Origin of the sequence: Flavobacterium sp. CG_23.5 (genome assembly GCF_017875765.1) — a bacterium.
Classification (GTDB): domain Bacteria; phylum Bacteroidota; class Bacteroidia; order Flavobacteriales; family Flavobacteriaceae; genus Flavobacterium.
The window spans coordinates 1,766,545-1,815,000 of record NZ_JAGGNA010000001.1 but is presented as its reverse complement, the minus strand read 5'-3'; the positions used below and the strand labels follow the sequence as shown (position 1 = coordinate 1,815,000).

Annotated in this window: 39 protein-coding genes and 1 tRNA gene (2 of these 40 cut by a window edge); 21 read left to right on the top strand and 19 right to left on the bottom strand. The window is 35.0% G+C overall.

What is annotated here, in order from left to right; translation table 11 throughout:
* The 3 genes from H4V97_RS07780 to H4V97_RS07770 form a co-directional block, all read left to right on the top strand.
* A protein-coding gene (locus tag H4V97_RS07780; RefSeq protein WP_209549399.1) for a gliding motility-associated C-terminal domain-containing protein crosses the window boundary here: on the top strand, nt 1–6,306 show its 3' portion. 81 nt of this gene lie to the left of the window's left edge; 6,306 of the gene's 6,387 nt are visible here — the last part of the coding sequence; its start codon lies beyond the left edge, outside the window; the stop codon is at nt 6,304–6,306.
* 65 nt (nt 6,307–6,371) lie between these two features.
* Nucleotides 6,372–7,289 carry a type IX secretion system membrane protein PorP/SprF gene (locus tag H4V97_RS07775; protein ID WP_196849496.1) on the top strand — a complete coding sequence of 306 codons (918 nt, stop codon included), beginning with the start codon at nt 6,372–6,374 and terminating at the stop codon, nt 7,287–7,289.
* 18 nt (nt 7,290–7,307) lie between these two features.
* Nucleotides 7,308–9,176 carry an OmpA family protein gene (locus tag H4V97_RS07770; RefSeq protein ID WP_209549398.1) on the top strand — a complete coding sequence of 623 codons (1,869 nt, stop codon included), beginning with the start codon at nt 7,308–7,310 and terminating at the stop codon, nt 9,174–9,176.
* Between the two features lie 67 nt (nt 9,177–9,243).
* Here H4V97_RS07770 and H4V97_RS07765 read toward each other — a convergent pair whose 3' ends face one another.
* Nucleotides 9,244–9,825 carry a tRNA-(ms[2]io[6]A)-hydroxylase gene (locus tag H4V97_RS07765; RefSeq protein WP_209549397.1) on the bottom strand — a complete coding sequence of 194 codons (582 nt, stop codon included), beginning with the start codon at nt 9,823–9,825 and terminating at the stop codon, nt 9,244–9,246.
* A 368-nt stretch (nt 9,826–10,193) separates the two neighbouring features.
* Here H4V97_RS07765 and H4V97_RS07760 point away from each other — a divergent pair, with 368 nt between their 5' ends.
* Entirely contained in the window at nt 10,194–11,447 is a 1,254-nt protein-coding gene (locus tag H4V97_RS07760; RefSeq protein ID WP_209549396.1) for a glycosyltransferase, read from the top strand.
* 191 nt (nt 11,448–11,638) lie between these two features.
* On the opposite strand, the gene H4V97_RS07755 is transcribed toward H4V97_RS07760, so the two are convergent.
* From H4V97_RS07755 to porU, 5 genes are all read right to left on the bottom strand, one after another.
* Entirely contained in the window at nt 11,639–13,336 is a 1,698-nt protein-coding gene (locus tag H4V97_RS07755) for a pyruvate dehydrogenase complex dihydrolipoamide acetyltransferase (protein ID WP_209549395.1), read from the bottom strand.
* Nucleotides 13,337–13,343: 7 nt separating this feature from the next.
* A complete protein-coding gene (pdhA, locus tag H4V97_RS07750; RefSeq protein WP_209549394.1) occupies nt 13,344–14,342 on the bottom strand; it encodes a pyruvate dehydrogenase (acetyl-transferring) E1 component subunit alpha in 999 nt (332 codons plus the stop codon).
* A gap of 144 nt (nt 14,343–14,486) precedes the next feature.
* Entirely contained in the window at nt 14,487–14,969 is a 483-nt protein-coding gene (gene cdd / locus H4V97_RS07745; protein ID WP_196849490.1) for a cytidine deaminase, read from the bottom strand.
* Between the two features lie 75 nt (nt 14,970–15,044).
* Nucleotides 15,045–16,214, bottom strand: a complete 1,170-nt coding sequence (gene porV / locus H4V97_RS07740) for a type IX secretion system outer membrane channel protein PorV (protein ID WP_209549393.1) — start codon at nt 16,212–16,214, stop codon at nt 15,045–15,047.
* A 38-nt stretch (nt 16,215–16,252) separates the two neighbouring features.
* Nucleotides 16,253–20,083, bottom strand: a complete 3,831-nt coding sequence (porU, locus tag H4V97_RS07735) for a type IX secretion system sortase PorU (protein ID WP_209549392.1) — start codon at nt 20,081–20,083, stop codon at nt 16,253–16,255.
* 199 nt (nt 20,084–20,282) lie between these two features.
* Here porU and gldJ point away from each other — a divergent pair, with 199 nt between their 5' ends.
* The 3 genes from gldJ to H4V97_RS07720 all read left to right on the top strand — a co-directional run bounded on the left by gldJ (nt 20,283) and on the right by H4V97_RS07720 (nt 25,038).
* Nucleotides 20,283–21,965: a gliding motility lipoprotein GldJ gene (gene gldJ, locus H4V97_RS07730; RefSeq protein ID WP_209549391.1), complete on the top strand. Its 1,683-nt coding sequence runs from the start codon at nt 20,283–20,285 to the stop codon at nt 21,963–21,965.
* A gap of 61 nt (nt 21,966–22,026) precedes the next feature.
* Nucleotides 22,027–23,313 carry a UDP-N-acetylmuramoyl-tripeptide--D-alanyl-D-alanine ligase gene (locus tag H4V97_RS07725; RefSeq protein WP_196849486.1) on the top strand — a complete coding sequence of 429 codons (1,287 nt, stop codon included), beginning with the start codon at nt 22,027–22,029 and terminating at the stop codon, nt 23,311–23,313.
* 267 nt (nt 23,314–23,580) lie between these two features.
* Nucleotides 23,581–25,038: a glycoside hydrolase family 30 protein gene (locus H4V97_RS07720; protein WP_196849485.1), complete on the top strand. Its 1,458-nt coding sequence runs from the start codon at nt 23,581–23,583 to the stop codon at nt 25,036–25,038.
* Between the two features lie 116 nt (nt 25,039–25,154).
* Here H4V97_RS07720 and H4V97_RS07715 read toward each other — a convergent pair.
* Both H4V97_RS07715 and H4V97_RS07710 read right to left on the bottom strand, forming a co-directional pair.
* Nucleotides 25,155–25,229 (bottom strand) — tRNA-Val (locus H4V97_RS07715).
* An 86-nt stretch (nt 25,230–25,315) separates the two neighbouring features.
* Nucleotides 25,316–26,536, bottom strand: a complete 1,221-nt coding sequence (locus H4V97_RS07710; protein ID WP_196849484.1) for a bifunctional folylpolyglutamate synthase/dihydrofolate synthase — start codon at nt 26,534–26,536, stop codon at nt 25,316–25,318.
* 128 nt (nt 26,537–26,664) lie between these two features.
* Between H4V97_RS07710 and H4V97_RS07705 the strand changes: the two genes are divergently transcribed.
* Together H4V97_RS07705 and H4V97_RS07700 are read left to right on the top strand one after the other, a co-directional pair.
* Nucleotides 26,665–27,360: a MotA/TolQ/ExbB proton channel family protein gene (locus H4V97_RS07705; protein WP_209549390.1), complete on the top strand. Its 696-nt coding sequence runs from the start codon at nt 26,665–26,667 to the stop codon at nt 27,358–27,360.
* 1 nt (nt 27,361) lies between these two features.
* On the top strand, nt 27,362–27,757 hold the full coding sequence (locus H4V97_RS07700) for an ExbD/TolR family protein (RefSeq protein ID WP_196849482.1): 396 nt from the start codon (nt 27,362–27,364) through the stop codon (nt 27,755–27,757).
* A 140-nt stretch (nt 27,758–27,897) separates the two neighbouring features.
* On the opposite strand, the gene H4V97_RS07695 is transcribed toward H4V97_RS07700, so the two are convergent.
* From H4V97_RS07695 to H4V97_RS07680, 4 genes are all read right to left on the bottom strand, one after another.
* A complete protein-coding gene (locus tag H4V97_RS07695) occupies nt 27,898–28,797 on the bottom strand; it encodes an energy transducer TonB (protein WP_209549389.1) in 900 nt (299 codons plus the stop codon).
* 193 nt (nt 28,798–28,990) lie between these two features.
* Nucleotides 28,991–30,217 (bottom strand): Glu/Leu/Phe/Val dehydrogenase dimerization domain-containing protein, encoded by a 1,227-nt coding sequence (locus H4V97_RS07690; RefSeq protein WP_209549388.1) that lies wholly within the window; start codon nt 30,215–30,217, stop codon nt 28,991–28,993.
* Nucleotides 30,218–30,321: 104 nt separating this feature from the next.
* A complete protein-coding gene (locus H4V97_RS07685; protein WP_209549387.1) occupies nt 30,322–30,681 on the bottom strand; it encodes a DUF2809 domain-containing protein in 360 nt (119 codons plus the stop codon).
* Entirely contained in the window at nt 30,678–31,745 is a 1,068-nt protein-coding gene (locus H4V97_RS07680; RefSeq protein ID WP_209549386.1) for an anhydro-N-acetylmuramic acid kinase, read from the bottom strand. The genes H4V97_RS07685 and H4V97_RS07680 overlap by 4 nt, the downstream gene beginning before the upstream one ends.
* 98 nt (nt 31,746–31,843) lie before the next feature.
* Here H4V97_RS07680 and H4V97_RS07675 point away from each other — a divergent pair, with 98 nt between their 5' ends.
* The 9 genes from H4V97_RS07675 to H4V97_RS07635 all read left to right on the top strand — a co-directional run bounded on the left by H4V97_RS07675 (nt 31,844) and on the right by H4V97_RS07635 (nt 38,666).
* Nucleotides 31,844–32,983: an acyl-CoA dehydrogenase family protein gene (locus H4V97_RS07675; RefSeq protein WP_209549385.1), complete on the top strand. Its 1,140-nt coding sequence runs from the start codon at nt 31,844–31,846 to the stop codon at nt 32,981–32,983.
* A 100-nt stretch (nt 32,984–33,083) separates the two neighbouring features.
* Nucleotides 33,084–33,761, top strand: a complete 678-nt coding sequence (locus H4V97_RS07670) for a Crp/Fnr family transcriptional regulator (protein ID WP_196849476.1) — start codon at nt 33,084–33,086, stop codon at nt 33,759–33,761.
* Between the two features lie 104 nt (nt 33,762–33,865).
* Entirely contained in the window at nt 33,866–34,327 is a 462-nt protein-coding gene (locus H4V97_RS07665; RefSeq protein ID WP_209549384.1) for a YHS domain-containing (seleno)protein, read from the top strand.
* Between the two features lie 9 nt (nt 34,328–34,336).
* Entirely contained in the window at nt 34,337–34,726 is a 390-nt protein-coding gene (locus H4V97_RS07660) for a DoxX family protein (RefSeq protein ID WP_209549383.1), read from the top strand.
* A 1-nt stretch (nt 34,727) separates the two neighbouring features.
* The gene (locus H4V97_RS07655; protein WP_209549382.1) at nt 34,728–35,216 is read left to right on the top strand and encodes a DinB family protein; all 489 of its coding nucleotides are present in this window, start codon (nt 34,728–34,730) and stop codon (nt 35,214–35,216) included.
* Nucleotides 35,204–35,914 (top strand): NRDE family protein, encoded by a 711-nt coding sequence (locus H4V97_RS07650; RefSeq protein ID WP_196849472.1) that lies wholly within the window; start codon nt 35,204–35,206, stop codon nt 35,912–35,914. The genes H4V97_RS07655 and H4V97_RS07650 overlap by 13 nt, the downstream gene beginning before the upstream one ends.
* Before the next feature lie 194 nt (nt 35,915–36,108).
* Nucleotides 36,109–36,987: a D-alanine--D-alanine ligase gene (locus H4V97_RS07645; protein WP_317192104.1), complete on the top strand. Its 879-nt coding sequence runs from the start codon at nt 36,109–36,111 to the stop codon at nt 36,985–36,987.
* Between the two features lie 4 nt (nt 36,988–36,991).
* The gene (locus H4V97_RS07640; RefSeq protein WP_209549381.1) at nt 36,992–37,633 is read left to right on the top strand and encodes a hypothetical protein; all 642 of its coding nucleotides are present in this window, start codon (nt 36,992–36,994) and stop codon (nt 37,631–37,633) included.
* A 52-nt stretch (nt 37,634–37,685) separates the two neighbouring features.
* Complete coding sequence (locus H4V97_RS07635) at nt 37,686–38,666, top strand: M28 family peptidase (RefSeq protein WP_196849469.1); 981 nt, start codon at nt 37,686–37,688, stop codon at nt 38,664–38,666.
* Nucleotides 38,667–38,672: 6 nt separating this feature from the next.
* On the opposite strand, the gene H4V97_RS07630 is transcribed toward H4V97_RS07635, so the two are convergent.
* The gene (locus H4V97_RS07630) at nt 38,673–39,242 is read right to left on the bottom strand and encodes a GNAT family acetyltransferase (RefSeq protein WP_196849468.1); all 570 of its coding nucleotides are present in this window, start codon (nt 39,240–39,242) and stop codon (nt 38,673–38,675) included.
* Between the two features lie 131 nt (nt 39,243–39,373).
* On the opposite strand from H4V97_RS07630, the gene H4V97_RS07625 reads away from it, so the two are divergent.
* Both H4V97_RS07625 and H4V97_RS07620 read left to right on the top strand, forming a co-directional pair.
* On the top strand, nt 39,374–40,051 hold the full coding sequence (locus H4V97_RS07625; RefSeq protein ID WP_196849467.1) for an SDR family NAD(P)-dependent oxidoreductase: 678 nt from the start codon (nt 39,374–39,376) through the stop codon (nt 40,049–40,051).
* A gap of 25 nt (nt 40,052–40,076) precedes the next feature.
* On the top strand, nt 40,077–40,679 hold the full coding sequence (locus tag H4V97_RS07620) for a SprT-like domain-containing protein (RefSeq protein WP_196849466.1): 603 nt from the start codon (nt 40,077–40,079) through the stop codon (nt 40,677–40,679).
* A 12-nt stretch (nt 40,680–40,691) separates the two neighbouring features.
* Here the strand turns inward: H4V97_RS07620 and H4V97_RS07615 are convergent, their stop codons facing one another.
* The 6 genes from H4V97_RS07615 to gcvP form a co-directional block, all read right to left on the bottom strand.
* Complete coding sequence (locus tag H4V97_RS07615; protein WP_196849465.1) at nt 40,692–41,453, bottom strand: ABC transporter ATP-binding protein; 762 nt, start codon at nt 41,451–41,453, stop codon at nt 40,692–40,694.
* A complete protein-coding gene (locus H4V97_RS07610; protein WP_231385409.1) occupies nt 41,453–42,199 on the bottom strand; it encodes an MlaE family ABC transporter permease in 747 nt (248 codons plus the stop codon). The genes H4V97_RS07615 and H4V97_RS07610 overlap by 1 nt, the downstream gene beginning before the upstream one ends.
* 67 nt (nt 42,200–42,266) lie before the next feature.
* Nucleotides 42,267–43,115, bottom strand: coding sequence for a glycosyltransferase (locus H4V97_RS07605; protein WP_196849464.1), 849 nt, complete (start codon nt 43,113–43,115; stop codon nt 42,267–42,269).
* Entirely contained in the window at nt 43,115–43,639 is a 525-nt protein-coding gene (locus H4V97_RS07600; protein WP_196849463.1) for a methyltransferase, read from the bottom strand. Before H4V97_RS07600 ends, H4V97_RS07605 begins: the two co-directional genes overlap by 1 nt.
* Nucleotides 43,640–43,871: 232 nt before the next feature.
* Nucleotides 43,872–44,930 carry a 3-oxoacyl-ACP synthase III family protein gene (locus tag H4V97_RS07595; RefSeq protein ID WP_196849462.1) on the bottom strand — a complete coding sequence of 353 codons (1,059 nt, stop codon included), beginning with the start codon at nt 44,928–44,930 and terminating at the stop codon, nt 43,872–43,874.
* A gap of 338 nt (nt 44,931–45,268) precedes the next feature.
* Entirely contained in the window at nt 45,269–48,118 is a 2,850-nt protein-coding gene (gene gcvP, locus H4V97_RS07590) for an aminomethyl-transferring glycine dehydrogenase (RefSeq protein ID WP_196849461.1), read from the bottom strand.
* Nucleotides 48,119–48,253: 135 nt separating this feature from the next.
* Between gcvP and H4V97_RS07585 the strand changes: the two genes are divergently transcribed.
* Nucleotides 48,254–48,456: the start of a hypothetical protein gene (locus H4V97_RS07585; protein ID WP_196849460.1), read on the top strand. The gene runs 610 nt beyond the window's last position; 203 of the gene's 813 nt are visible here — the first part of the coding sequence; the start codon lies at nt 48,254–48,256; its stop codon lies off the right edge, out of view.

The window sequence follows — 48,456 nt, the reverse complement described above, 5'->3', positions numbered from 1 at the left end:
TTTAGTAATTCAAAAATAAATTTACAGGTTTTATTGACCACTAATTTAGCTGATACGATTAAAAAATCGAATAAAGATCTAAAAACTGCTAAGTCGAATGCTCTTATACCACCTCCAAGGACTACTGCAGGAAGTGCTTGTAAAGAAGAGGCGGATTTGACGGTAAGGGTATTTATGGCTGCATCAGGTGGTAGTGGAGATATAATTGAATGGTTTGATAGTCAAACATCAAATACTGTATTGTTTACAGGTGCTATTTATAGTCCAAGTATAAGTCAAACGAAGACTTATTATGTATGGAGTCATTCTGGCGCTGATTACAGTATAAGGGTTCCAGTAGTGGCTTCCGTATTTGTTGCTCCGCCAGCAGTTACATTAGTTGTTTCTCCTTCTGATAATCCAGTTTGTGAAGGAACTCCCTTAACTTTTACTGCAAATAATGGAGCAGACTTTTTTGAATTTTCAGTTGATGGTGTAGTTGCTCAGCCTATGTCTATAAATAGAACATTTACAACAAATACATTAAAGAAAGGTCAGATTGTTAGTGTTAGGACAAGATATGGAGTTACTTTTGATGGCGTGATAACTGAAAAAGCATGGGGAAAAGGGGTAATGGAAGATAATGTGCTTTCTGCTCCACTATCTTTTAGTGCAACTGATGCGTATGTTAATGCTATTAAAATTAGTGCCACCGAAAAGGATTTAGTATTTGGTTTATCAGGTAAGTTGCAAGGAACTGGAACTATGTTGTTGTTTTTGGATACAAAACCAGGTGGATTCAATTTGTCTAATTTTGGTGATGTTGCCAGTTTATCACCAACTGTGAGAGGTTTTAATTTTTTCAATAAAAATGCAAATAGGTTCGATTCTTATTTCGAGGCTGATTATTGTCTTGTTGTGTCAAAAAATGATTTGGGGACGAACTATCTATCGGATATTATAGAGCTTAGAACAGGGAATTCAATTATAACTCTTCCTACACCTATTCTTGGTGCTAATGCTGCGAATGCAGGAATTACTGATTATGATCTTGGGTTTGAAATGTCAGTTTTGAAAACACAAATTGGTTATACGCAAGGGGATATTAAATTTTTTGCACTTACAATGCAAAATGATATTGTAACAAATTCTTTTTTAAGTCCAGAATTAACGAGTGTATTGGATTATGGAAATGTTGCTATTGATTATAATTTTAGAGATCCAAATCCGGTAGTTGTTTCTGCAGATGCCTTAATTCCTTGTTATAAAGAAGCAAGTATTTCAATTAATTTAGATGAAAAACCTACACCGGCCACAGTCGGTGCCGATCAATATAATTGTACATTAACAAGTGCTCCACTCGGGGCTAATACTCCGATAATAGGTACCGGCGTCTGGTCAGTAACATGGGGGCCAGGTACGGTAATTTTTAGTGCTGTAAATAGCGGGGCATCTACTGCTACAGTTAGTTTAGACGGAATATATGTTTTCACATGGACTATCAGTAATGGGGTATGTCTCAAATCAACAGCTGATATAAAGGTAGAGTTGCATGCTCCGCCATTAACCCCAAGTGCTAGTAGCCAAACCGTATGCGCTTCATCACCTATTCAAACTTTGACCGCCACGGCAACCGCTCAAGCAGGAGAGACAATCGTTTGGTATGATGCTTTAACTGGAGGAAATGTAGTATCGAATCCTACACTAAGTTCAATAGGGACCATAACCTACTACGCGGAATCGGCAAAAAACACCACACCATGTGTAAGTAGCTCCCGAACTGCAGTAACCTTAACTATAAATCCAAAACCAGTTGTACCGGTAAGCGGAGGAGATCAAACGGTATGTGCTTCATCGCCAATTCAAACTTTGACCGCCACGGCAACCGCCCAAGCAGGAGAATCAATAGTTTGGTATGATGCATCAACTGGAGGAAATGTAGTGCCAAATCCTACACTAAGTTCATTAGGAACCATTACCTATTATGCTGAATCGGTAAATAATACAACGTCTTGTGCAAGTGCTTCACGCGTGGCCGTTAGTTTAACTTTAAATCCAACACCAGTTGTTCCAGTAAGCGGAGGGAATCAAACCGTATGTGCTTCGTCACCTATTCAAACTTTGACCGCCACGGCAACCGCTGAAGCAGGAGAGACAATCGTTTGGTATGATGCTTTAACTGGAGGAAATGTAGTATCAAATCCTACTCTAAGTTCATTAGGGACGATTACCTACTACGCGGAATCGGCAAAAAATACCACACCATGTGTAAGTAGCTCCCGAACTGCAGTAACCTTAACTATTAATCCAAAACCAGTTGTACCGGTAAGCGGAGGAGATCAAACGGTATGTGCTTCATCGCCAATTCAAACTTTGACCGCCACGGCAACCGCCCAAGCAGGAGAATCAATAGTTTGGTTCGATGCATTAACTGGAGGAAATGTAGTGCCAAATCCTACACTAAGTTCATTAGGAACCATTACCTATTATGCTGAATCGGTAAATAATACAACTTCTTGTGTGAGTCCATCACGTGTGGCAGTTACTTTAACTTTAAATCCAACACCAGTTGTTCCAGTAAGCGGAGGGAATCAAACCGTATGTGCCTCGTCACCTATTCAAACTTTGACCGCTACGGCAACCGCTCAAGTAGGAGAAACGATCGTTTGGTATGATGCAATAACTGGAGGGAATGTAATATCCAATCCTACACTAAATTCATTAGGGACGATTACCTACTACGCGGAATCGGCAAAAAACACCACACCATGTTTAAGTAGCTCCCGAACTGCAGTAACCTTAACTATAAATCCAAAACCAGTTGTACCGGTAAGCGGAGGAGATCAAACGGTATGTGCTTCATCGCCAATTCAAACTTTGACCGCCACGGCAACCGCCCAAGCAGGCGAATCAATAGTTTGGTATGATGCCTTAACTGGAGGAAATGTTGTGCCAAATCCTACTTTAAGTTCATTGGGAACCATTACCTATTATGCTGAATCAATAAATAATACAACTTCTTGTGCAAGTGCTTCACGCGTGGCCGTTAGTTTAACGTTAAATCCAACACCAGTTGTTCCAGTAAGCGGAGGGAATCAAACCGTATGCGCTTCATCACCTATTCAAACTTTGACCGCCACGGCAACCGCTCAAGCAGGAGAGACAATCGTTTGGTATGATGCTTTAACTGGAGGAAATGTAGTATCGAATCCTACACTAAGTTCAATAGGAACCATAACCTACTACGCGGAATCGGCAAAAAATACCACACCATGTGTAAGTAGCTCCCGAACTGCAGTAACCTTAACTATTAATCCAAAACCAGTTGTACCGGTAAGCGGAGGAAATCAAACGGTATGTGCTTCATCGCCAATTCAAACTTTGACCGCCACGGCAACCGTCCAAGCAGGAGAATCAATAGTTTGGTATGATGCTTCAAGCGGAGGAATTGTAGTTCCAAATCCTACTTTAAGTTCATTAGGAACCATTACCTATTATGCTGAATCGGTAAATAATACAACTTCTTGTGCAAGCCCATCACGTGTGGCCGTTAGTTTGACCTTAAATCCTACACCAGTTGTTCCAGTAAGCGGCGGAAATCAAACCGTATGCGCTTCATCTCCTATTCAAACTTTGACCGCCACGGCAACCGCTCAAGCAGGAGAAACGATCGTTTGGTATGATGCAATAACTGGAGGGAATGTAATATCCAATCCTACACTAAATTCATTAGGTACGATTACCTACTACGCGGAATCGGTAAAAAATACCACACCTTGTGTAAGTAACTCACGTACTGCAGTAACCTTAACCATAAATCCAAAACCAATAGTACCGGTAAGCGGAGGAAATCAAACGGCATGTGCTTCATCGCCAATTCAAACTTTGACCGCCACGGCAACCGCCCAAGTAGGAGAATCAATAGTTTGGTTCGATGCATTAACTGGAGGAAATGTAGTGCCAAATCCTACTTTAAGTTCATTAGGAACCATTACCTATTATGCTGAATCGGTAAATAATACAACATCTTGTGCAAGCGCTTCACGCGTGGCCGTTAGTTTAAATTTAAATCCAACACCAGTTGTTCCAGTAAGCGGAGGGAATCAAACCGTATGCGCCTCGTCACCTATTCAAACTTTGACCGCCACGGCAACCGCTGAAGCAGGAGAGACAATCGTTTGGTATGATGCTTTAACTGGAGGAAATGTAGTATCGAATCCTACACTAAGTTCAATAGGGACCATAACCTACTACGCGGAATCGGCAAAAAACACCACACCATGTGTAAGTAGCTCCCGAACTGCAGTAACCTTAACTATAAATCCAAAACCAGTTGTACCGGTAAGCGGAGGAGATCAAACAGTATGTGCTTCATCGCCAATTCAAACTTTGACCGCCACGGCAACCGCCCAAGCAGGAGAATCAATAGTTTGGTATGATGCCTTAACTGGAGGAAATGTAGTGCCAAATCCTACACTAAGTTCATTAGGAACCATTACCTATTATGCTGAATCGGTAAATAATACAACTTCTTGTGTGAGTCCATCACGTGTGGCAGTTACTTTAACTTTAAATCCAACACCAGTTGTTCCAGTAAGCGGAGGGAATCAAACCGTATGTGCCTCGTCACCTATTCAAACTTTGACCGCTACGGCAACCGCTCAAGTAGGAGAAACGATCGTTTGGTATGATGCAATAACTGGAGGGAATGTAATATCCAATCCTACACTAAATTCATTAGGTACGATTACCTACTACGCGGAATCGGCAAAAAACACCACACCATGTGTAAGTAGCTCCCGAACTGCAGTAACCTTAACTATAAATCCAAAACCAGTTGTACCGGTAAGCGGAGGAGATCAAACGGCATGTGCTACTTCACCTATTCAAACTTTGACCGCCACGGCAACCGCCCAAGCAGGAGAATCAATAGTTTGGTATGATGCCTTAACTGGAGGAAATGTAATGCCAAATCCTACTTTAAGTTCATTAGGAACCATTACCTATTATGCTGAATCGGTAAATAATACAACATCTTGTGCAAGTGCTTCACGTACTGCAGTAAGTCTAACAATAAATGCAAGACCAAATGTACCAGTAAGTGGTGGAGATCAAACAGAATGTACGGATGGAACAATGACTCAAACTTTAACAGCAACGGCAGTTGGTAATTCTATTACTTGGTATACTGCTGCAGTTGGAGGAAGTGTTGTAGCAAATCCAATACAAGTTGGCGTCGGTACGATAACTTATTACGCAGAATCATCAAGCGGAATTTGTCCAAGTTTTACTCGTACACCAGTAACTTTGACAATTGTTGGTGTAGTGCCAAATCCAATCGCAAGTAATCAGACTGTTTGTTCAAATGGAACTTCTACTCAGACATTGACCGCAACAGCAGTTGGTAATAATATTACTTGGTACACAGCTTTAGTAGGTGGAAGTGTAGTATCCAATCCAACACAAGTAGGTGTAGGAACCGTTTCTTATTATGCTGAGTCATCAATTGGAAAATGTCTAAGTGCTTCCAGAACTAAAGTAACTTTAAGTATAACAGCAATTCCTGTAATACCAACTGCAACAATTACCAAGCAACCTACATGTACTAATTCAACAGGAGAAATAAGTATTGTTGCACAAGCTGGTGCTGAGTATAGTATTGGTAGTGGATTTCAAGATAATCCAATTTTTACAAATGTACCATCAGGCAGTTATACAATAAGTGTACGATTTAAAAACAATACTTCTTGCGATGTTAAAGGCGCTGTTCAAACGATTAGACCTATTCCTCAGCAAATTCAATTTGAAATTAACGGAGATTGTGAGGATAAAGATTATGTGTTAACAGCTACTCCGTTATCTAATTCGTACGATCCAAATAATGTAGATTTTCAATGGAAAGACAGTTCAGGATTGATAGTAGGAACAAATTCTAATATTTTAAATGTTTCGAATTTGATTGCTTCTACGTCTGAAAAAGAAATTTTCCCCTTAAATTATACGCTAACAATAATCTCAACTGCAACAGGTTGTGAAACAACAAAAAATGTTAAAGTGGAAACGATCTATTGTAATATTCAAAAAGGAATTTCACCTGATGGTAACGGTTCGAATGATTACTTCGATTTAAGATTATTGGATGTAAAAAAATTGGAAATATTTGATAGATATGGTATTAAAGTGTACAATCAATCGGATTATACAGACCAATGGAAAGGACAATCAAATAAAGGAGAGGATCTTCCAAGTGCAACGTATTACTATGTAATGGAACTTAATAAAGGAGAAACAAAAACTGGCTGGATATATCTAATCAGAGAAAAATAGTAAATTAATTTATTTTTGAAGCCCACCAATATCTTCTGGGCGAATAAAACGAAAAACAAATAGATATGAATAAAATATTTTTGACTTCTCTTTTAGTTCTTATAGCTTATATGGATGTGAAAGCGCAACAAGACCCCCATTATACTCAATATATGTATAATTTGAATGTAGTAAATCCAGCTTATGCGGGCTCTAAGGAAAGTATTTCCTTTGGTCTTTTGTATAGAAAACAATGGGTAAATATCGAAGGGGCTCCAAGCACTTTTACTTTTTCTGGAGATACTCCTGTTGGGAATAATGTAGGGGTAGGATTGTCTTTAATATCAGATAAAATTGGTCCTGTGACGGAACAAAACGTATTTGGGGATTTTTCTTATACATTACAAGTAAATGAAACCGGCAAATTAGCACTTGGATTAAAAGCGGGTGTTTCATTTCATCAAGTGGGTCTAAGAGATATTCAATCTTCACTGCCAGATCCCTCCGAAGGTATTTTTGGACAAGATATTAATGACGCATCCCTGAATTTAGGGACGGGAGCTTTTTATTACACAGACAATTATTATGTGTCTTTTTCTGTTCCAAATATGCTAAAATCGGCGCATTTAGATTATAACGGACGTCAATATGGTTCTGATGTGTCTCATTATTTTTTAACAGCAGGATATGTTTTTGACGTTAATTATGATTTGAAATTTAAACCGTCATTTATGCTGAAATCAGCATTCAATGTGACTCCTTCCTTGGACGTTTCTGCAAACTTTTTGTATAAAGAAAAATTCGAAATAGGTGCTACTTATCGATTACAAGATAGTTTTGGTGGAATGGTGAATTTTGCAGTTACACCAGAGTTGCGAATAGGTTATGCCTATGATCATATTGTTTCTGATTTGAAGGTAACTACTTCGTCCTCCCATGAATTTATTTTGTTATACGACTTATTCACTTCGAAAAAAGTTTCACGTTCTCCAAGATTTTTCTAATATTAAACTTTACAATTAATGAAAAAAATTACTATAATATTGTTTTTTGTACTAACGTGTATTTCACTAACAGCACAAAATAAAGATACGAAGAACGCAGATAAACTTTTTGGCTCATACGAATATGCGTCTGCTGCTAAGGAATATCTGTCCTTAGTTGAAAAAGGAAGTTCTGATTCTTATGTTTACAAACAGCTAGGAGATTGTTATTATAACATGTCTAATACAGTTGAAGCAGAAAAGTGGTATTCAAAAGCCATCGAGTCTAAACAAGATGCAGAAACTCACTACAATTATGCTCAGATGTTAAAGTCAAATGGTAAATATGTCGAATCAGATGACCAAATGAAAGTATTTGTTGTGATGTCACCTACTGATAGAAGAGCAATAGAATTCAATAATAATCGGGATTATCTTGCCAAACTAAAAAATAAAGAAAAATTATTTGATGTAAATAAAATAGCATTGAATTCTGAAAAATCTGATTTTGGTGCTGCTCTATATGGCAACGTAATTTATTTTGCAAGCGCAAGGGACGAGACTAATAAAGTTTATGGTTGGAATAACGAACCTTTTTTAGATTTGTATGAGTCAAATTATAATGAAGTAGATGGAACGTATTCAGAACCGACTGCAATTTCAGAATTAAATACTGTATACCACGAAGGTCCATTGACAATGACCAAAGATGGAAACACTGTTTATTTTTCTAGTGAAAGTTTTAATGAAAAACTATTTGTAAAAGATAGAACAAAAAAATTAAAATTCGGACAAGTAAGTCTATTTAAAGCTGTTAACGACAATGGAAAATGGACATCAATTACTCCGCTTCCATTTAATAGTAAAAATTATTCTACTGGTAATCCATCTATAGACAAAGAGGGTAAGACTCTTTATTTTGCTTCAAATATGCCGGGATCAATTGGAGGTACCGATATATGGAAAGTAGCTGTGAATGTCGATGGTAGTTTTGGAACTCCGGAGAATCTTGGTGACAAAATAAATACGGTTGGAGACGAGAATTTTCCATTTATATCTGATGAGGGTATTCTCTACTTTTCTTCAAATGGTCTAATGGGTTTTGGTGGTTTAGATGTTTTTTATGCGGATTTAAATAAAAATGAGACGCCAACTAACATGGGAAGTCCTGTCAATACAGAAAAAGATGATTTTTCATTTACGTTTAATAAAGATAAAAATATAGGGTACTTGTCTAGTAATAGATCAGGGACAGATCATATTTATAATTCAATTCCTGTTTGTAAATCAGAAATGTCCACAATCGTAAAAAATTCTAAAACTGGTGCTCTTTTAGCTAATTCCAGAGTGGTTTTTTTAGATGCTGATAAAAATGTTTTAGACACTAAAACAACGAATGATCAAGGAGAAGCGTTATATAATACAAGCTGTCAAAACCAATTTTCGATTAATGTTTACAAAGATGGTTTTGTAACTAAATCATTTCCACTCGCTAAAATTGAGAAAGGAAAACAAACTATGGAAGCGCTTATTGATCCAATTGAAATGATAGTTACGGAAACAGAAATTATTTTAAAACCAATTTATTTTGATAATAACAAAAGCGTGATTACGCCGCAAGGCGCTGCTGAATTGGATAAATTGGCATACGCGATGTCTCAAAATGATAAATTAGTCATTTATATTAAAGCACATACTGACTCGAGAGGTACTGATGAATATAATATAGATCTTTCACAAAGAAGAGCCAATTCTACAGTTCAATATCTTATTTCAAAAGGAATTACCGCGGATAAATTATCAGCAAAAGGATTTGGAGAATCAGAACTGAAAATTGATTGCAAAGAGAATTGCACAGAGGAAGAACACGCATTAAACAGAAGGTCTGAATTTATGATTGTTAAATAATAGTTACTGAATAAAAAAAGGGATGTTCGAAAGACATCCCTTTTTTTATTCCATTATTTTAAAACTTTTACCCGTGTACGGTTTCGTTTTTTCCGTAGTTTATAATGATTGAAGTTTCAAAATCAATCCATTCTTGCCAGCGTTTATCAACGTCTACATTATCTGCATATTTTCTGGCAAAGCCAAGAAAAGTGGTGTAATGTCCCGCTTCCGAAATCATTAAATCACGATAGAATTTAGCGAGTTCCGGATCTTTTATGTTTTCTGAAAGTACTTTAAAACGCTCGCAACTTCTCGCTTCAATCATGGCCGAAAACAATAGACGCTCCGCCAAGGCATCTCTGCGACTGCCGTCTTTTTTCATGAATTTGAAAAGCTCATTCACATAATGGTCCTTGCGTTCCCGTCCTAAGGTTAAGCCTTTGCTCTTGATTAAATTATGAACTAATTGCAAGTGATCCAATTCTTCCTTTGCAATAACTAATAATTCGGTTACCATTTCCTCTAACTCGGAGTTGTAAGCTATTAAACTAATGGCATTTGATGCCGCTTTTTGTTCACACCAAGCATGATCCGTCAAGATTTCTTCAATGTTTGATTCGACTATATTTACCCAACGCGGGTCTGTGGCTAATTTTAATCCTAACATGATATTGCAATTTATTTGGGTACAAAATTAGTGTTTTCTACCAGATTTTTATTGGTTATAACTGAAATGCTTAATGAATTTGCTTTTAAATAATTTGGGCGTGCCAGCACTAAAAAAATGGCAAAATCACAAAAACCGTTTAGCCATTTTTTTAGTGCTGTCGGGCAATCCGTTGCAAGTCCTCGTCCCGTCTTCGCTTCGCTGCGTCGGGACTCCGGGCTTTTCACTGCTGTCCCTCACGCGGATTAGCATAAACAACACTGTTTTTATTCCAAAAAATGATTAAAATTTGACTGCGACATAAAATTTAAAAACAAATTATCTGCCGAAATCCCATCAAAATAGTATTATTTTGCATGCATAACTTTATGCAAATTTTAAATCAAGTGCAACAACTTTTAATTATTGGTTTTGTGTGGCCTGAACCCAATTCGTCAGCGGCAGGAGGAAGGATGATGCAATTAATTTCGCTTTTTACAGAGCAAGGATTCAGAATTACATTTGCAAGTCCGGCAATGGACAGTGATTTCATGGTTAATTTAAAGGAATATGGTGTTGACAAGAAATCAATTACTTTAAATTGTTCTAGTTTTGATGTTTTCGTAAAAGAGCTAAATCCCGATATTGTTTTGTTTGACCGTTTTATGATGGAAGAACAATTTGGTTGGCGTGTTGCCGAAAATAGCCCAGATGCCATACGATTATTAGACACCGAAGATTTACACTGTTTGCGATTGGCGCGCCAAAAAGCATTCAAAGAAAATCGTATGTTTCAGACTACAGATTTGTTTGTTGAAGAAGTAGCAAAACGAGAAATTGCCAGTATTTTGAGATGTGATTTATCTTTAATGATTTCTGAATTTGAAATTGAAATGTTGACTTCTGTATTTAAAATCGATGAAAATCTATTGTATTATTTGCCTTTTTTATTGGAGCCAATTAATGTTACTGCTTTCGAAGAAATGCCTTCATTTGAAGAACGAAACGGTTTTGTTTTCATTGGTAATTTTCTTCATGAACCCAATTGGAATGCCGTTCAATATTTAAAAGAAACCATTTGGCCACTTGTTAGAAAACAATTACCTATAGCTGTTTTAAATATTTATGGTGCGTATCCGTCCCAAAAAGTGTTGCAATTAAATAACCCAAAAGAAGGTTTTTTGATCAAAGGCCGTGCAGAAAATGCAAACGAAGTTTTCCAAAAAGCCCGAGTTGTTTTGGCGCCTTTGCGTTTTGGTGCTGGCATAAAAGGAAAATTGTTGGAAGCCATGCAATATGGTACGCCCAGTGTCACCACAACGATTGGTGCTGAATCAATGCAAGATAATTTGCCCTGGAATGGTTTTGTCGAAGATAACCCGCAACTTTTTGCAGATAAAGCGGTAGTACTATATCAAGATAAAAATACTTGGCTTCAAGCTCAAAAAAATGGAATGGATATTATCAATACACACTATCTAAGAATATTATTTGCGGATGATTTTAAAGAATATATACGAAGCCTTCAAAGTAATTTACCGCAACATCGTTTGAACAATTTTATGGGCGAATTGTTGCAACATCATACTTTAAAAAGCACGAAGTACATGGCGAAGTGGATTGAGGAGAAGAATAAAGAGTAATTGATATATTCACAATAGTTTCGCATGAAGGATGGAAGTGATATCCTTTTATGGAATGCAATGGAATAAAAGATATAGCGTACAGCCTGACCGCGCTGTAACGATAGTGGAAGCGGGGACATGCCCAAAAATAAAAAACCCGTCTTGTTCTGAGAAACGAGACGGGTTTTGGCTTTATACAGAATCAGTGCTTATGCAAGCATAGTCACTGGGTTTTCAATATATTGTTTCAAGGTTTGTAAAAACTGAGCTCCAGTTGCGCCGTCAATTGTACGGTGATCGCAAGCCAAAGATAACATCATTGTATTTCCTACCACAATCTGACCGTCTTTAACCACTGGTTTTTCTACAATTGCGCCTACAGATAGGATAGCAGAATTCGGTTGATTAATGATAGAATTAAATTCAACAATCCCAAACATTCCAAGATTAGAAACTGTAAAAGTACTTCCTTCCATTTCAGTCGGTAATAACTTTTTATTTTTAGCTCTTCCGGCAAGATCTCTTACGCTTCCGCCAATTTGAGTTAAACTCATCGCATCTGTAAATTTCAATACAGGTACTACTAATCCATCTTCAACAGCTACGGCTACTCCAACATTCACATGGTGATTGATGGTGATTGCATCTTCTTTCCATTGAGAATTTACTTTTGGATGTTTTTTTAATGCCATCGCACAAGCTTTGATAACCATATCGTTAAAAGAAACTTTGGTATCCGGAATGCTGTTGATTATTACTCTTGACTTCATTGCTTCATCCATTGTAACTTCAATCGTTAAGTTATAATGAGGTGCCGTAAATAAAGATTCTGCCAAACGTTTGGCTATGATTTTTCGCATTTGCGAATTTTTGATCTCTTCAGTGAAAACTTCTCCGGCAGGAACAAATACTTTTGGTGCAGTTGAAGTTTCCGCTTTTGTAGTTTCTTTTGGTTGAGCTGCTGCAGCAGGTTGGCTAGCCGATGGTGTAAAGTTTTCGATATCGCTTTTTACGATACGTCCATTTTCACCAGACCCTTTTACCTGTGTCAATTGAATTCCTTTGTCACTCGCAATTTTCTTTGCCAATGGTGATGCTAAAATTCGTTGTCCTTCAGTTGATGCTTCTTGAACAATTGGTTCAGTCTCTTTTTCTGTTGAAGATGTTTCTTTTTCATCTTCTGCTGCAGGAGCCGCTTGTGACGCTCCGCCAGTTTTGTAATTTGCAGCAATTCTGCTAACGTCAGTTCCTTCAGGTCCGATAATCGCTAAAAGACTATCAACAGGAGCCGAATTTCCTTCTTGAATTCCAATGTATAATAAAGTTCCTTCGTTGAAAGATTCGAATTCCATAGTTGCTTTATCGGTTTCGATTTCAGCTAGAATATCTCCTTCGGCAACTTTATCACCTACTTTTTTTAACCAAGTTGCGACAGTTCCTTCAGTCATTGTGTCACTTAAACGAGGCATAGTAACCACTACAACTCCTTTAGGAAGTGATTCTGATGTTGGCGCTGCTGCTGTTGGCGCTGCCGCTGCAGGAGTAGCAGTTGTAGTTTCTGTCTTTTCAGCTTCGGCTTTAGGTTCAGCTGCAGTTTCTGCAGAAGCAGGTTTTGCTTCTTCCGTTGCAGGAGCAGTCTTTCCTGTTATCAAAGCAGAAATATCTTCGCCTTCATTCCCTATGATTGCAAGTAAAGAATCTACTGGTGCAGTTTCTCCTTCTGGGATACCAATATATAAAAGAGTTCCTTCATTGAACGACTCAAATTCCATTGTTGCTTTGTCAGTTTCAATTTCTGCAAGGATATCTCCTTCGCTGATTTTGTCACCTACTTTTTTAAGCCAAGTCGCTACCGTTCCTTCCGTCATCGTATCGCTCAAACGAGGCATTGTTATAATTGTTGCCATAATTGATTTATAATTTGTGAGGTAAAAATGGATAGTTTTCTTGGTCGTATACTACATCGTATAATTGTTGAATTTCAGGATAAGGAGATTCTTCGGCGAATTTTACACATTCTTCCACTAAATCTTTAACTCGTTGATCGATTGCTTCAATTTCTTCTTCTGTAGCGTAATTTTGATCTTTAATTACATCTAAAACTTGTGTAATTGGATCAATTTTTTTGTATTCTTCCACTTCGTCTTTTGTGCGGTATAATTGTGCATCGGACATCGAGTGACCTCTATATCGATATGTTTTCATTTCAAGAAATGTTGGTCCATCACCACGACGAGCTCTATCAATCGCTTCCGTCATTGCTTCGGCAACTTTTACAGGATTCATTCCGTCAACTGGTCCACAAGGCATTTCGTATCCTAAACCTAGTTTCCAAATATCCGTATGATTAGCGGTTCTCTCGACAGATGTTCCCATTGCATAACCGTTATTTTCTACAATAAACACTACCGGAAGTTTCCATAACATCGCCATATTAAAAGCTTCGTGTAAAGAACCTTGACGCGCTGCACCATCACCAAAATAGGTCATAGTAACTCCGCCAGTTTCAAAATATTTATCTGCAAAAGCTAATCCCGCTCCTATGGGAATTTGTCCACCTACAATTCCGTGTCCACCATAAAAACGGTGTTCTTTTGAGAAAATATGCATCGAGCCACCCATTCCTTTTGAAGTTCCGGTAACTTTTCCCATTAGTTCTGCCATGACACGTCTTGGATCAACGCCCATTCCTATTGGTTGAACGTGATTTCTGTAAGCAGTAATCATTTTGTCTTTCGACAAGTCCATTGCATGTAAAGCGCCTGCAAGAACTGCTTCTTGACCATTATATAAGTGTAGAAATCCTCTAACTTTTTGTTGAATGTATAATGCTGCAAGTTTGTCCTCAAACTTTCTCCAAAGCAGCATGTCTTCATACCACTTTAAATAAACCTCTTTTGTAACTTCTTTCATTTGGATTGTTTCTTTTGCTTAAGAGTTATTGTGTTATCAATTCGTACCTATAACGCAAAATAGTTTCCTCACACAAATTTGCGAAAAGCAAAAATAAGACATTACAACTAAGAAGTGAAATTTATAGGCTAGTTTTTGGGTTTTTTAAAGGAATTTTTTGTCAAACATAAATGGAAGTAAATTTTTTAACGATGCCGATTTGTATACTTGGCCTTCTTCTCCCATAAAGTATATTTCTATTGGAGTGTCTTGTTTTATCTCATATTCTGCAATAGATTGTCGACAAGAACCGCACGGAGGAATTGGGGTTGTCGTTTTATTAGTGTCTGAAGCGGCAGTAATTGCCATTTTTAAAATTTTTGCTTCTGGATAAATTGATCCCGCATAAAAAATAGCGACACGTTCTGCACAAAGTCCTGAAGGATAAGCGGCATTTTCTTGATTTGAGCCTTGTATAATTTTTCCGTTATCTAAAGCTAAAGCTACGCCCACTCTAAATTTTGAATAAGGTGCATATGCTTTTTTTCTTATTGCAACGGCTTCTTCCATAAGACTGTGGACGTCTTTTGGCAAATCATTAATCGAATCGAAAACGGTAAATTGAGTTGTTATGGTAATTTCTTTCATTCTTTTTACAGGAAAAAAAATCCAAATTTCATGATGTTGAAATTTGGATTTATAGTTGTTATAAATTTATTATTACTAATATTCGTCATACTTCTCACCAAAGTTGAAAGTAAGTGAAAATCTAAGTGTGTTTTCTAATGGGTTTTTTACTTTTGAAGCGGAGAATAAATAAGACACATCTACTTTTACGACATTATATTTAAATCCTGCTCCAAGTGAGAAAAACTGTCTAGCTCCTTTTTGCGGGCTTTCGTGAAAATATCCCATACGCATTGCAAATGAATCCTGATAGAAATATTCAGCACCGGCTGCATAAGTAAATTCTTTAAGTTCTTCGCTGAAACCGTCGGGAGCATCACCAAATGATTTGAAAACACCGGAAACCCAACCAATTCTGCGGTAGTCTTCTAAGTTTTGTGCTCGTTCTTCAGCGGTTATAGTTCCATCTCCATTTAAATCTGGATTTTGAGGTGTTGGGACTAATAGCTTATTGAATTCTATATTTAAAGCCACTTTGTTATAGTCATCTAAGATAAAGTCAAATCCAGTTCCAATTTTTAAATTGGCAGGAAGAAAATTGGTGCTAAATTCAGAATTATCATAGCTTATTTTTGGACCCAAATTTTGAAAATTAAATCCGCCTCTCCATCTTCCGTTAAAATTACTATAAGCTATTTCCTCCGATTGGTAGAAACCTGCTACGTCAACTGCAAATGAGGTTGCCGGTGATGCATCTCCATTATCTGTTGCAACTTTTAAACTGGAATGAATATATCTTCCTGCAACGGCCATTGAAAATCTTTCACTCAGTTTTAATGAGTAAGATCCATCAAGTGCAAATTCGTTTGGAGAAACTATTCTAGGTACTTCATCAGGATTGCCGGTTTCACGAAGTTCGATGTTCCCTAAACCAAAATAACGCAGGCTTCCTGCAAACGCACTTCGTTCATTAAGTTTGTTGTAATACGTTAATTGTCCCAATGAAATATCATTTACCAAATCGGTAAGGTAGGGAGTGTAACTAATAGAAAAACCCTGTTTGTCTGTCGAAAATGCATATTTTGCTGGATTCCACTGTTGTGAAAAGGCATCAGCGGAAGACGACACTCCAACATCGGCCATACCTGCTGCTCTAGCATCGGCAGAAACTAATAAAAACGGAACCCCTGTTGTTATGACTCTATCTTGCGCTTTTGCAAGAAAAAGTGTAAAAAAGCAGATAAAGAGTAAAGCTATTTTTTTCATTTTTATTTAAAAATTGATTGGACAAATATAATATTTTATTAAAGTATTACAAGTTTTTCATACTTTTCTGCCTTTTTATTGGTCAAGTTTGATTTTACGGTAAGTTTATAAACGTAAACCCCTTTTCCAATTTTGCTTCCAAAGTCGTCTTTTCCATCCCAAATAATTTCTTTAGATAGAAATCCTTCGGTGGTAATGATTTGATTTTTAGTCCAAACCACTTTTCCTGTTATTGTCATAACCTGAACCTGAACCTCAAGAGGTTCATAAGGTCTGTTATGTGTAAACCAAAATTCGGTATAATTAACAAATGGATTGGGGTAGTTCAATACGTGCGTCAATGTTATGGTTTCATCTCCAACAACAATAAACTGAATTTCTGTAATAATGGGATTGTTATATACATCCCATGCTTTGAACGTAATAGTATGTAGGCCTACTGATAAGTTATGCAATGGAAATCTGAGCGTTCCATGGGTATAATCATCTAGTTTTGTTTGATAATAATCATTTAATATAAAAGGATTATTTACATCACCATCTAATATTGCAACAATGTCATGACCTATTCCGCTGGCTGTATTTATACCATTTTCATCTTCAAGAAAAGCAAGAAGGAAAGGAGATTCATTTGTTGTGCCACCTGAAACAAAAGTTTCATCATTCATATATAACTTAACTTTTGGACTAATATTGTCTGCGACAGCATTTTCATTTATTCCTCCTACTTTGATGCTCGTATTAAAACCAGTCTCATTTTCTAAAATCTGATTTTTTTTAGCATAAAAACTGATTCTTCCATTGGCTACTGGAATTCGAATATCACGCGGAACGACGAAGCTAAACTCAAATTTGCCATTTGTTACCGATGCATTTCCTCTAAATATGGTCTCACCTAAAACATTAAAATTTATTGGACTACTATTTCGATCATTGTTTAGCGTTGTTCTTGCAATAATTTTATCGAAAATAGTGGTAGAAAGTTCGCCATTATAATTCGTTAATAGGTTGTTGTTTTCATCGGTAATTTCACCGGTCAATTTTATCTTTGATAATGATTTGAAATCATCAATGGGTTGAGAAACTGCAATATCATTAACTTTTGTGAGATTTATTTTTGGTTTTGGTATCGCTAGCATCAAAGCTGGGTCGCCAATATAAAAAACCACATTCGTCGCTGAATTTGGGTTGCTGTTTTTGGAAAGTCGCAATGCTTCTGCAATAGAAGTGTATTGATTAGATCCGTACGACAATAAATATTTAGACAATGTATCGTTGAAATTTTCAGCACTGTATTGTCCAATTGCTCGTATGGTGGTGATCATGGCAATGGCACCTCCGTTTGGATTCCAATACGTATATTCCCCCGCTGTCGGTCTGGAAGGATTGTCAAAACGGGAAAATTCACAAGTTATAGTAATGAATAAGGGATATTTGTATTGATTGCTTAAATTTTGACCATCAGATTTTTCCCAAATGCGTTCGCTGGACAAACCATCTTCCCCACCATGCCCCAAATAATTAAATATTAATGCTCCTTTTTCGAAAGCATTAAAAAAATCGGTTCGTGCTTTTGGATACCTGAATCCACCAGCTGACGCTTCTTGAACATAAGAGTCTAAAAGTATTTTATTAACATTCAAAAATGGTTTTTCGGATGTAATAACGTCTGCTAAATTATTTTGTCTGCTTTGCAAAGATGCATCTGAAGTAATATCTGAGTCGTCAGAAACCAAAACTATATTATTCCTCCAACTGCCGTATGATTTTAAATCATAGTATTCGATGACTTTATTTACCATTTCATCAGCTTGCTTGGTGTCATTTACCAGCATTCTTCCAACTGCAATATCGATTCCTCCAAAATAGGAAATAATATTTCCTTCACTAGCATCCATTAAACCAAAAAAATCATCTGAGGCGAAAGAAGCTTCGCCTGATGTATTGCTTTTTAAGGAGTGATAAATAGGAACAACATTAGTGTTGTTTGCAATTCGGTTTTTAAAATCGTAGGAGGCGTCACCAAAAAGGTTGACATATTTTATTCTTTTTTCAGGGGTTGAGGCATTTTCATAAATATATTTGATGCAATTTCTTATCGCAGAAATATCTTGTTTTCCGGATGAGAACTCTTGGTAAATAGATTCAAGCGAAATTACTTTTACATTCAGATTTGATTTTGAACGATGAAAAGTTGCTAGCTTTTCCGCTTGTGTTGTTAAAAAAGCAGGCGATATAATTACGTAATCAATATCTTGAAACTGGCCTTGGGCATTTTTAAAAATTGTCCCTCTTAAGTTCTGATTAGTAATTTTAGTTTTACTAGTCTTCAATGGCGTAAAGTAGTCTGATGCGTCAAGTGCAATATATTTTCTCAGCTCGCCCAAATTTGCTTTAAAAGTGAAAGAACTTTGACCCGCGTTTTCCGCTTTGGTTATATTGTATAAATCGGTGATGTCCCATATTTCAGGAATGCTTGCGGAATTTGCGATAGTATAACTTGCAATTCCTAAACTTGAATTTGATAAATCGTATTGAAAATGAAATTGCTTTCCGTAACCCTGAAGTTTTCTTTTGGCGATAAGCTGAATATAATCCAGATAGCCTTTTGATCCAGGAACGCCATTATTATTATAGGTTAATTTGATTTTTACATTTTCGGAACCGGTAAAAGACACATTGTTTGGTAAAGATCCCGTATTGAATTCGGTATCCGAATTAGCGTTCAATGCGGGAAAAGAAATGTTCCCTATTTCTTGTCCATTAGCCGCCATTTTAAATGAAGTAGGGGAAAAAGCCGCTGAAGCTAATGTTGCTTTTGCTTTAATAGGAGAAGAGGCATCGAAGTTTGGGAAATTAAATTCAAATTCCTGTTCTTGCTTTATTTCAAATGATTCTCCAAACCATTGTCGCCCTAAACGGGCAATATTTACAAGATCTATTTCATGATATTGATGATCATCAAATGTGTTTAAAGCAATTGTAGTGCTTCCTGAAGGTTGATTCATAGGTGCGATTCTTTTTCCTTCAGCACCTTGAGTTGTTACATAATAATATGATTTTGTGTCGTATAAATTAGTAAAGGTTTGGCTTTCTTCGTTCCAGGTATCCAATCCTTCAGCATAAAATAAAATATAGTCATCATCGTTAAATATGCCGTCGTTTTCTCCAAGAACTTCAATGGCATTCTCAATCAAATCTGAAGGGTAGAAGGTGTTGTTTGACAAGGGAAGCATTTTTCCGCCATTGCCATAAATCTTTATTTTTTTTGGATCAATGCCGTTTGTGTTGAATCCTAATTGCTGTAAAAAACTTTTAGAGATCTTGTAAACGCCGGATTTTTCTATATAAAATTGGTACCAATCCCCTGATGCTAAAATTGAATTGATTTGCGCGGCAGCGCTTTTATTAGATTGTGAAAGTCTGGAAGAGTTGCTTTGCGCCGCATAAGAAAACGATTTTATTCTTTTGAATCCAAAATTGTCTTTTACTATTGGTGAGAGAACAAGAAAAGTGGATTCTAGGTCTCGAGCCGTTATTGTTCTCAGGTAAGCATTTGGTGTTGTGGGAATATTTTCCAAATCTAGATCACCTAGGTTGGATGTTGAAATGGGTTCGTAAATAATATTAGTTATTTCAACATTACTTTTTTCAAAAGAACTTGACTCTGATATTTTTAAAGTATAGTTTATCGCTTTTTTGGCGACATCATAATAATAATTTTCACCGCTAAATTGAGGGGCATTGATTAGAATATCTCCAATAGAAATTTCTTTTTTTTCTGACCATCCAATGTTAATCGTGCCTTTTGTTTGGGCAAAAGAAATAAATGGAATAAGAGATAAATAAACTAAAAGTGTTTTTCTCATTGTTTTTTTTAACGGGATTGAGCCTGAATTATTACTAATGAGTAAAAATAAATCATTTAGTGTAATTGTAAATAATAAATATTATAAATTTGCGTTTTTGTAATATGATTTTCTGATAAAATTTATTAAAAAAGGATGTTGCAAGTTACTGGTTAATTATTATATTGCGTCACTTTAAAATTATTACCTACTAAAGAGTATGAAACTAAACAAAATTTTGGCCTTTCGATTGATGTTATCAATACTAATGATTGCAGGTTTCGCTAGTTGCAGTAAAAAATCTAGCTCCAAAAATGCATCAAGGGCTACCGGTTGGAATGTGGATGGTAAGAAAGGGTCAAACGCTAAAAAACAAGAAACTGGACCAGGTTTAGTTTTTGTTGAAGGTGGTACGTTTACAATGGGTAAAGTACAAGATGATGTAATGCATGATTGGAATAATACTCCAACGCAACAACACGTTCAGTCTTTTTATATGGACGAAACTGAAGTAACGAACTTCATGTATTTGGAATATTTAGATTGGTTAAAACAAGTATTTCCACCAACAGAAGAAAACTACAAAAATATCTATGAAGGAGCATCTCCAGATACTTTAGTTTGGAGAAATAGATTAGGATATAATGAAACAATGACTAATAATTACTTGAGACATCCATCTTATGCTAATTATCCTGTTGTGGGTGTGAACTGGATTCAAGCAGTAGAATTTAGCAAATGGAGAACAGATCGTGTAAATGAAGCTGTATTAGAAAAAAGTGGTTACTTAAAGAAAAATGCTAAAACACAGGATGTTAGTGCGGAAAGTTCATTTAGTACAGAAACATATTTAAATAGTCCTACATTAACCTATGGTGGTAATGAAGAAATTGTTTTGAAAGGTAAAAAAGGGGCAAGAAAAACGCCGAAAGCAGGGAAAGACGGAAAAGTAACTGAAGCAAAAAATGTATATGCACAACGTTCTTCTGGAATTATTCTTCCAGAATATAGACTTCCAACTGAAGCAGAATGGGAATATGCAGCAGCAGCAGATGTTGGGCAAAGAGAATACAATAATTACAAAGGACAGAAAAAATATCCTTGGTCTGGAGATTATACTCGTTCAGGGAAAAGACAAAGTAAAGGCGATCAATTAGCCAATTTCAAACAAGGAAATGGAGATTATGGTGGAATTGCAGGTTGGTCTGATGACGGTGCAGATATTACTAATGCAGTAAAAAGTTATCCGGCAAATGATTTTGGATTATATGATATGGCTGGAAATGTAGCCGAATGGGTTGCCGATGTTTATAGACCAATTATTGACAACGAATCTAATGATTTTAATTATTTTAGAGGAAATCTTTATACCAAGAATAAAATTGGTGCAGACGGGAAAGTTGAAATTGTGACGAAAGAAAATATGAAGTACGATACATTAAGTAACGGACGCATCATGGCTCGAAATTTTCCAGGTCAAATAGCTCAAGTTCCTGTTGATGAACAAGAGACTTATTTGAGACAGAATTTTGATAAAAGTGATAATGTCAATTACAGAGATGGTGATAAACAATCTACTAGATATTACAACTTTGGATCTGATTCTGAAACTGCCAAGCAAAAAGAGGAAAAAATCATGTACAATTCTCCTAAACACAATGTAACAACAGATAGTTTAGGGATGATGGTTAGAAAGTATGACAAATCAAGTAAAAGAACTACTTTGATAAACGATCAAGTAAGAGTTTATAAAGGTGGATCTTGGAGAGACAGAGCTTATTGGTTAGATCCGGCTCAAAGAAGATATTTTCCTCAAGATATGGCTACCGATTATATTGGATTTAGATGTGCCATGTCAAGAGTGGGACCTAAAGCTGATAAAAAGAAAACAGCAAGAAATTAATTTTTCATCAAATAATAATCAAAGCCCTTTCATTAGGGCTTTTTTTTTAAATCATTTTTAAATGGATATAGCCAGCATTCATAGGTTGTTTTTAAAGTGCAAATCAGTTTCGATTGATACCCGTAAAATTGAGTCGAATTCCTTTTTCGTTGCTATAAAAGGAGAGCGTTTTGATGCTAATACTTTCGCTAAAGAAGCACTGGAAAAAGGAGCTTCTTACGTGATAATTGATAATGAAGCCTATTATATTGACCACAGAACTATTTTGGTAGAAAACAGTTTAATTGCATTGCAAGAGTTAGCGAAGTTTCATCGCGCCTATCTTAAATTGCCTATAATTGCTCTTACAGGCAGTAATGGAAAAACTACAACGAAAGAACTTATTAATGTTGTTCTTTCTAAAAAATACAAAACAAAAGCCACTGTTGGAAATTTAAACAACCACATTGGCGTGCCTTTGACTTTACTTTCTTTTAATTCGGAGACAGAAATTGGAATTGTTGAAATGGGTGCAAATCACAAAAAGGAAATCGAATTTCTTTGTGAATTGGCAAAGCCAGACTATGGTTATATCACTAATTTTGGTAAAGCGCACTTGGAAGGATTTGGTGGTGTTGAGGGTGTTATTCAAGGTAAAAGTGAAATGTATCACTATCTTTCCGATAATGATAAAATGGCTTTTATAAACTTGGAAGATCCAATTCAGGTTGAAAAATCAAAAATGTTTAAATCATTTTCTTTTGGTATAAATAAAGAAAATGCGGATGTAAATATTACAAAAGTGACAGCAAATCCATTCGTGGTAATTAGTTATTCCGGGTTTACGATTTTATCTCATTTAATTGGTCTTTACAATGCTAATAATATAAATGCTGCCATCACAATTGGAAAGTATTTTAACGTGTCAGATATGTCAATTAAAGCGGCACTGGAAAGCTATGTTCCTGAAAATAACAGATCGCAATTATTGACATTGGGAACAAACCAGATTATTCTGGATGCATATAACGCGAATCCAAGCAGCATGATGGTTGCTATCGAGAACTTTAAACAATTAGACAATCCAAATAAGATTGTGATTTTGGGAGATATGTTTGAATTGGGAGAAGAAAGCCAACAGGAACATAAAACTATCGTAACAATGCTTTTAGATCAGATAAAAGTTAACTGTTACTTTATTGGAACTGAATTTTATGAGAATAAAGTTGCTAGAGATAATTTTCAGTTTTATGAAACATTTGATGCCTTTTCGGCTCATTTGAAAAACATGAAATTGGAGAACAAAACGATTTTGATTAAAGGTTCCAGGGGAATGGCATTAGAGAGAAGTTTGGATTTTTTATCTTAAATTGTATTGACAAAAAGAAGACATTGAAAAATGTTTTAATAATTATTATAGTTGTTATTTTTCAATTATGAAGTGGTCTTATTTATTTAAGTAATTTAACCACTGAATTTAGTAGCAGTTGAGATAGCTCTTTGTAGTAAGCGAAAAATTATATTTTTGAATTTCAAAGCCATCTTACGTTGTAAGATTGATAGTGAATTTTTAGCAAACAAAAATATAGTAATGGAAATGTGTGTGAAGGTTTTTGGGGAAGTAAACATCAATTTTATGAAAAAAATAATAACAACAGCACTTTTAGCAGTGTCCTTTTTTGCAATCGCTCAGCAAAAAAACAAAATAAGTCCGGTTCTCTTTTCTACAAAAGACCGAACGGTTACAGTTTATACTTCGGCGGATAATACGAATTTAAGATTGTCAAAAACAGATAATTTGCAATTCACGGATTTAAAACAACCACTTGAAACACAACTTTGTGTTTTTGTAAATCCAAGTAAAACCTTTCAGACATTTTTAGGGATTGGTGGTGCAATTACGGATGCAAGCGCAGAGGTTTTTGCAAAATTAACCAAAGAAAACCAACAAGAATTTTTAAATGCATATTACGATAAGGAAAAGGGAATAGGTTATTCACTGATTAGAACAAACATTCATAGTTGTGATTTTAGTTCGGGCAGTTACACTTACGTTGATGAAGGTGATGCGGCGTTAAGGAGTTTCAATATTTCCCATGACAAAGAATTTAGAATTCCACTAATTAAAAAAGCAATTGCTGCTGCAGACGGAAATGCTAACGTATTTGTGAGTCCATGGAGTCCACCTGCTTTTATGAAGGACACTAAAAAAATGCTTGAAGGCGGTAAATTATTGCCTGAATTTTATCAGTCCTGGGCAAATTACTATGTGAAATTCATTAACAGTTATCAAAAAGAGGGGATCCCTGTTTGGGGATTAACGATTCAAAATGAGCCAATGGCGAAGCAAACCTGGGAGTCCTGTATTTACACTGCCGAAGAAGAACGTGATTTCCTGAAAAATTATCTGGGGCCAACGTTAAAGAAAGCCGGACTTGGTGATAAAAAAATTACAGTTTGGGATCATAATAGAGATTTGCTGGCTCAAAGAGCGAGCACCATTTTAGATGATCCGCAAGCCAATAAATATGTTTGGGGAATTGGTTTCCATTGGTATGAAAACTGGAGCGGAGGAGACTCAATGTATGAAAATGTTGGTAAAGTAAATGAAATGTATCCAGACAAAAACTTACTTTTTACAGAAGGTTGCGTGGAGAAATTTGATTACAAAAAATTGCAGCTTTGGGCAAACGGTGAACGATATGGACAGTCAATGATTAACGATTTCAATAACGGAACTGTAGGATGGACTGATTGGAATGTTCTGTTGGATGAAAATGGAGGGCCAAACCATGTTGGTAATTTTTGTTTTGCTCCAATCCATGGTGATACTAGAACGGGAGAATTAGTCTACACGCCATCTTATTATTTCATAGGTCATTTCTCGAAATTTATTGGAAAAAGTGCAAAAAGAATCAGTAGTGTTTCCAGTCAAAGTTATTTATTAACTACTTCTTTTTTAAATAAAGATGGTAAAGCAATTACTGTTGTTATGAATAAAACGGATCGTAAATTGAAGTACTATTTATGCATTGGTACAAAAGCAACTGAGGTTTCTATCTTACCTCATGCTATCCAAACATTGGTGTATTAAACTTGAAGCTTATATCCATTATTTGAATTTTTATTAGTGTCTTTTTTTGGACTACTATTTCAAGACAGGAAAAATTGAACATAAAAAAACTCCTTAATTTCGTAAGGAGTTTTTTGTGGGCGATGAGGGGTTCGAACCCCCGACCCCCTCGGTGTAAACGAGGTGCTCTGAACCAGCTGAGCTAATCGCCCTAACACAATTTAGTCATTTTCATTTCCTTATTGCGAGTGCAAATATAAGCCACTTTTCTGGATTTGCAAGTAAAAAACAAAAAAAATTATAAAATTTCTGCAACTAGAAAGGTGCTTCCGCCAACATAGATAAAATCTGATTTTGATGCATTTTGTTTTGCGTCGCTGTAAGCTTCTGAAACCGAATTGTATAATTCCCCAATAAGTCCAAATTCCAAAGCTTTTTGCTGTAAAATGGCCACGTCTAAACCTCGAAAAATATTCGGTTTGCAGAAATAATAAATTGCATTTTTTGGGAATAAGGGTAAAATCTCCTCTAAATCTTTGTCGTTAACCACGCCAAATACTATATGTAACTTATCGAATTTTTCTTTTCGAACTTGATTGAGAACAATTTCCAAGCCGTTTTTATTATGCGCTGTGTCGCAAATAATTTTAGGTAATTCACCTAATTGTTGCCATCTGCCTAAAAGTCCCGTGTTTTTTACAACATTCAATAAACCAAATTTGATATTTTTCTCACTGATTTTAAATTCGTTTTGACTGTTTAAAATGCTAATAGTCTGTAAAACTGTTTTTTTATTGTGGACCTGGTAATCACCAATTAGATCACAAGAATAGTTTTCTGAAATCAAATCGGAAGCAAAATATATTTTCGATTGACTTTCTTTGGCTTTAGCTAAAAAAACAGGTTTCGTTTCAGAGGTATATTCTCCTATAACCACGGGAATGGTTGGTTTTACAATGCCTGCTTTTTCAAAAGCAATCAATTCAAGTGTATTTCCTAGAAATTGTGTATGATCTAATCCAATATTGGTAATCACGGATATAAGCGGCGTAATAACATTGGTGGCATCTAATCTGCCGCCCATTCCAACTTCGATGATGGCAATGTCTACTATTTCTTTTGCAAAATAATCGAACGCCAACCCAACGGTCATTTCGAAAAAACTCATGTCGTTTGCTTCAAAAAAAGATTTGTGTTTATTGATGAAATCAGTAACAAATTCTTCAGTAATATCAAATCCGTTAATTTTAATTCGCTCCCTGAAATCTTTTAAATGGGGAGACGTATACAAACCAACTTTATAGCCCGCTTCCTGAAGAATGGATGCCAGCATATGAGAGGTGGAACCTTTTCCGTTTGTTCCCGCTACATGCATGCATTTTATTTTTTCTTGTGGATTACCGAGATGTTGTACTAGTAAATGAGTGTTGGTTAAATCTTTTTTATAAGCCGAAGCGCCCTGAAGTTGGTACATCGGGAGTTGCTTAAACATCCAATCTATAGTTTCTTGATAGTTCATTTTTTTATAAAATTGCTGTGCATTAAAATATTTTTCGATTTTTTTAGTTTAATATTACATCGAAAAGTATCTTTAGTGCAAAATTGATATAATTTTTAGAATTAATGAGTAAAAAATAATAATAATATATGTTTAGTTTTATACAATTACAGGCCGATACCATTGCCAATGCTGCTTCAAACGTAGTTATCGAAAAAATTGCCCCAAATACAGAAATCTCTGTTTTAGAATTTATTTTAAAAGGCGGGTTCTTCTTAATTCCAATTTCAATCCTATTATTCTATACTTTTTATTTGATTATAGAACGTACTTTATACATTAATAAAGCGTCTAAAATTGATCATCGATTGATGTTAGACGTACGAGACAATTTAAATTCCGGTAATTTAGAATTAGCAAGATCCATTGCCGAGAGAAGCAACAACTCTTCTGGTAATATTATTAAAGAAGGAATTCTTGTAATTGGCAGGCCTATTGCCGAGATTGAATCTAATATGGATCGCGCTGCCGATATCGAAATTGGAGAAATGGAGAAACATTTGGGTCAATTAGGACTTATTGCAGGAATTGCGCCTACGTTAGGATTTATTGGAACAATTTCAGGAGTAATTAAAATATTTTACAGTATTTCCGTTACCGAGAATATCAGTATTGGTAATATTTCAGGAGGTTTATATGAAAAAATGATCAGTAGTGGATCTGGGTTGTTAGTTGGTATCATTGCTTACAGTGCCTACCATCTATTAAACGGAAAGATTGACAATTTTGCTTTAAAAATTCAAAAGCAGATACTAGAATTCGTAAATATTATTCAAAGATCGTAACATGTCTATAAAACGAAAAAGAAGATTTCATGCCGAAGTGGCTACTTCGTCATTGAGCGATATTATGTTTTTCTTGTTGTTGTTTTTTCTGATTATATCCACTTTGGCTAATCCAAATGTTATTAAAATGACATTGCCAAAAGCTAAATCCAACGAGAAAACCAACAAACAATATATTAGTTTATCAGTTACAGAAGATAAAAAATTCTACATCGATAAGCAGGCTGTCACTTTTGAAGCGTTAGAAACAACGCTAATGTCGAAAATGAACAGCGGGAAAGATCAAACGGTTATTGTAAGAATTCCATTCAATTTACAAGTGCAAGATTTAGTTGATGTTTTGCAAATTGGAGTACGGAATAACTTGAAGTTTGTAATAGCTACAAGTCCGAAATGATTTAGATTATAGTTGTAAAATTATTTGTTTTTGATTTCGGAAATTTTATCTCGGATTAAAAACAGTACAGTTTCAAAATATAAAAAAGCCTTAATTTCTTATCAAGAAACTAAGGCTTTTTTATTAGTATTAATTTAATTTTAATTCAAATTGAAGTTATAAACTATTTTTCCTACTTGTTTTTCCGGGGCATCACTGCTGGCATCCCATTTCGTATTCATAGCTGCGATTTTAGCCTGTTCTAATAAACAACTTGCCGTGTTAGTCGTTCCTTTTATTCCTGCAACCGCGTTTATTGTTCTACCGTTTCTGTCCACGGAAACTTCAACTACCACTTTACCTTGTTCGTTGCAGGTGTATTTTGGTGCGGGTTTAGAAACTGCTTTCCGGTTTCCTAAAGAGTAACCAGTACCACCACCAGATCCACTTCCTGATCCTCCGCCACTTCCTGAACCATATCCGCTACCGGTTCCTATTCCGTTTCCAGTACCATTTCCGCCTCCTGTTCCACCGCCAGAACCTCCGGTTCCATAATAGCCATTAGAGCTCAAACTTCCGTTTGCTTTTCCTTTGTTTCCTGCTGTTTTGTCATTGCCATCTCCTCCTTTATTAGAACCTTTTAGAATGCTAGATAAGGCATCATTTGTATTATTGGAAACTTTAGGTTTTACTACAACTGGTTTTATTTCCTGTTTTATAACCACGGTAGGTTTTTTCGTCTTTTCTTTGGTTGGGATTACTACGCTTTCTTCAGTGGTGTTTTCTTGTGATAAGATGGCTTCCTCAGGAGTCGATTTTGTAGGTATTTGTTTGGTTTGGTTTTTTACTTGTAAAACTTCACTTTTATAATTTGCTCCTGAACCTAAATCACTATCACCAAAATTTACGGTAACGCCTCCGCCACCTCCGCCACCTGCTAATTCAGCCATGTTGGCTGGAGGCCAAAATCTAATGAAAAATAAAATTAGCAGCAAAGTTGCATATAAAAGGAAAGATATTGCTAATGATTTCTTTTGATCTGAAGAAATGGTGGAACTCATCGGTATTTTAATATTTAAAAAGTGTATGTATAAAAAACGTTGAAATGTACTAAAAATTGCCAACAGAGAAAAGGTAATCTATTGTTAAAATTAATATTGCTGTTTAAGGTATAAAAAAAACTCGGATTAAACAGATATTGAGAATCTGTTTAATCCGAGTTATAATAGTACTAAAATAGTAGGTTTTTATCTTTTAAGTCAATTGCTTTAATGCAATTTCAAAGGCAGTAGCACTAATATTTGTTTTTGATGGATTTAATTGATGTGCTTTTTCGATTGCATTTTTAATAGTAGCCGAAGTGTCCTGAAAGATAGCTTCATCCGTCATTTGTACTTTCTTTTCCATAAAATAAGCGAAAACTCTAGCCATTCCACAGTTAGAAATAAAGTCAGGAATCAAACTTACTTTGTGATCTACATTCTCCATAATTGGTCCGAAAAAGATTTCTTTGTCTGCAAATGGTACATTGGCACCACAAGAAATTACTTCAAGACCATTGGCAATTAAACTGTCAATTTGAGATTGAGTAACTAAACGTGAAGCTGCACAAGGCGCGAATATTTCAGCACCTATTGTCCATATTTTTTGATTGATTTCTTCAAAAGGAATCATATTCTCCGCAACCAGTTTGTTTCCGTCTTTGGCAAGGAATAATGATCTTATCTCTTCGAAAGTAAAACCTTCTTTCTTGATTAATCCACCATCTCTATCAATTATACCAATTACTTTTGCTCCCATTTCGGCTAAGTAAAAAGCTGCTGCAGAACCTACATTCCCAAAACCTTGAACAATGGCTTTCTTACCTTTTACATCACCACCATAAATACTGTAGTAATTACGAACGGCTTCGGCTACACCAAAACCGGTAATCATATCGGCAATAGTATATTTTCTAGAAACGTCTGGTGAGAATTTCGGGTTTTCGATCACTTTAACCACACCTTGACGCAATTGACCAATTCTATTGATTTTGTCTGCTTCTGTAGGTTTAAAATGACCATTAAAAACACCTTCTTGCGGATGCCAAACACCACATTCTTCCGTCATTGGAATTACTTCGTGAATTTCATCAACATTTAAATCGCCACCCGTTCCGTAATAACTTTTCAATAATGGAGAAACTGCTTTATACCAACGTTGTAAAACGCCTTTTTTTCTTGGATCATTTGGATCAAAATTAATTCCAGATTTAGCACCACCAATAGCAGGCCCTGAAACCGAAAATTTCACTTCCATTGTTTTTGCCAATGACAAAACCTCATTCATATCCAATCCTTTTCTCATACGAGTTCCACCACCGGCAGCACCACCGCGAAGGGAGTTGATGACAGTCCATCCTTCAGCTTCTGTTTCGGGATCTTTCCAGTTAAAAATGATTTCGGGTTCCTTATTTTCGAATTTCTTTAATAAATCTTTCATTTATTGCGATATGTTTAATTTTGACAAATATAAAAAATAGTATAATGCGAAATCTGTATTTGAAATATTATTTTAAAGAATCTAAATTTAAGAGTAATTGTGAATTATTTTGTGAAACGATCTAAAATAAAAGCGATAAATATTCCAAAAGGATAGGCCACTAAGTCAATCAAAAGGAATCCTTGTCCCAAGACATAGTGTCCTGCAACTGTATTCCGAATTGCAGTAATCCAATCTGCTTGATAAAGTTGTGAAAATTCAATTGCAAAACAAATGCTTATAGCAATCAACGCAGCTTTGTGTTTTGACGTTTTTAAAAACAATAGTCTTATGATAAAATAAATCATTATGGCATATAAAATGTCACCAACACACAAAGGGACAATTGGAATTTGTCTGGAAAAAATCCCCAATAAGATGATTGTTAAGATTGTAATGAGATAGTGAATTCTTTTGTTTTTCATACGGTGAAAATAACTCCAGAACTGTGATCTTTTTGTGCCCCGGTTACACTTCGCAATACATTGACTTCTCCTCGTAACTTTAATACACCAAGCAAAGCAAATATTAATGCTTCTTTGAATTCCAATATTTTATTTGACGGAATTATAATTTTTATTTCCGGTAAATAGGATTGAATACGTTCTATAAGAAAATCATTGTATGCCCCACCACCAGTTATAAATAGGTTTCCTTTTTTAGTAGGCAGAGCCGATGCAATTTGAAACGCAACGTGTTCTGTGAAAGTTCGTAGCTTGTCTGTTGTCGAAATTTTATACGTGTCAATTATGGGTAATACGACCTCTTTTACAAATTCGAAGCCCAATGATTTTGGATGTTTTTTTTGATAAAAATCCAGATCGTTTAATTCGTTTAATAAATTTTCATTTATACTCCCAGTACTCGTTTTTTGTCCTTTATCGTCATACGCTAAACCCAGTTCATTTGCGTAAAAATTCAAAACTGTATTTACTGGAGAGATATCGAAAGCAATTCGTTCACCATTTTCTTCGAATGAAATATTTGAAAAACCGCCCAAATTCATACAATAGTCATATTCAGGAAATAATATTTTATCGCCAATAGGAACTAAAGGCGCGCCTTGTCCTCCCAATTGAACATCCTGAACTCTAAAATCACACACTACTGTTTGATGAATCAATGCGGAGATTTCTGGTAAATTGCCTATTTGAAGTGTAAAACCTTTCTGCGGTTGGTGTAAAATGGTATGACCATGCGAGCAAACGGCATCGATGTTTTCGATATTATACTTTTTAATGAAATTAGAGATGGTCGTGGCGAGAAGTTCGGTGTACTTTTGGTTTAAATCATCTAATTCGTTTATGGAGAAGCCCACAGCCATTTTTAGGCTAGTAACCCAATCGGAACTATAGCTAATAGTTTCACTTTCAATTATTTCGAAAGCCCATTCTTGACTCTCTACTCTAAATTGAATATGAGCCAAATCAATTCCATCCAGCGAAGTTCCTGACATTACTCCTATAACGTTATAGTTTTCTGTTTCCATATCCCAAATTTACGAATCAGAATTGATAAATTCACAAGAAAAAAGTATCTTTGGCTACTTTTTTTAAGTAATTCACAACTTTTTTATTTTATATAATTATGGATTTTAATCTAACCGAAGAGCAGTTAATGATTCAACAAGCCGCTAGAGATTTTGCTCAAAACGAATTGTTGCCGGGAGTAATTGAAAGAGATGAACACTCAAAATTTCCTACAGAGCAAGTTAAGCAAATGGCAGAACTTGGTTTTCTAGGAATGATGGTTGATCCTAAATATGGTGGTTCAGGACTTGATAGCGTTTCTTATATTTTGGCAGTTACTGAAATTGCAAAAATTGATGCCTCTGCGGCAGTTATCATGTCAGTAAATAACTCGTTGGTTTGTGCGGGAATAGAGAAATATTGCAATGAAGAGCAAAAACTTAAATATTTAGTTCCTCTTGCCAAAGGGGAAGTTATTGGTGCTTTTTGTTTGTCGGAACCAGAAGCGGGATCTGATGCTACTTCACAAAAAACCACTGCAATTGATAAAGGAGATCATTACTTATTAAATGGTACCAAAAACTGGATTACAAACGGATCGTCTGCATCTACTTATATCGTAATTGCTCAAACTGACGTTGAAAAAGGACATAAAGGAATCAATGCTTTTATAGTGGAGAAAGGTTGGGCTGGTTTTGATATTGGTCTAAAAGAAAAGAAAATGGGAATTCGCGGGTCTGATACGCATTCTTTAATGTTTACCGATGTTAAAGTGCCTAAAGAAAACCGAATAGGAGCAGATGGATTTGGATTTAATTTCGCCATGAGCGTATTAAACGGAGGAAGAATAGGTATTGCTTCTCAAGCATTGGGTATAGCTACAGGTGCTTATGAATTGGCTTTGAAATATTCTCAAGAGCGTAAAGCTTTTGGAAAAGAAATTTTCAAACACCAAGCAATCGCTTTCAAATTAGCCGATATGGCAACTCAAATTATGGCAGCTAAAATGTTATGTTTTAAAGCTGCTTCCGAAAAAGATTTAGGAATGGATATTTCTCAATCAGGAGCAATGGCCAAGTTATTCGCTTCTCAAACTGCAATGGACACGACTATTGAAGCCGTACAGATTCATGGTGGAAATGGTTATGTAGCCGAATATCATGTGGAACGTATGATGCGTGATGCTAAAATTACTCAGATTTATGAAGGAACTTCAGAGATCCAACGTATTGTAATCTCAAGAACACTAGTTTCTTAGATAAAATTTTATAGCTATTAAAACCCTTTCCAATTTCGATTGGAAAGGGTTTTGTTTTTTAAGTCGTTTTTTTAATACATTTACTCAAAGATTTACTTTTATGTATGAAGATTTAAAATATTGGTATTTACGCGATCACAAATTGTTTCGGACTTTAAGTTTCGGACAAATCAGACAATTGTGTATTATTACAGGTTTTAAAAAAGCAAATAAGGGGGAGATCATTTATTTTTCCTCATCGGATGTGCCTCGAATTTTTTTGCTTAAAAAAGGAAATATTAAAATCGTAGCTGTTGATGAAGACGGAAACGAAACGATAAAAGATATTATTCAAAAAGGAGATTTATTTGGGGAACTCACTTTAGAAACAGATGATCAGACTAATGAATATGCTAAAGTCCTTTCCGATGATGTGGCAATTTGTAGCTTTCTACTATCTGATTTCGAAGATTTATTATTGCGAAACCCTAGCTTGGCCTTGTCCTATACTAAATTTGTAGGATTGAAGATGAAGCGCATCAAAAACAGTTACTCTAATTTGATTTCAAAAGATGCTAAAACTAGATTGTTTCAGTTTCTAAAAGATTGGGCAGAGAAAGAAGGAAAGCGAGTGGAAAATGAAGTGGTTATCGAGAATTATCTAACTCAAACTGATATTGCTCAAATTATTTGTACATCAAGACAAACTGCTACTCAACTGCTGAATGAAATGGAAACAAATGGAATACTTCTTTACAATCGAAAAGAAATCGTTATTTTGGATGTAACAAAACTGTAATTACAACTATTTCGTATCTATTGTAAACTAGCTGACAAATGGTTTTTCTGTTTCTAAATACCTTTGGTAAAGAAATTTCAGAGAACCCTTTAAATTCAATTACAATGAAAAAACAAATCATCTGTCTGCTTATCAGTTTTATTTCGTTAACAGGATTTTCTCAAAACGAAAGTAAACGAATTAAACAGTTCAATTTAAAAAGAAATATCGCCATTAAGGGGTATGATCCTGTGGCTTATTTTAAACAAGGAAAAGCGGTGAAAGGAAAAAAAGAATTAACTTCAACCTTTGAAGGAGTTATTTATAATTTTTCTTCGGCGGCAAATAAGGAGTTTTTTTTAAAAAATCAATCAGCTTATGAGCCTCAATATGGGGGTTGGTGTGCTTTTGCGATGGGAGATTCAGGTGAAAAAGTGGATATAAATCCAGAGACGTTCAAAATTATTGAAGGGAAATTATATCTGTTTTATAACGCTTATTTCAATAACACATTGAAAAGTTGGAATAAAAATCAGTTAGGTTTAAAGTCAAAGGCTGATGCAAATTGGAAAAAAATAATTCAATAAATTAGTAGTATGAAATCATCATTATTTACTTGGTTATTGCGTCTTGTTGTTGCCGTGATTTTATTGCAGACCTTATATTTTAAATTTACGGGTGCAGCGGAAAGTATTTATATTTTCAAAACTTTAGGGATGGAACCTTACGGTCGTATAGGCTCCGGTATTGCGGAACTGATTGCTTCCATTTTAATAGTAATACCCAGAACCACTCTACTTGGTGCATTACTTGGACTTGGAGTAATGATTGGTGCAATTATGTCACATTTGTTAGTTTTAGGAATTGAAGTGCAAAACGATGGTGGAACACTTTTCACCCTAGCGATAATCACCTTTCTTTGTTGTTCTATTTTAGTTTATCAAAATAGGAGTAAAATACCAAATTTGTTTAAATTAAATTTTTAATATGCTTATACCTTCCATAAATAATAGCTTAAACGGACTGGTCGGTTTACTTAACCAGCTGTCTAATTCAGAGTATTATAATCCTTGTGCTTCGCTAAGTAATTCCACTATAGGCGAACATACCAGGCATATTATAGAAATGTTTCAATGTCTTGAAGCGAATTATGAGGCAGGCATTGTAAACTATGATAACCGAAAAAGAAATATTGCAATTCAAACAGATACTGAATTTGCAATAAGTCAAATTAGAATTATCCAAGATTCTTTGGAAAAACAAAATAAAAAAATAGAACTGCAGCAAATTATTGATGGTGAGGAAATCCGTATTGATAGTAATCACTTCCGGGAATTGCTTTATAATTTAGAACACTGTATTCATCATCAGGCGTTAATAAAGGTAGCCGTTTTGCAAAACGAAACAATTATTGTCGATGAAAATTTTGGTGTAGCCCGTTCCACAATCGAATATAGAAAACAATGTGTACAGTAAGTTTTGTAAATGTCAACGGTAAAATTATCATTACCTCAAATCGAGATGAAAAAGTAATACGTCCAAGTGCAATTCCTCCAAAAGATTATACCATTAACGGTAAAAATATCATTTTTCCAAAAGATCCAAAAGCTGGGGGAACTTGGTTTGTGGTAGATGCTGACGGAACTGTTTTGGTATTGTTAAACGGCGCCGAAGAAAAACATAAGGTTCAACTTCCATACCGAAAAAGTCGGGGATTGATTGTTTTGGATATTATAAGTAGTGCTTCACCAAAGGATTTCTGGCAGGAAATTGATTTAGAAGATATCGAACCCTTTACGCTGATTTTATTTCAAAATAATGAACTTTTTCAGTTGCGTTGGAATGGAAATCAAAAAGAAACCAAATCACTTGACATAAATAAAAATCATGTTTGGTCTTCTTCGACTTTATATCCGAAAGAAATTCGGGATAAACGTTCGAACTGGTTTTATACTTTTTTGGAAACAAATCCACAGATTTCAGAAGAAGAAATCCTTGGTTTTCATCGCTATACTGAAGAAGAAAATCAGGAAAACGGTTTGGTAATTAATCGAAATGAAGAAATGAAAACCTTAAGTATCACTCAATCTATAATCGAAAAAAATAAAGTTGCTATATTGCATTATGATTTAATTCATCAGAAAGAATATACGACCTCTTTTATTACTATTTAAAAAAATGGAAATTGACATAAGTTATGGCGAATAGGCGAATAAAATTACTCTTTCATAAAATTACCCACTGGGAATATTGGCCTTTCCAGATTGTTTACATTCCAATTTACTTTCTTTGGTCCTATTATTCTATTAAGGCAAAATCGATTTTTTTCTTTAATGCTTCTAATCCCACTATTAAAAATGGGGGATTTATGATGGAATCCAAAAAAGCAATTTATGATTTGATTCCGCAACAATTCTATCCAAAAACAGAGTTGATAAATGAAAGAACTTCACTAGAGACCATTTTAAAAATCATGGAATTTTCAGGAATAAAATATCCGTTGATTGCAAAACCGGATATAGGTTTACGTGGTTCGGGAGTTAAAAAAATCAATACTATTCAGGACTTGGAATTGTATGCCCATAAAGCAAATTTTGATTATGTTATCCAAGATTTGATTCCTTACGAAAACGAAATCGGCATTTTTTATGTGCGTTATCCTGATGAAAAATCGGGCAGAATTACAGGGATAGTTTCTAAAGAATTTCTAATTATTACCGGAGATGGCAATTCTACAATTGAAGAACTAATCAAAGAAAATCCGCGATACGAATTGCAATTGGAAGTATTAAAAAAGGAATACGGAAAAAAATTACTTGACATTCTTCCAAAAGATAAAAAACTGAATCTGGTCCCGTACGGGAATCACGCACGTGGAGCAAAATTTATAGATGGAAGCCATTGGATAACGCCAAAATTGACAAAAATTATTAATGAAATGTGTTTGCAGATTCCGGGTTTTTATTTTGGAAGATTGGATGTGATGTATGCTACTTTAGAAGACTTGGAACAAGGAAAAAACTTCTCTATTGTTGAATTGAATGGAGCGGCTAGCGAACCCACTCATATTTACGATCCAAAACATTCTTTATTGTTTGCGTGGAAAGAACTGGCACGACATATTACTTACATGTTCGAAATTAGTGTTCACAATCATAAAAATGGCATTCCATATTTGACTCACAAAGTGGGTATGCAAGAATATCGTTTGCATATAGAGCAAAGTAATAAGATTGTAAATTTTTAATGAAATGAAAGTAATAAAAAATATTTTTGTTGGTTTTTTAGTGAGCTTTATCGGCTCTATACCGCTTGGATATTTAAACATTATTGGCTTTGAAATTTATTCGAAATTTGGAATTAAGGACTTAATTTTCTATTTATTGGGGGTGATTTCTGTTGAGGTTTTTGTGATTTATTTTACTTTAATTTTTGCTGAAAAATTGGTAAATAATAAAAAACTCATGAAAGCAGTTGATTATTTTGCCATTATATTCTTGCTAATTCTGGGCTATTCTTTTTATGCTCATTCTAATCAATCAGCGGCAAATCATAATGATTTAGAAAAATATATTACCTATTCACCTTATCTTATTGGTTTGCTTTTAAATTGCGTTAACTTTCTTCAATTGCCTTTTTGGACGGGTTGGAATCTTTATTTGATGAATGGGAACTATATTGCAGTCGAAAATAAACTTAAATATTATTACATTGCTGGAACCTTGATAGGAACATTTCTGGGAATGTTAGCGTTAGTTTTAATTTTAAATACGCTATCTCAAAACACTACTTTTTTTTCTAAATATGTAATGTCAGTTATTATTCCTTTATTTTTCATAGTTTTAGCTTTTATTCAAATGTATAAAGTCTATAAAAAATATTATAAAAGATAATATTGGAATTTAAAAGTTCCATTAAAATGTAATAAAGCATAAATATCCAATTATGAAAAAAATACTTCTATTAGTTCCTTTCGTTTTCTTTGGTTGTAAACAAACTTCAACCATACTGTCTGATTCTTTAAAAAATAAATCACAAACTCCATTAGGAATAAATTACAAGGTCAAAGAAACCGCAGTTGCGGAAACTTTGAAATACCTTTCTTCCGATGAATTAGAAGGCAGAGAAACCGGAACTAAAGGAATGGAGAAAGCGGCAGATTATTTGGAACAATTTTTCAAGAACAATAATGTAAAGCCTTATTTTAAAAGTTACCGCGACACTTTGACGGATTACAAAGTCCCGGCCTATAATATTGTTGGCTATGTCGAAGGAACAGATCCTATTCTAAAAAAGGAGTTCATAATTATTAGCGGACATTACGACCATATCGGAATTGATAAAAAAGGAGTGAATGGTGATTTCATTAACAATGGTGCCAATGATGACGCGTCTGGAACAACCGCTGTGGCTGAAATGGCTAAATATTTCAGTGTTTCTAAATCGAATAAAAGAAGCGTGCTTTTTGTGTTCTTCGTAGGAGAGGAAAAAGGTTTGTTGGGTTCGAAACATTTGGCCAAAAAACTAAAAGCGCAAAATTTTAATTTATATGCGCAATTTAATATCGAGATGATTGGTGTACCAATGAAACGAGATTTTCTTGCGTATATTACTGGTTTTGATAAGTCGAATATGGCCAGTAAAATAAATGAATATACTGGAAAAAAATCCATTGGTTTCCTCCCAAAAGAAGCGGAATATCAATTGTTTTATCGATCTGATAATTATTCTTTTTATGAGGTTTTTAAGGTTCCTTGTCAGTCAATAAGTACTTTCGATTTTGAAAATTTCCAATATTATCACCATGTTTCTGATGAGTTTAAAGCCATGGATATTCCTCACATGACTTCATTCATTCAGGAATTACTGCCAGCTGTAACGCAAATGGCTAGTTCCCCAACACATGAAATTATTATGGTTAAATAAATCTGCTTAGGAAACGGGTTGGCTCATATCGTACGCCAAAACAAAATAGTTGTTATTGTTGAATTGAAAATCGGAAATGATATTCCATTTTAATTTTTCGGTATGGGCTTTTGTTGAAGGAATATTGGTTTTGTTGATAAATGTCAGACTCAAAGGATATTTTTTAACCATGTGAATTCTCATGAATTCAAAAAATAATTTGATTAATCCTTTTCCGCGATATTCCTTAGCAATGCAAATAGGTCCGTACTGAAAACTGTTAGTTGTTGTTATATCAAAATCTAAAAAGCTAAGTTTAGGAAATAGTGCAGTCATATGAGTGAAAATTGGCCATTGATTGAAGAAGTTCCAACTCCCGCCAAAAATATAAGCGATGATGTTGTTATCGTCTTTAGCAATAAATAATCCTTCTTGTCCTATAATTTCGGTTAGTTGCTCTATGGTGAAACGAGTAGTAACAAATCCTGATTCTTTTTCTTCTTCAGAAAGATTAGAAACTAGATATAATTCTTGCAATGCTACTATTCCATCGATGTCATGTAATTTCGCTACTTCATATTGTATGTTCTCAATCATTTTCAATGGTTTTAGATGCAATTATTTTTCAAAACAAATTTAAGGGAAATTATAAGAATCCTAAATTATATCGCGGAAATAATCCGTGGTGTAAAAGATGTTTTACTGACGTTTTTGTTTATTTTTGCTATATGAAAAATATCATTGTAACAGGTACGAGTAGGGGAATAGGATTTGAGTTGGCAATGCAATTTGCTAATGCTGGACATCAGGTTTTAGCCATTTCCAGAAAAATACCACAAGAATTAATTGATAACGAAAACATCACTTGTCTTTCAGTGGATTTATCAAGTGAATCCGATTTAGAAAAAGTAGAATCTTTTCTTTCTTCTTCTTGGAAAAAAATTGATGCGATTGTTCATAATGCAGGCAGTCTATTATTGAAATCATTTTCAGAAACCACTCAGGAAGATTTTGAAAGTATTTATAAAGTAAATGTTTTTGGAGTTGCAAATTTGACAAGAACTTGTTTGCCCTACTTGTTAAAAGGAAGTCATGTGGTTACCATAAGTTCTATGGGTGGGATTCAAGGAAGTTTAAAGTTTGCAGGACTTTCAGCTTATAGTTCCAGTAAAGGAGCGGTAATTACCTTATCTGAATTATTAGCCGAAGAGTATAAAGAGCGTGGAATTTCTTTCAATGTTTTGGCCTTAGGTTCTGTTCAAACGGAAATGTTAGCAGAAGCTTTTCCAGGTTATCAAGCACCAATATCAGCAAGTGAAATGGCCGATTATATTTATGATTTCACTTTGACTGGGAATAAATATTTCAACGGGAAAGTATTGCAGGTTTCATCTACGAATCCGTAATTTATATTTATAATTCCTAATTGTTATGAGCGAAACACTTTCACGATATATACCCGAACATGCCGTAAAACCCGTTTTTGAACTTATTGTTGCCAATCAAGTGCATCTCAAGATTGTAAATGAAAGACAAACACGTCATGGCGATTATCGAAAAGGCTTGAGTGGTAAACACGAAATAACAGTCAATTCAAACCTGAATAAATACAAGTTTCTAATTACGCTGATACATGAAATTTCGCATTTGGTGGCTTTTGAGAAGTTTGGAAGAAACATTAAACCGCATGGTAATGAATGGAAGTATTCTTTCCAAAGGTTAATGATTCCGTACATTCGTCCGGAGATCTTCCCTAATCATTTATTGCCTTTGTTAGCGAGACATTTCAAAAATCCAACCGCCAGTAGCGATACTGATGCCACATTAGCCTTGGCATTGAAACAATTTGACCAGCAAAATGATAAAAATTATGTGTTTGAGATTCCTTACGGCAGTGTTTTCCGAATCCAAAACGGGAAAATATTTAAGAAAATAGCGGTAAGAACTAAGCGTTTTGAATGTCTAGAAGTTAGCTCTGGCAAGACCTATCTTTTTAATCCAAATGCTGAGGTGGAATTGTTGAAATCCAGTTAAATTTGAAATTGTTTATTCTTTCAAATAAGCTTCTCTGACTTTTTTGAATAAATTAGAAGAATAAACAAAGTCAACTACCGCTTGATTGTCAGTTCTGAAAATTTCTTCTTTGGTTCCTTCCCAGGCTTTTAGACCATTTTCAAGAAATAAAATTTTCTCGCCAATTTCCATTACTGAGTTCATATCATGCGTATTTATGACCGTAGTAATATTGTATTCTTCAGTGATTTCTTTGATAAGATTATCTATCAATATTGCTGTATTCGGGTCTAAACCGGAATTAGGTTCGTCACAAAAGAGATATTTTGGATTGTTTACAATAGCTCGTGCTATAGCAACACGTTTTTGCATTCCACCAGATATTTGAGAAGGTAATTTATTATGAGCATCTTCTAGATCAACTCTTTTTAGAACTAAGTCGACTCTCTGCTGAATTTTTATTCCACGCTCCTGGGTAAACATTTTTAAAGGGAAACCCACATTTTCAGCAACAGTCATCGAATCAAACAAAGCACTTCCTTGAAATACCATACCTATTTCAGTTCTTAGATCTCTTTTTTCATCAAGAGTTAAGTCAGAATATATTCGGCCATCAAAAGAAATTGTTCCGGAGTCAGGGGTGTGAATTCCTAATAAACTCTTTAACAATACTGTTTTTCCAGAACCACTTTGCCCAATTATTAAATTTGTTTTACCAGTTTCAAAAACAGTGCATATGCCCTTAAGAACTGGAACGCCGCCAAATGATTTTTCTATGTTTTTTACTTCTATCATTAGGTTAATAGTAATTGAGTTAAAATATAATTCACTAAAATAATAGTTACCGATGTCCATACAAATGCAACCGTGCTGGCTTTCCCAACTTCAAGTGCACCACCTTTCATATTAAAACCATGGAATGAAGGAATTGTTGCTAAAAGTAAACCGAAAATAAAAGTTTTTATGAAAGCATAAGCAATGTGGAATGGCATGAAATCACGTTGAAGTCCATCGACAAAATCAGTGCTGTCACCAAATCCTCCATAAACGCTGGCCATGTAACCGCCAACGATACCTAAAAACATGGATATTCCTATCAAGAATGGGTATAATAGTAATGCAATTAATTTGGGAAAAACTAAATAATTCAATGAGTTTACACCCATTACTTCTAATGCATCAATTTGTTCCGTAACGCGCATGGTTCCAATACTGGAAGTAATGAAGGAGCCCATTTTTCCAGCCATAATTATCGAAATAAAGGTAGGGGCAAACTCTAAAATAACGGATTGTCTTGTGGCATATCCGATAAGATATTTTGGAATCAATGGATTGGTTAAGTTCAAAGCAGTCTGAATGGCTACAACACCTCCAACAAAAAAGGAAATGAAAGCAACAATTCCAAGAGAACCAATAATTAAATCGTCTATTTCCTTGAAGATAAGACCTCTCATTACAGACCATTTAGTTGGTTTGTTGAAAATTTCTTTCCACATCAAAAAATATCTTCCAATTTGTGATAAATAACGAATGAGCATCATAGTTTTTGAAATATTGGCTAAATTACGAAAATAGTTAGGAGTTATAAGTTGTCAGTTAATAGTTTCGTTAGAAAAGTTTGTCTTTCATTTTCTGCAAACGATAGTTTCTGATAAATTTTGCTTGTTCTGGAGTTACTAACAAAGGTGTTTTTGCTGATTTTGCTTTAGTAAACCCTTTTAAATAATCTAGAAAGAGCAAAGGCTTCTTTTTCAACATTGCCAGTTTTGCCGAGGCAATTGCAGTGATTAAAAACCCGTAACCCAATGTGTAAAAAGCTTCTCCTTGTTTATAACGTGCTATCTTATTATAGTTAGCTCCAGTTGGTTTTAGGTGTTTTACGATTAATGAAGACTCTGTAACTACTTTCCATCCATAGAATTTTGAGAGTAATTCATCAACGGTATCCCAGCCCATTGCCGGTTTTAAGTTTCCTATTTGTTGAAAGCATGCTTTTCGATAGGCTTTAAAAGCACCTCGAATATGATCTTTATCGGTTAGATTTTCCAGAATCCATTGCCCGTTTTTCTCAATGTAGGCAAATCCACCTGCCATTCCTATAGTTGCATCTTTTTCGAAAATGTTTAAAATAGTCTCGAAATAATTAGTCGGTAAAATTAAGTCAGCGTCCAGCTTTACTATGATATCATAATTTTCGTCTAAGGTTTCAAAACCTTTATGAAAAGCTTGAATTACTTTGCTTCCGGGTAAATGAATCGCTTCAGAAGTTTTATTTACCAAGGTAATAAACGGATTTTCTTTGGCGAAAGCCATTACTATTTCGGCAGTTTTATCAGTGGAATTGTCATTAACTACTACTACTTTTTTTGGTGGAATAGTTTGAGAAAGCAATGATTGTAGTGTCAAGGCAATAAACGCTTCTTCGTTATGAGCTGGAATAACAATATAGTAGTTCATTATTTTATTTTTTCAGCGTAAACGATATAATACCTGTCAGTAAATTTTCGTAATAGGGGACGAATACCAAACTTCTTAACCGGATTAGTCCATTTTTCTCTGTCGATAATTTTCCAACCTGTTTTGTCCAAAAGCCAATCGAGTTGCCAATCTTCAAATTCATGATAATGCCTGTCCCACATATCCGTTTTGCTGCGATAAGCAGGTGAAAACCACAAACGCATAGGAATAGAGATAAAAAGTTTATCTGATTGTATTTCTTTTAAAATTGTGTACGGATTGAGTAAATGTTCGAAAATTTCGAAAGCAGTAACAGCAGCTGTTTTTTCTGATTGAAATACTTCTTGATTGTTATCTAAGTCTTCTCCGGTAGTATTTTTAACAGTGAAGCCCTCTGCCTTCATAATTTTAGAAAATGGATTTTCAACTCCTAAATCTAAAATGGTATCAGTTGTAGAGATATGTTTTTTTAAAAATTCTAAAGTGTGTTTGAATCTTTTATTTGGAAACGTTTTTTCGTACATTTTTTTATTTTTTAACAACAAAGGCGCAAAGGTACAAAGATATGTTTCTTATTTGCAGAATTTTTAGCCCAGATAATAGCGGAAAGCCCACGACTTAAAAGATGTAGTTTTTATTAGCTTAAAAAAGCGACTAAAAGAAGCTCTTTTTAAGGTTTGGAAAAACACATTTTTTAAGTGTGGACTTGAAGTGAATAGCTGGATTAGCTCCTGATTGCCGCGTTCCTCGCAATGATTAATATCTATAAACAAATGCATTAACATTCATCCCTGCTCCAACGGATGCAAAAAGTAGAATATCGCCTTTTTGTATAGATTGGTTTTCAATTTCTCCCCGAATTAACAAGTCGAAAAGGGTGGGAACGGTAGCAACACTGCTGTTTCCCAGTTCATGTATGCTCATAGGCATGATGTCTTGAGGAACTGGTCTGTCATGCAATTTATAAAAACGTTGAATGATTGCTTCGTCCATTTTTTCGTTGGCCTGATGGATAAGAATTTTTTTAACATCGTCAATCCCAATACCGCTTTTATCTAAACAACTCTTCATTGCTGCCGGTACTGTATTTAATGCGAATTCGTAAATTTTGCGTCCGTACATTTTTATGTATCGAATATCTGGGTCTAAATCCGGATTGTATGATTTTCCAAAAAACAAATAATTGGCTTCGTCGTTAGCGTACGTACCACTTTCGTAGGATAGCATACCGGTTTGATCATCAGAAGCTTCTATTATTGAAGCGCCAGCGCCATCAGAGTAAATCATAGAATCTCTATCGTGCTTGTCAACGACTCTTGATAAAGTCTCAGAACCAATAACCAAACAACGCTTGGCCATACCTGATTTGATAAATGCATTTGCTTGAAGCACACCTTCAATCCAACCTGGACATCCAAAAAGGATATCGTAAGCAACGCAATTTGGGTTTTTTATCTGTAATTTATGTTTGACGCGTGTGGCTAAACTAGGTAGCATATCTGATTGGACTGCTCCATGTTTTACATCACCAAAATTATGTGCAAAAATGATATAATCAATCGTTTCTGGATCTATGTTGGCATTTTCTATTGCTTTTTTTGAAGCAAAAAATGCGAGATCAGATGAGGTTAAATGATCTTCAGCATATCGCCTATGTTCGATTCCGGTTATTCCTTTAAATTTATTGATGACAACTTGATTAGGATAGCCAAATGCGGTTCCATCTTCATTCAAAAACACATGATTGCCGAAGTCTGTATTACTTATTTTTTTCTCTGGAATATAACTTCCTATTCCGGTTATTTTTATTTTCATTGAGTTTGTTTCCAAAATTTATGCTAATTTAAACATAAAAAAATTATTACTCTTATAATATTTACTATGCATGCATATAATTATCAAATAGTAAGTTTTAAGCGAAAATATTAAATATTTTATTATGAATTGCAAATTTAGATGCGATTTTATCGTAGTAATTCCTGTAAATGGAAAAAACGCCTATTTTTTAATTTAATGATAAATGAATCTTTCCTAATTGTCTCAAGAAATTATTGGAAGACTCTGTGGAATTTTGATTAGGCGAAAATAAAGTTTTTTCTAAACAAAGTATAAAAAAAAATGTCCCGATTTCTCGAGACATTTTAACTTGTATTTTAACTTTCCATGTAGGCTTCAATTGGAGCGCAACTACAAACTAAATTTCTATCGCCATAAGCGTCATCTGCTCTGCGAACGGTAGGCCAAAATTTGTTTTCGGCAATATAATCTAATGGGAAAGCAGCTTCTTCTCTGGTATATGGGAAATTCCAAACATCAGTAGTTAGCATTGCTAAAGTATGTGGGGAATTTTTCAAAACATTGTTATGGTCATCGGCACTGCTTGCTTCAATTTCTTTTCTAATTGAAATCATAGCATCACAAAAACGATCTAATTCTTCTAGGTTTTCACTTTCGGTTGGTTCAATCATTAATGTTCCGGCAACTGGGAAAGAAACTGTTGGAGCGTGAAAACCGTAATCCATTAATCGTTTTGCAATATCAGTAACTTCAATTCCTTTTTGTTTGAAAGGACGACATTCTAAAATCATTTCGTGAGCCGCGCGACCCATTTCACCTGAATACAAAGTATCGTAATGACCGTTTAGTTTTTCTTTAATGTAATTCGCATTTAAGATTGCATATTCAGTAGATTGTTTCAACCCTTCAGCACCTAACATACAGATGTAACCGTAAGAAATTAAACAAACTAAAGCAGAACCCCATGGTGCAGCCGAAATTGCTGTTATGGCTTTATCTCCACCAGTCGCAATTACTGGATTGGTTGGTAAAAACGGGACTAATTGTTTCGCCACGCATATTGGGCCAACACCAGGTCCACCACCACCGTGAGGAATGGCGAATGTTTTGTGTAAGTTCAAGTGACAAACGTCAGCACCAATAGTTGCTGGATTTGTTAATCCTACTTGTGCATTCATATTGGCACCATCCATATATACTTGTCCACCGTTATCGTGAATCAATTGTGTAATTTCTTTGATAGCGCTTTCGAAAACACCATGAGTCGATGGATAAGTTACCATCAAACAAGAAAGATTAGCTGCGTGAAGAATTGCTTTTTCACGTAAATCTTCCACGTCGATATTTCCGTTTTCCAATGTTTTGGTAACAATTACTTTCATTCCTGCCATCGCTGCCGAAGCCGGATTTGTTCCGTGAGCAGATGATGGAATCAAAGCAATATTTCTATGATGATCACCTCTTGACTGGTGGTACGCGCGAATCACCATTAATCCTGCATATTCTCCTTGAGCACCTGAGTTAGGTTGTAATGTTGTTCCTGCAAAACCAGTAATAACATTCAATTGTTGTTCTAGTTTTGAAAGCATTTCTTGATATCCTTGCGCTTGATCCAATGGTGCGAATGGGTGAATGTTATTCCATTGTGCATTGCTCAAAGGCAACATTTCTGATGCAGCATTCAATTTCATGGTACAAGATCCCAATGAAATCATAGAGTGATTCAAAGCCAGATCTTTTCTTTCTAACATTTTGATGTAACGCATCAAAGCGGTTTCAGAATGGTATTTGTTGAAAACATCGTGTTGTAAAAAAGTCGATGTTCTGTTTATGTTTTCTGGAAAATGATTGGTTTCTGTTAAACTGTCAATTGTAGTTGCCTGAGTCCCTTTTGCGGAAGCGAAAACACCAATGATTTTATTTAAATCAGCAATACTTGTTGTTTCATTCAAAGAAATAGAAACCGTATTTTCGTCGATGTAATAAAAGTTTACTTCGTTTTGTTCTGCAATTTCTTTCACTTTTTTAGCATCAGCTTTTACAACGATGGTGTCAAAGAATGCTGTATTCGTTTGCTGTAAGCCTAAATTTTCTAATGCGTTTGCCAAAGTCGCTGCTAAAGCATGAACCTTGTCAGCGATATACTGCAATCCTTTTGGACCATGATAAACCGCATACATTCCAGCCATAACAGATAATAGAACCTGAGCAGTACAAATATTTGAAGTCGCCTTATCACGTTTAATGTGTTGTTCACGTGTTTGCAATGCCATACGAAGTGCACGATTTCCGTTTGTATCAACAGTTACACCGATGATTCTTCCTGGCATGCTTCTTTTGTACTCATCTTTTGTAGCAAAATAAGCGGCATGTGGACCTCCGTAACCTAACGGAATTCCGAAACGTTGTGTTGTTCCTAAAACTACTGCAGCACCGATCTCTCCTGGAGGAGTCAGTTTAGTTAAACTTAATATATCAGCAGCAACAGCCACTTTTATTTCATTTTCTTTTGCTTTAGCAATGAAACCAGCATAGTCATGAACTTGTCCAAATTTACCTGGATATTGAAGAATGGCTCCGAAAAATTCAGTTGAAAAATCAAATTCTTCATGGTTTCCAATAACTAATTCAACACCGATAGGAGTAGAACGCGTTTGTAAAACCGATAATGTTTGGGGTAAAATTTCTTCTGAAACGAAAAATTTACAAACGTTAGCTTTCTTTTGATCACGAGTTCTTACATCAAATAGTAATGCCATAGCTTCTGCCGCTGCTGTACTTTCGTCAAGAAGAGAAGCATTGGCAATTTCCATTCCTGTTAATTCGATAACCATGGTTTGGAAATTCAAAATCGCTTCTAAACGACCTTGAGCAATTTCAGCTTGATAAGGTGTGTAAGCAGTGTACCATCCTGGGTTTTCAAAAACATTTCTTTGAATAACTGCAGGAATAATCGCTTGGTTGTATCCTAAACCAATGTAGGATTGGAACATTTTGTTCTTATTTCCTAATTGAGTAATATGATTTGAATATTCATATTCAGTCATTGCAGGTTCTAAATCTAAATCTGATTTCAAGCGAATGTCGCTTGGAATAGTTTCGAAAATCAATTGGTCCAGCGTTTCTGCGCCAATTGTTTTCAACATATGTTGTAGGTCGTTTTCTCTTGGGCCTATGTGTCTTAAAGCAAAAGCATCTGTTTTCATACAAAAATATAGGTGTTGTTTTTTAGTGCTGCAAAAATAAGTATTATTAATAGTTTAAAACGTATTTTGGTATTCATATTTTATTGATTTTTCAACTAAATGGTAGATTTGTTCACAATTGACTAATTTTGTTTAATGAAGGTATTTAAACAAATTTTTAATTTTTACGTAAATAGTAGCATTCATGTTGCTTTATCGTGTTATTCTCTTGTCAAGATGACGCAACACATGTTCAACATTCCGTTTGATGAACCAATTGCTAATTTTGTTTTTTTTGGAACAATCGTAGGATATAATTTTGTGAAATACGATGCATTGGCCAGAGCCAAAAAACAGCA

Coding starts and splice junctions, on each gene's coding strand:
- H4V97_RS07775 (WP_196849496.1), top strand. CDS start 6,372: ATGAATAAAATATTTTTGACTTCTCTTTTAGTTCTTATAGCTTATATG.
- H4V97_RS07770 (WP_209549398.1), top strand. CDS start 7,308: ATGAAAAAAATTACTATAATATTGTTTTTTGTACTAACGTGTATTTCA.
- H4V97_RS07765 (WP_209549397.1), bottom strand. CDS start 9,825: ATGTTAGGATTAAAATTAGCCACAGACCCGCGTTGGGTAAATATAGTC.
- H4V97_RS07760 (WP_209549396.1), top strand. CDS start 10,194: ATGCAAATTTTAAATCAAGTGCAACAACTTTTAATTATTGGTTTTGTG.
- H4V97_RS07755 (WP_209549395.1), bottom strand. CDS start 13,336: ATGGCAACAATTATAACAATGCCTCGTTTGAGCGATACGATGACGGAA.
- pdhA (WP_209549394.1), bottom strand. CDS start 14,342: ATGAAAGAAGTTACAAAAGAGGTTTATTTAAAGTGGTATGAAGACATG.
- cdd (WP_196849490.1), bottom strand. CDS start 14,969: ATGAAAGAAATTACCATAACAACTCAATTTACCGTTTTCGATTCGATT.
- porV (WP_209549393.1), bottom strand. CDS start 16,214: ATGAAAAAAATAGCTTTACTCTTTATCTGCTTTTTTACACTTTTTCTT.
- porU (WP_209549392.1), bottom strand. CDS start 20,083: ATGAGAAAAACACTTTTAGTTTATTTATCTCTTATTCCATTTATTTCT.
- gldJ (WP_209549391.1), top strand. CDS start 20,283: ATGAAACTAAACAAAATTTTGGCCTTTCGATTGATGTTATCAATACTA.
- H4V97_RS07725 (WP_196849486.1), top strand. CDS start 22,027: ATGGATATAGCCAGCATTCATAGGTTGTTTTTAAAGTGCAAATCAGTT.
- H4V97_RS07720 (WP_196849485.1), top strand. CDS start 23,581: ATGAAAAAAATAATAACAACAGCACTTTTAGCAGTGTCCTTTTTTGCA.
- H4V97_RS07710 (WP_196849484.1), bottom strand. CDS start 26,536: ATGAACTATCAAGAAACTATAGATTGGATGTTTAAGCAACTCCCGATG.
- H4V97_RS07705 (WP_209549390.1), top strand. CDS start 26,665: ATGTTTAGTTTTATACAATTACAGGCCGATACCATTGCCAATGCTGCT.
- H4V97_RS07700 (WP_196849482.1), top strand. CDS start 27,362: ATGTCTATAAAACGAAAAAGAAGATTTCATGCCGAAGTGGCTACTTCG.
- H4V97_RS07695 (WP_209549389.1), bottom strand. CDS start 28,797: ATGAGTTCCACCATTTCTTCAGATCAAAAGAAATCATTAGCAATATCT.
- H4V97_RS07690 (WP_209549388.1), bottom strand. CDS start 30,217: ATGAAAGATTTATTAAAGAAATTCGAAAATAAGGAACCCGAAATCATT.
- H4V97_RS07685 (WP_209549387.1), bottom strand. CDS start 30,681: ATGAAAAACAAAAGAATTCACTATCTCATTACAATCTTAACAATCATC.
- H4V97_RS07680 (WP_209549386.1), bottom strand. CDS start 31,745: ATGGAAACAGAAAACTATAACGTTATAGGAGTAATGTCAGGAACTTCG.
- H4V97_RS07675 (WP_209549385.1), top strand. CDS start 31,844: ATGGATTTTAATCTAACCGAAGAGCAGTTAATGATTCAACAAGCCGCT.
- H4V97_RS07670 (WP_196849476.1), top strand. CDS start 33,084: ATGTATGAAGATTTAAAATATTGGTATTTACGCGATCACAAATTGTTT.
- H4V97_RS07665 (WP_209549384.1), top strand. CDS start 33,866: ATGAAAAAACAAATCATCTGTCTGCTTATCAGTTTTATTTCGTTAACA.
- H4V97_RS07660 (WP_209549383.1), top strand. CDS start 34,337: ATGAAATCATCATTATTTACTTGGTTATTGCGTCTTGTTGTTGCCGTG.
- H4V97_RS07655 (WP_209549382.1), top strand. CDS start 34,728: ATGCTTATACCTTCCATAAATAATAGCTTAAACGGACTGGTCGGTTTA.
- H4V97_RS07650 (WP_196849472.1), top strand. CDS start 35,204: ATGTGTACAGTAAGTTTTGTAAATGTCAACGGTAAAATTATCATTACC.
- H4V97_RS07645 (WP_317192104.1), top strand. CDS start 36,109: ATGATGGAATCCAAAAAAGCAATTTATGATTTGATTCCGCAACAATTC.
- H4V97_RS07640 (WP_209549381.1), top strand. CDS start 36,992: ATGAAAGTAATAAAAAATATTTTTGTTGGTTTTTTAGTGAGCTTTATC.
- H4V97_RS07635 (WP_196849469.1), top strand. CDS start 37,686: ATGAAAAAAATACTTCTATTAGTTCCTTTCGTTTTCTTTGGTTGTAAA.
- H4V97_RS07630 (WP_196849468.1), bottom strand. CDS start 39,242: ATGATTGAGAACATACAATATGAAGTAGCGAAATTACATGACATCGAT.
- H4V97_RS07625 (WP_196849467.1), top strand. CDS start 39,374: ATGAAAAATATCATTGTAACAGGTACGAGTAGGGGAATAGGATTTGAG.
- H4V97_RS07620 (WP_196849466.1), top strand. CDS start 40,077: ATGAGCGAAACACTTTCACGATATATACCCGAACATGCCGTAAAACCC.
- H4V97_RS07615 (WP_196849465.1), bottom strand. CDS start 41,453: ATGATAGAAGTAAAAAACATAGAAAAATCATTTGGCGGCGTTCCAGTT.
- H4V97_RS07610 (WP_231385409.1), bottom strand. CDS start 42,199: ATGATGCTCATTCGTTATTTATCACAAATTGGAAGATATTTTTTGATG.
- H4V97_RS07605 (WP_196849464.1), bottom strand. CDS start 43,115: ATGAACTACTATATTGTTATTCCAGCTCATAACGAAGAAGCGTTTATT.
- H4V97_RS07600 (WP_196849463.1), bottom strand. CDS start 43,639: ATGTACGAAAAAACGTTTCCAAATAAAAGATTCAAACACACTTTAGAA.
- H4V97_RS07595 (WP_196849462.1), bottom strand. CDS start 44,930: ATGAAAATAAAAATAACCGGAATAGGAAGTTATATTCCAGAGAAAAAA.
- gcvP (WP_196849461.1), bottom strand. CDS start 48,118: ATGAAAACAGATGCTTTTGCTTTAAGACACATAGGCCCAAGAGAAAAC.